Raw genomic sequence first — 57,671 nt, 5'->3', positions numbered from 1 at the left:
GCCGCATGTCGGGTTATTCATATTAATGTTTAAGGCACCATCTTCCAAAATCCCTTTATTGCGGGGATTTTTGTAGTGGTCCATAATAACTTGCCGATAAAGCTGATCTAAATTAGAAGACATGACCGAAATACTCCTTTGCTGTTGTGAGTCCTTTTATGAAAGCATCGACATCATCTTCAGTGTTATACAGGTAGAAACTTGCACGAGCTGTTGCTGTCACATCAAGCCATTTCATGAGCGGCTGTGCACAATGGTGACCGGCACGTACAGCAATCCCTTCTGAATCAAGAACTGTAGCTACATCATGCGGATGCACATCGTCCAGGTTAAAGGTCACAAGTCCAGCGCGATGTTTAGGTCCAAAAATCGTAACTCCATCAAGTTCAGATAATCGTTCCATCGCATAGTCCGCAAGTTCATGCTCTAGTTTTAAAATGTTATCCAATCCGATGTCTTCGAGAAAATCGATTGCAGCACCTAACCCGATCGCGCCTGCGATAATAGGAGTGCCGCCTTCAAACTTCCAAGGAAGCTCTTTCCACGTGGATTCCTGCAAACCAACAAAATCGATCATCTCTCCGCCGAATTCCACAGGCTCCATTTTATTAAGAAGTGCTTTCTTCCCGTATAGTACACCAATGCCTGTTGGTCCGCACATTTTGTGAGCAGAGAAAGCAAAGAAATCACAGTCAAGATCTTGGACATCCACTTTCATATGCGGAGCACTCTGAGCACCGTCAACAACCATCACAGCACCGTTCCTATGCGCGATCGCTGCGATCTCTTTAATCGGATTGATTGTTCCCAATACGTTTGAAACCTGCATAACTGAGACAATTTTAGTATGCTCTGTTACCGTTTTTTCAACATCTTGGAGATCAATCGTCCCGTCAGGCTGTAGAGGAATGTATTTTAGTGTTGCTCCAGTCACTTTCGCAACTTGCTGCCAAGGAATGATGTTGCTGTGATGCTCCATCGGAGTGATCACAATCTCATCACCTTCTGAAAGGTTTGCCATTCCATAGCTTCTTGCTACTGTATTAATTGCTGTCGTTGTTCCGCGTGTAAAAATAATCTCTTGTGTAGATTTTGCACCGATAAAACGGCGAACCTTTTCACGTGCTCCTTCATATCCATCAGTTGCACGCGTTCCAAGCGTATGAACACCGCGGTGAACGTTAGAATTGTATTCTTTATAATACTTATCCAATGTTTCTATAACTTGTATCGGTTTCTGGGAAGTGGCCGCGCTGTCAAGGTAAACAAGAGGTTTGCCGTTAACTTCCTGATCGAGGATAGGAAACAGCTTTCTCCATTCCTTTGCACTCATGTTAGCGCACTTTCCTTTCAATAACCTCTACTAGACGATTTTTAACAGATTCTAAAGGCATTTGGCTAACAACCGGTGCCAAGAATCCATGAATGATAAGACGCTCTGCTTCCGCTTTCGAGATACCGCGGCTCATTAGATAGAACATTTGCAGCGGATCGATACGGCCAACAGATGCAGCATGACCTGCTGTAACGTCATCTTCATCAATTAAAAGAATCGGATTCGCATCTCCGCGTGCTTTTTCACTTAACATAAGAACACGTTCTGTCTGCTCACCATGAGATTTTGTAGCGCCGTGCTCAATTTTTGTAATACCGTTAAAAATAGAGCTTGCACTATCTTTCATTACCCCATGAGTCAGGATGTAACCTTCAGAATGTTTTCCGTGGTTAAAGATTTGAGCAACGAAGTTTTGCTTTTGGTCGCCGCGTCCGATCGTAACAGTTTTCGTATCCGTAAATGAGCCATCTCCAATAAGGTGAGTCGTGTTATCAGAAACGGTATTTCCGTCATTAAACTGACCGAGCGCCCACTCGATTCGAGCATCTTTTTCAGCACGGCCTCTGCGATTTACGTAAGTTGTCATTCCTTTTGCAAGGTTATCAACTGCTCCATAAACCACTTTCGCACCAGCGCCCGCATATACTTCAGAAACGATGTTTGCTACTGACTCTGCAGAATCGTTTGTAGAAAGATAATTTTCTACATACGTTACTGAGCTGTTGTCTTCTGCTGCGACGATTACGTGGTTGAAAATAGCTGCTTCATCATCCTGATAATAAACAGCTTGAATCGGTGCAGACAGTTCTACATTTTTAGGAACGTAAAGGAACGCACCGTTCAAAAATAATGATGCATGTATTGCTGTTAAACGGTTTTCATCCGTGGCAACTGCTTTCATGATATACTTTTTAACCAAGTCTTCATGTTCTTTTGCAGCTGTTAGGAGATCCGTGTAGATAACACCTTGTTCTTTAACTTCTTGCTCTAATGCGAAATAAACAGGTGTACCGTTATGGATAACAAGAACGTTTTTCGCATCTTCTTCTGAACCGATCAAAGCTTTAACGTCTTCAGGAAGTTCGTTGAAAGCTACTGCATTACCCGTTGCTTCATGTTTGAAATCTGTAAAGTTCCATTTATCAATCTTTGTTTTATCCGGTTTAGGCATTGGCAGATTCTGAGCCAATTCCAATGCTTGCAAACGAAGCTCCTGCAGCCAAGCGGGTTCCTGTCTGCTGCTTGAAAAACCGTTTACGTAGTCCTTATCAAATCTTAGGCTCGTATCAACTGACATGTATAGTCCCCCTTATTGCTTACGCTTCTTGACCGACAGTTTCGTCTTTAATACCTAACTCTTCTTTAATCCAGTCATAACCTTCAGCTTCAAGGCGCTGAGCGAGTTCAGGTCCTCCAGATTTCACAATACGGCCTTGCATCATTACGTGTACTTTGTCTGGTGTGATGTAGTTCAATAAACGCTGATAGTGAGTAATGATTAAGCATCCGAAATCAGGGCTGCGCATTTCATTAACACCTTTTGCTACTACTTTAAGAGCATCAATATCTAATCCAGAGTCGATTTCATCAAGGATTGCTAATTTCGGCTCAAGCATCATCATTTGAAGGATTTCGTTACGCTTCTTTTCTCCGCCAGAGAAACCTTCGTTTAAATAACGATGAGCGAACGCGTTGTCCATTTCAAGGTGATCCATTTTCTTATCTAGTTCACGAATAAACTTCATCAGTGAAATTTCGTCGCCTTCTTCACGCTTTGCGTTGATCGCAGAACGCAGGAAGTCAGCGTTCGTAATACCGCTTACTTCTGAAGGATATTGCATAGCTAGGAAAAGACCAGCTTTAGCACGCTCATCTACTTCCATTTCTAAAAGATCTTCACCATTAAAAGTGACTTTCCCTGAAGTTACTTCGTATTTTGGGTGACCCATTAACGCTGCAGAAAGTGTAGACTTACCTGTACCGTTAGGCCCCATGATCGCATGGATTTCTCCACCATTTATTTCGAGATCTAAACCTTTAATAATCTCTTTATCTTCAATCGATACACGAAGATCTTCAATCTTTAAATTAGGTGCTGACATAATACAACCTCCATTAAGAAATCATTCTTAAGATTTTTGAAATAGGGCATTAAATAGCCATTCTCAATTTATTCTCATTCTAATCTTATAACAAATGAAATGTATGTTCAAGGGAACGAGCCATGAACTTTATCATTGTGTTCATATAATTCCATGTTTAATTGCGAAATTCGAAAAAAGGCTAACTCATTAGGCGTTAATTCACCTTTTGAGTCAGCCTTTTGTTTTTAATCACTATCTTTACGGCGTATGATTTCTAGTGGCATCAGCCGCTACTTCTAAACCTTTTTTATATTCCTTTTCACGGTCTTTCTCAACATCTAACCGCTTCTCCAAATCCCTTTCATACTCTGCAAAACCGCAACCATGTGATTGGTGCATTGCTTTTTCCATTTCAGATGTATGCTTTACTTTTATGGGGTGGATAATGAATCAATCCTTTCGAGTTTAGATAATTATAGCTTATCAGCAGCTCTCCAGATCCACAACTTGCATATGATGCAGTGCTAAGTTTTGTGAAAGGGTAATACGTGCTTTCAATGAAAGAAGATGATATCCCTTTAGAATCCTGCTGAATCCGCTACATTACTTCCATTACCTTTTTAGACACGAATAAAACATGTTAATGTATGGAAAAGTTAATGCCGTGGTTTATTTAGCTCTTTAATACATTCTTGAACAAGGGTTACTCCCTGGCTCATAGCTGCTCCGCCGCCAAATGCAGCAGACACGCCTACAGCTTCAAGAATTTCATTTTCAGAACATCCTTGGTCCAGACATCCCTTTGTATGATAAATGATGCAATATTCATCTTGTGAATAGATACTGATCCCCAGCGCGATCAGCTGTTTATATTTTTCTGAAATTTCGCCTTCCTTGAAGCAATGGCGCGTAAATTCGTTGTATGCATGCGTTAATTCAGGCATATTTTCGTTATATTTTCCTAAACCTTCTTTATACCGGATTAGATGGTACTGTGCAGAATTTGATCCTGGCATTTGTTGATCTTCTTGTTTCATATCGTCGTTACACTCCTGTCACGTTTTAGTAAACAGGATTAGTATGGGTTATTTTTGGGGCTGATATGTAAAGAACAGAGGTTACTTTATAATATGTTTGTTACAGCTGTTCGTTTTCGGCGGTACTTTCGGTAAGCCGCCATGATTTTTCGTAAAAAAGTACACCATCACATAAAAAGAATGAATAATCACATAAAAAATGCCTGTCATCATATAAAAATCACGTACAATCACATAAAAAAAGCTCTTCATCACATATTTTACCAATTACACCCATTTATTGTCCTCCTGAAACAAACAAAAAAGGTGCCTCCTCATCATGAGGAAACACCCTTTTTCATCATTATTCTGTTACAGGCACTACTGCACCTTTATATTTCTCTTTAATGAAGTCTTGAATTTCTTTTGAACGCAATACTTCAACTAGAGCTTTTACAGATTTCTTATCTTTATCTCCTTCACGTACAGCAATAATGTTTACGAATGGAGACTCTGAGCCTTCAATTGCAATTGCATCTTTTTGAGGATTTAAACCAGCATCGATCGCGTAGTTCGTGTTGATTAGAACTGCATCGCCTTCACCGTTTTTATATGCTTTTGGCAGCATTCCAGCGTCAACGTCAGCTTTGAACTTTAATTTTTTTGGATTTTCTACAATATCTTTAACTTGCGCCTCCGTACCTGCGCCTTCTTTAACTTTGATCAAACCTTCTTTTTCTAAAAGACCAAGCATACGCCCATGGTCAGCTACCGAGTTGGACATGATGATCGTAGCACCTTGTGGCAATTCATCTAAAGACTTGTATTTTTTTGAATAAACACCGATCGGCTCAATGTGGATGCCGCCTGCGTTTTCAAATTTATAACCGTGGTCTTTCATTTGTGACTCTAAATAAGGAACGTGCTGGAAGTAGTTCGCTCCGATTTCTTTTTCATCTAAAGATTTATTCGGAAGTACATAGTCTTGGAACGTTTTGATTTCGAGCTCTACACCTTTTTCTTTTAGAAGTGGTTTCGCTTCTTCAAGAATTTCAGCATGAGGTACGTTTGATGCTCCTACGATCAGCTTTTCGTCGCTGATTCCGCCTTCTGTTTTATTGCCGCAAGCTGCTAGTGCTGCAACAACTACAGCAAGTAAGATGATTGAAAATACTTTTTTCATGTGATTTCCTCCTTGTTGTTTGTGCTTATCTTTTATCTAAAGCTGTTGTGAATCGATCTCCTATCCATTGAATAACAAATACGATGACCAAGATCAGAACAGTTGAAACTAATGTTACATCTGCATTATCCCGCTGGTAGCCTTCCATATAAGCAAGGTTTCCAAGTCCTCCAGCTCCAACTACACCAGCCATTGCTGTGTAACTCACAAGTGCAATCGCCGTAACGGTAATACCCGAAACAAGTGCTGGGGTACTCTCTGGAATAAGTACTTTGAAAATGATTTGAGTGTTTGTTGCACCCATTGATTTCGCTGCTTCAATTACTCCTTTATTAATTTCTCTCAAAGCAATCTCAACCATACGTGCATAAAATGGAGCTGCTCCGACAATTAAAGCCGGCAACGCTGCTTCTGCTCCAAGCATTGTTCCTACAATAAAGCGTGTAAATGGAATCAGCAAAATAATTAATATAATAAACGGAATAGACCGGAATACGTTAACAATAATGGCAATGACGCTATTAAAGAATTTGTTTTCCCACAGGTTGCCGGGAGCAGTTAAATATAATGCAAGCCCAAGAGCGAGACCTAATACGAATGTTACAAGCACTGAAATAGCTGACATATATAACGTTTCTTTCGTTGCTTCTAGAACAACATCCCATTGAACGTTTGGGAACCACGAATTAAGCATTATGAATCACCTCAACTTCTACCTGAACACTATCTAAAAATTCCATAGCGTAAGAAAGTGCCGCTTCAGAACCTTTGATCTGGATAAATAACGTACCGTATGGACCATTTTGAGTTTGAGTAATTTTACCTTGCAGGATATTAACATCCACTTCAAAATTACGAATCAGTTCGGTAATTAAAGGCTGGCCGGCACGTCCTCCTACAAATGTAAGCTGAACGATCCTGCCTTCAGGAAACTCCTCAATAAATTGCTTAATGGTATCCACTGTTTCTTCTGGTTCGGTTACTTGCTTCACAAAATCTTTTGTGATGGATTCCTTAGGATTTTTAAAGACGTTCAGCACATCGCCTTCTTCTACCACTTTCCCTTTTTCCATTACCGCAACTCGGTGACAGATTTTTCGGATCACGTGCATTTCGTGAGTGATCAACACGATGGTTAACCCTAACTTCTGGTTAATTTCTACTAGAAGATCTAAAATGCTGTCAGTCGTTTTTGGATCGAGTGCTGAAGTGGCTTCATCACACAATAAAACTTTCGGATCGTTAGCAAGTGCTCTCGCAATACCCACACGCTGTTTTTGACCTCCGCTCAGCTGAGAAGGATATGAACCGCCTCTGCCTTCTAATCCGACTAGATCAATCAGTTCGTCCACACGCTTCTTAATTTTATCTTTTGGATATCCTGCGATTTCTAGCGGAAAAGCAATGTTTTCTCTAACAGTTCTTGACCATAAAAGGTTGAAGTGCTGAAATATCATACTTATTTCCTGTCTAGCTTCTCTTAGTTTTTTAGCAGAGAGCTCGGACATATTTTTTCCACCGATCGTAACCGTACCGCTTGTCGGTCTTTCCAGCATGTTAAGAATTCGGATAAGAGTACTTTTCCCTGCTCCGCTGTACCCTATAATGCCGTAAATTTCACCTTGTTTTATGTTTAAATCTACCGTATCAACAGCCTTCACTTCACCATCTTTGGTTTGAAAGACTTTACGGACTGAATGTAAATTAATCAAAGAACTAACCTCATTTCCTATTACGTAATTCTTATGGCTCTTTTCTAAAAAAGTTGTCGCTTACTTACCTCTTCATTGACCAGTTGATTGGAGTGCAAGGTGCGTGCCTACCACCAGAAGAAGCTTCTTGCTAGGCATGAGACGAGGAAGCTCACATCGGTAGCATTTAGTTGTAGACGCAGGAGCAAGAATACTTCCATAAAGCGGGACAGGTGAGACTCCTAATTTCGCAAAGCGTAAAGGAGGCTCACCGCACGCCCCGTGGAAAGCGAGCATCCTGGAACGGAAACCAACTACTTTCAAAAGCAACAAAGGTTTATGAAAAAAGCTAAATAAAAAAATGCCCTCTGCTTCAATATGAGCAGAAAGGCATATAATATTCTATGCGCGTTCTCCTCATCTCCCAAGACACTTAATGCCTTGCAGGAATTGGCACCTTTCTAGTCAGTATGTATGACATACAACTAGCGGTTGCCGGGTTTCATAGGGCCAGTCCCTCCACCTCTCGTGATAAGTTAAAGCGTTGCGTTATTAAGTTAAAGCGATGCAATTTTGAATCACTGTGAAAAATAATATCACCACTGTCGATTTGTGTCAAACATTTTTAGCACTTTTAAGCAAAGCGCCTGAATAAATTTGTTCCCAATGCGAACTTAAATAGAATATGGCTTCCCATTTCAGGCGCTGCCTTAGCGTTCCGTGAAACTCGATCATCTCTTGGCGAAGCAGTGTTGTTAGCTTCATCTTCCCTTCCAGCATCATGGAAAGATACTTTGGGTTCCCTTTGAAAACGACGATGCGATTACGTTCCCCTTCACTATAATCAATCCTTAAGGTACTTTCATCATTGAGACTGAATCTAGGTTTAACCGGAATGTTATACAATGGCAAATATGGGCTTTTACCAATCTGTCTTTCAAAGAAGGTGACATCCAGCATATAAAATCCCCCCGAATAGGTTGTTTACTTCACCTTTTTCGAGAGGAATGGAGTGTTTACCTTTATAAAGCGTTCGACAGTCTTGAAAAATCGTTTTTGCATTTCCGACAGTATCAACCATAATTAGTGCTATTGTTTGTTTCTATGTTTGTCGCGATCCTGTTTATTATGACCCTGTTTATTGCGTTCCTGCTGATTATTCTTGTGATGGTTGTTCCCGTTTCGGTTTTGGTGTCCATTGTTCTTTTGTTTATTGCTGTTAAAAGCCTGATTTTGATGCTTGTTACCTTCTTTATTCATCTTTTTTTCTTTAGGCTTTACTAATTTTTCTTGTGTCTTTTTATAGTGGTTCTTGTGATTATGATGATTTTCTCTGTGCTTTTTACCTTCTGTTTGTTTGCTGACTGACTTTTTTGGCACAGCTATCTTTAATTCCTTCTTACTTTCATTAGCGTCCGTTTTAATTTTTCTTGGATGCGGTAAGCTTTTTATGTCATTCGACGATAACGTATTGACTTTAAGCTCTTGAAAATTAACTTCTTTTATCTTTTCTTCTTTTATAGCCTTACCGTTTATACTTGCAGTTTGGAATGCCTTATATTTACCTGGTGACACTCCTAGTTGTTTTGCTTTTTCACGAGTGTCTGAATCAGACTCTGAAACTGTAATTGCGACAGGATATTTTACAACCGTCTTCTTCACGATTGTATTTACTGCCTCATCTAATGCTGCTTCAGTCTTATCATTGCCCTCTTCACTTGAAATAGTGGTTATGAGCATCGAATGTTCGGTTTTCATATAACCTTCTTTTTCATAAGCTGTTATGAGCTGATCAGCAAAATCTTCAAATGAAAAATTTCTATCAACATTCAAATTATATTTTTTTATGATTTTTTTTGCTTCGTCATTAAATGCATCAATTTGGATAACCTGCATTTCGTCATTAACGCCTACTTCTAAGCTTGGATTAATATCAAAGCTTACGTAAGCCGCTGCTGCTGATTGGGTTCCGGTCGGGATCAATCCTGATAAAAGAACAACAGCAAGCACGGCCGCTATGGACGGCAGCACAAAAAGACTTCTTTTTCTGTTTTCAGAAAAATAAGAAGCCTGATACTCTCTGCCTACTGATGGATTTTTGCCTGCTGGTACTCTTACCGTTACAAATGTTCCATCTTTCATAAGCAAAGTCGCTTTTCTGTTATTAACCTCTATTACAATGCCGCTGCCGCTTTTCAATTGTATCCCTCCCGCAAGTTGCAGGATCAGTAGTAATTACAGGCAAGAGGAGTAATTCCCCTGCCGTGTAATCATATATACCTCACCTTAAGGCTGAATGTAAGATTTCAGCGCTTGGAAATCGCCTAAATATATTAGTGATACCGCTATTATATACTTTCGATTTCTCTCTATGGTTTTACGACTACAGGATACCATATTTAATAAATCTTTTATCGGCAATTGCTTTTTTTCCTTTAAAAATGCGGCAAGTTCTTCATTTTCTGCTAAAAGACGTGCAATTTCTTTTGCATTTTCACGCGCGTCCACATGTTTTGGACAATGTTTGCTTAGAACTTTAAAGTTTAGTCCGAAAGTTTTTAAAAGCTTCTGATACTCTTCAATTTCATAAACACGGTTTTCAACTTGAATCTGATCTTCAAAATGATCCATTGCTGCTTTTTGTTCCGCATAGCTTTCTTCTAAACGGCCTTCTTCGTCTTCTTCATCCGGCTGAAGAAATATTAATCGATTTTGACGTACTTCTTTACGAATATAATCAATGACACGACGTCTGATTACCATATCTGCAAAGGATAAGAAACGGCTGCCTTGTCCTTCTTGATACTGATCGATCGCTTCATTAAAGGCAAAAAGACCTACACTAAACTCGTCCATTGTTCGATCTATATATTGACTGCACACTTTTGATGTAACTTTTTTAATGAATGGCTGGTAATCACCAATTAGTTCATTTCTTAATTTCTCATCGTTTCTTTCCTGGATCGTTAACACTTTATCTTCTATGCTTGTCATTTTGTTCTTTGCTATAGGAAATACTGCATTTAAATTTAAAGATGCCATGATTATCAATCACCCCTGCTAAAAAAATTACTTATGCTTTATTCATCTTCATCTTCGTTTGTTTTTGTTTTCATAAAATCATTCTTATTTACCACTAATCGTTCGGGAGCAAACATGTACCAAGCTCTCCTATTCATTTATACCACGACTTTTGACATTTGTAGGATACAGTTCTATAACAATATTACATAGCTCGTAACATTTGTGACTTTCTTGTTAAAAAACTGAATTAACGGAAATGACTGATAACTAACTCTCTAACTTACAAACCCCTTATTCCGACAAGGTCTGACTAATTTTTTGGATATAAAAAAACACACTATCTTATGTTACAGACAAGTGTGCAGAAGACATTAATTTACCATATTTTTCTTAAGGAAAAACCCCCTGAAAAATCATTTTTTAAATGAATTAGGAGAACCGCAATGAATTATGGGGCCTTTCCCACATTTTATTACAAATTATTTTTCCTTATTTAAGAAATCTATCATTGTTTGATAAATATTTCCTGCAGATTGTAGGGCGTAGATCTTTTTTATAGCCATCCCTCTCGATAATACCATTAAACAAGGTACACTCGTTACTCCGTATTGATCAGCAAGCTCCGGAATCTCATTAATATTGCATACTCCAGTCTGCAAATCGTTTCCTCTTTGAGCTCGAACTGTTTCTATCGCTACTTCCATCATTCTTTTCCCCACTTTACATGTACCGCATAATGGTGTTTCCAAGTAAAGAAAAAAAGGCTTATGTACGGACTGTTCGATAACATGTTCCCAATTCGTTCTATTGATTTCTTTCATATTCAATCTCCATTATTGATCTGATAGTAAAAGCAGCCATTCCTATTCGGATATCGGCCATTCTCTTCCTTCAGAAATTATTTCGATTTCTCTGAATAAGGATATCACGATTTTATATAAAATGGTTAATGGCTTGCTTGCTGTTCGGTTTAAAGGTTTCCTAAACACACACAAGTTGGAGGTTGCGATTATCACAATAATAAAAAAGAAATCCTCTTTTTCCCTGCATCAGAATGAATCTTACTGATGAAAACGCAGTGAAGTAAGAGGATTTCTACAACCTATAGAAACAAGCCCCCCATTTTTGCCAGCTGCTTTTTGGGAGCTTTTATATTTAAAAGAAGAAAGCATCATTTCAACCTAAACAGTTTTTGTGAATATTAAAATGAGCACCAACTAAAACTTTTGCCAAGTACATAAGAGGTGTCGTTGCAACTTCTCTATACATCTTATTAATATATAAATGCTCTGCATTCGGGAGCTCTCGCTGAAGTTGCTTGCGTAATTTATGACCTGCTTCATCAGCATCCACAAGGATATAAACATCTCGATCTTCAATTGCTAATGCTAGCTCTTCTAATTTATCCAAACCTAATGTGCCATTCGTACAAATAATTTCAACCGGTTCATCTAAGATTGCGGAAAGCTTTTCTTTATCGGATTTCCCTTCGACAATGATTACTTTATTCATGCTTCCATTCATTACTCATCTCTCCTATACATTGAAGAACTATTAAATGAATGCATCGCTTAAATATATATTTGCTTTATATTATTAAAATCCTGCAAGAGATGTTCTTTATTACTATTCCCCTTTTTACTATATTACTACCCCAAATTTACCGCAGTATGCTAATCGGCCTAAATACGTTCAATTGCGTTTTAATCTGTTCCATAAAGGCTAATCAAGGAATACATCCAGAAATTTTATTCTTACAAAAGGAGGAGATTACCAATGGCTATGACGGAAAAAATGACAAGAGCCGAAGCAGGACGTCTTGGGGGAAAAAAGACTTCAAAATCACATGGCAAGGAATTTTACCAGCAGATCGGAAAGAAAGGGGGTAAATCTACCGCACAATCTCATCAGGAAGCTTTTTATCAAGAGATCGGCAGAAAAGGCGGGAAATCAACTTCCCTATCACATAACAAAGATTTTTATAAAAAAATCGGACAAAAAGGCGGACAAGCCACCTCGAAAACCCATGATAAGAGCTTTTATCAAAATATCGGTGCTAAAGGCGGAAGCGCAGGCCGTTAAATGTCTAGTATGAGATCAATCTTTGGCTTTTTTGCGTTCATTTGATGATGGATACTGATAATTTGAAGAATGATTCAATTAATTTTACCTAATCACTCATTAATTTCACCTAATTGCACATTAATTTCACCTAATCGCTATTTAATTTCACCAATGCAGTTTTTACACAAAAAAAGAGGATGATTTGATAATCATCCTCTTCGTCTTCTAGCACCAGCCTTTATCGCACTCGTCTACATATTTTGTTGGATTAGGAATTTCAGCTGGCTTTTCACGTTTATAGATTTTGTCTGCATCGAATTCAAAGCCCTCAGCCATTTCATACATATTCCCCTGATTTGTAAATCGAATCTGACCGATTTCATCTTGATCAAGGTAAAGGGACATTGAGCCGCCCTTCATTTTGCCAAATACTCGTGAAGTTACATCTCTTCTATCTTCGTTCATAAAAAAATCCCTCCAAAAAAGAAATGAGCAATAAGCCTATTCTTTCCTGAAGAGATTATTTTCATTAATCTTCTTTAATTAATTCCTCATATTGTTCAGCTGTCATTAATTTTTCAAGCTCAGAGGAATCTGAAAGTTCTACTACTACCATCCATGCTTTCTCATATGGAGATTCGTTAACTAACTCTGGGCTGTCATCAAGGTCAGCATTAACTTCTACAACTTTTCCAGATACAGGAGCGTATAGCTCAGAAACTGTTTTTACAGATTCTACACTGCCGAAAGGCTCGTCCGCTGTAAGCTCATCTCCAACTTCAGGAAGCTCAACAAACACGATATCTCCAAGCTCGTCTTGTGCAAATGCTGTAATACCGATACGAACTTTATTGCCGTCTTCTGTTTTAGTCCACTCATGTTCTTCTGAATAGCGTAACTCTTTTGGAAATTCCATGTGTAATCCCTCCAGCTTTTCTTTGTTTTTATAGTAACTACAATAAAATTTTTTATCATAGTCAGCAACAATTTTACTTTTTCCAAGTGTTTTCGTACTGTTCTTCTTTAAAGCCTACTGTTACATTTTTTCCGTCTGTTGCGATCGGCCGTTTGATTAGCATGCCATCAGATGCTAATAGTTCAAGGAGTTCATCCTCTGAAGCCGTTTTCATTTTCTCTTTCATACCTAATTCACGATACTTCATGCCGCTTGTATTGAAGAATTTTTTAATCTCCAACCCGCTCTTTTGAACTAAATCTTTAAGCTCTTCTTTCGAAGGAGGGTTGTCCACGATATGTACAGGCTGAAAGGCTACTTCATTTTCTTTTAGCCATTTTTTTGCTTTTTGGCATGTTGAGCATTTTGGATATTCATATACTGTCAGTAGCATTATATCACCCCTTTTCATAGTACCACAAACTAGTGTCACCAATAAAACAAGAAATTTTGCACAGTTTAAAATCATTCTATAATTGGCCTTTCGCCTACCATGGATCAGAGAGGCTTTCTTACGTATATGGCGCGAGGGTATATAGCGCGCAGGATTTGTCGAGGATTGTAAACTCGTGGATAAACAGCTTAAATTTTTGGATTGCGGCCTAAATCTCGTGGATAAACTGGACGAATTTCTGGATTGATGCTGCTTTTTTTTGGAATCGACCTCTTGAATTTGCTTGAATACCCTAGTAGGTACCATCTGAAATCAGTTTCGGCAACCGATACTGTATCTGAATTGAGCTCTTTATGCTGTGTTCAACCTGACTTGCTTTGTTTTTTATAGGATCACCACATTTCAAATAAAAATCGGAACGAAATCAACCACTTCTATACCGAAAAAAGCCCTTAAATAAAAAAAGCCCCTCCTGCAGAGCAAGAGGGAAAGGTTTTTTTGAAGGTTGGCGTAAATAAAAATTAATTAAACAACGTAGCGTTCTTCTTCAAGAAGCAATACAGCGATTTCGCGCTTCTTCTTGATCACATTCACAGGCGTATGGCGTGTCAGCTTCTTTAATGCAGAGAGCATCATGCGCAGCATATCCCCTTCTTCAACAGCAATGATGGATTCCTTCGCATGTGCTTCAATGCGGTTAAAGGCTTCCTGGCAATACACTTCTGTGTAAAGAAGCTTTTGCTTTGCCTTTTCTGCTCCGGATTTACCGATGGCTTTTTCCGTACGCAATAGTACAGATTCCATGCTGTAGATCTCGCTGATAATATCCGCAAGGTTCGCTAAAACTTCTTGCTCTTGCTCAAGCTTTGGTCCGAATTTTTGTACCGCAAGACCAGCTGTCATCAAGAAAATTTTCTTAGCCATAGAAACTAAGTACTTTTCTTGATCCAGCGGTTCAGTGCCGACTTCAACAGGCATAAGCATCATCAGTTCTTGCTGAAGAGCGGTTGCTTTTTGAATCAATGGCAACTCATTCTTCATCGCTTTTTTAACGAGTGTACCCGGAACGAGCAAGCGGTTGATCTCGTTTGTTCCTTCAAAAATACGGTTAATACGGGAATCACGGTAGGCTCCCTCGATCTCGTATTCTGACATAAAGCCGTATCCGCCATGGATTTGAACGCCTTCATCAACTACATAATCCAGTGTTTCAGAAGCAAATACTTTGTTCAGTGAACATTCGATTGCGTATTCAGCAATCGCTTTTGCAAGTTCACGGCCGTCCTTCTGCTTCTCATCTGAAAGTGCGCCTAACCGGTTTTCGAAAAGCCCTACTGTTCTGTAAACAGAGCTTTCAGAAGCGAAAGTTGAAATCGCCATGTTTGCAAGCTTTTCTTGAATCAAGCTGAAAGAACTGATCTTGCGTTTGAACTGCTGGCGTTCGTTTGCATATTTTACAGAAACTTCGAATGCACGCTTTGCAGCTCCGACACACCCTAGAGCTAGCTTGTATCGGCCGATATTGAGAATGTTAAATGCGATCAAATGGCCTTTTCCAGCTTCCCATAAAAGATTTTCCTTTGGAACAGCTACATCTTCCAAAATCAATGTACGTGTAGATGAACTCTTGATTCCCATCTTCTTTTCTTCAGGTCCAGTAGATACGCCTTCGAACCCTCTTTCAACGATAAAAGCAGAGAATTTTTCGCCGTCGATCTTAGCGTAAACAACGAAAACATCAGCAAATGCAGAGTTCGTGATCCATTGCTTTTCACCATTTAAAATATAATGAGTACCTTCAGCATTAAGTTTTGCTGTTGTTCTAGCTCCTAGCGCATCTGATCCTGACCCAGGCTCGGTTAAGGCATAAGCTGCAATCTTTTCGCCAGTAGCTAACTCTGGCAGATACTTTTTCTTTTGCTCTTCGTTTCCAAAAAGAACAATAGGAAGAGACCCGATCCCTACATGAGCTCCATAACTGATTGAGAAACCGCGTCCACGCGCAAATTTTTCAGTGATCAATGATGAAGAAATCTTATCTAGACCCAAGCCACCGTATTCTTCTGGGACATCTGCTCCTAAAAGACCAAGTTCACCTGCTTTTGTAAGCAATTTGCGGGATACTTCAAAATCATGATCTTCCATTTTTTCTAGCTGCGGCACCACTTCTTTTGCCACAAAATCTTCTGTAGTCTTTGCGATCATCAAGTGTTCTTCTGAAAAATCTTCCGGTGTGTAAATATCTGCTGCAGCGAGGTCTTCGATTAAGAAACTTCCGCCGATAATCTCTTTTTCCGTTGTGTTTGACATCATTTATTCTCCTCCTTTTTTATCCAACAAGTTCAAATACGCCTGCTGCACCCATTCCGCCACCGATACACATTGTCACAATACCGAACTGCTCGTTTCGGCGTTTCATCTCGTGAAGCAATGTAAGCGTAAGTTTCGTTCCGGAGCATCCAAGCGGATGTCCGAGCGCAATTGCTCCGCCATTCACGTTAACTTTGCTTTCGTCTAGATTAAGTTCACGGATAACCTGAACAGCCTGCGAGGCAAAAGCTTCATTTAATTCAAATAATCCGATATCAGATAGCTCCAGACCTGCCATTTTCAATGCTTTTGGAATCGCAGCAACTGGACCGACTCCCATAATGTCCGGTGCTACACCAGCCACCGCAAAGGAACGGAATTTTAACAGAGGTGTCAATCCTTCTGCGACTGCTTTTTCTCTGTTCATTACTAACACAGAGGCTGCCCCATCACTTGTCTGCGAAGAGTTTCCTGCTGTTACAGAACCAGTCGGGGTGAATGCCGGGCGCAGTTTGCCTAATACTTCTAGAGAAGTATCAGGACGAACACCTTCATCGACAGAAACGGCGATTTCTTTTTCAACAAGCTTTGATTGTTCATCCAGCCAGCGTTTCATAACAGAAACCGGAACGATCTCGTCATTAAATTTTCCTTCTTTAATAGCTGCTGCAGCTTTCTGATGGCTTCTTACTGCAAATTCATCCTGATCCTGACGCGAAACGCCGAATCTTCTAGCCACTTCTTCAGCGGTATGACCCATTCCCATATAATATTGAGGAACCGTTTCTACCAAATAGGGATTTGGTTTTACGACGTGCCCAACAACAGGTACAAGACTCATAGATTCTGCTCCGCCTGCAATGATAGCGTCAGCAGCGCCAAGCATAATTTTTTCCGCACCATAAGCAATACTTTGCAGACCAGAAGAACAGAACCGGTTGATCGTAATAGCTGGTACCGTTTCAGGCAGACCAGCACGTGCTCCAATCAAACGAGCCATGTTCATTCCTTGTTCTGCTTCAGGAACCGCACATCCAATGATCAGATCATCGATCGGACCATCGTAATTTCCAGCACGCTGCAGTGTTTCTTTTATCGTCACTGCCGCTAATTCATCTGGTCTCATATGTGCAAAAGATCCCTTTTTCGCTTTACCGACAGCTGTTCGTGCTCCTGCTACTATGACTGCATCTTTTAACATCCGTTTCTTCCCCCCTTAGTTTCTTAACGGCTTTCCTTTTACAAGCATGTGCTGCATTCTTGCCTGGCTCTTCGGTTCTCCTGCAAGACTTAAGAAAGCTTCTCTTTCAAGGTCAAGCAAATATTGTTCATCTACATATGTTCCTTCAGGCACTCTGCCGCCTGCTAAAACAAATGCTAGTTTTTTAGCAATCTTTAAATCATGTTCAGAAATGTACTGGCTGAAATGCATCGTTTGTGCACCGAGTGCGAGCGTTGCGTAGCCAGCTTCACCAACCACTGGAATCTTCTTTTTAACAGGTGCTTTGTAGCCAAGGTCTGAAAGTGCAAGAACCTGACTTTTCGCATCATGTAAAAGGTGGTCGCCATTTACTGATATGTTGTCTTCGTTACGTAAGAATCCTAGTTTTCGAGCTTCTTGTGCTGATGTTGAAACTTTTGCCATCGCGATCGTTTCAAACGCCTGATTCGCTACCTTTTGCAGATCGCCTTTCGCACCTTCCGGAAGCTGTTCTAATAGACGGATATAGAGCTCTTTGTTTCCGCCTCCCCCAGGAATGAGTCCGACCCCAGTTTCTACGAGACCCATGTAAGTTTCAGAAGACATCTGTAATCTTGCGGCTGGCAATGATACTTCCACTCCACCGCCGAGCGTCATTCCGAAGTTGGCAGCCACAACAGGCTTTGAACTGTACCTTACTCTTGCCATCGCTTGCTGGAACTGACGGACCATCATATCGAGTTCAAAGAAGTTATCATCTTGCGCTTCCATGAGAATGAGCATCAGGTTTGCGCCAACACAGAAGTTCTTGCCTTGGTTTCCGATGACAAGCCCTTTGTAGTTTTTCTCTACTTCGTCGATCGCCTGATGAAGCATCATAATGATTTCAGGTCCGATCGCATTATTTGGTGATGTGAACTCAAGACCGGCTACATCATCACCTAAATCGATCAAGGTAGCTCCGCCATTTTTCGTGATCACATTGCCTTTTTCTTTAAGATGGCTTAAGTGAATCACTTTCTTATTTTCTTCTACAGGTAAATAAGTTCCATTGTGGTAGTACGACACTTCACCTTCAGCCTTTGAATAGAATGATGTTTTCTCAGATTGAAGCAGTTCTTCCACCCATTGCGGAATCGTTTCTCCTTCAGATTTCATTCTATCTACCGACTCTTGCAGCCCGATTGCATCCCAAATCTCAAACGGTCCGTGTTCCCAGCCGAATCCCCACTTCATCGCCTGGTCGATCGCTACTAGATCGTCTGCGATTTCATAGCATTTCTCTGCCGAGTAAAGAAGGACAGGTTTGATGATGTCCCAAAGGAGTTTGCCAGCACGGTCTTCACTATATAAAAGCGCTTTCACTTTCTGGTTTGTTGTTTTCATTTGTTTAGCAGCTTCAAGTGTTGCTGTTTTCATCTTTGAACGCGGCTTGTATTCGAGTGTTTTAGGATCAAGTTCTAATATTTCACTGCCTGTTTTGCTTCTTTGCTTTAAATAGAAGCCCTGGCCATTCTTGCTTCCTGTCCATCCTTTGTCAACCATTTCATTTAGGAAATCAGGAATCTCAAAAACTTCTTTTTCTTTCCCGTCTACTTGTTCATACACGTTTCTGGCCACATGAAGGAATGTATCAAGACCCACGACATCGAGCGTTCTGAACGTTGCAGATTTTGGACGGCCGATAAGAGGTCCTGTAACAGAATCCACTTCACCGACAGTATATCCTTGTTTCATCATTTCCTGCATCGTTACCATGAGTCCAAATGTGCCGATGCGGTTCGCGATGAAGTTCGGTGTATCTTTTGCTTCAACTACACCTTTTCCAAGAACGTTCTCACCAAAATTTCTGATGAACTGTACGATCTCAGGTTTCGTTTCTTCTGTAGGAATGATCTCCAAAAGTTTTAAGTATCTCGGAGGATTGAAAAAATGAGTTCCTAAAAAATGAGATTTAAAATCTTCTGATCTGCCTTCAGCCATCGCACGGATGGAAATACCAGATGTATTAGATGTAACGATGCTTCCAGGCTTACGGTATTGGTCAACCTTTTCGAAAAGCTTTTGCTTTACATCGAGACGTTCTACAACAACTTCAATGATCCAATCTGCATCTTTCAGCTTCTCTAGATCGTCCGTTAAGTTTCCAATCGTAATTAAATCGAGGTTTTCTTTCACCGCCAGCGGGGCTGGTTTTTGTTTAAGTAATTTTTGTGTTGCTGTTAAGGTAAATTTGTTTCGGAATGCCGGGTGATCTTCTGTGATCCCCTTTGCTTTTTCTTCTTCACTTAAAGAAGGCGGGACAATATCCAATAACAAGGTTGGGATTCCGACGTTCGCTAGATGAGCAGCAATGCCCGATCCCATTACACCAGAACCCAGAACTGCGGCTTTTCGGATTTGACGAGACAAAATAGACTTCCCCCTTTATTGAATGAATGCTCATTCATTTTTTATCCATAAAAAAATTAATTAGCCTATACTCAATATAAAATATATTCAGAATTTTAGCAATAGTTCTGAACTATTTCTTTAAATTGTTTCTAAATTGATTGGGGTCTGTCCCGGGACAGACCCCAGTCAATTCAGCTTATGTTCTTATTAAGAGAAGATCTTTTATAAAGAATTATTGCTTTTGGCATTTGCGCTTCTCATCATTTGCAAGTTGATTGGAGCGGAAGATGCGAGACTCCTACGGGACGAGCGGTCAGGTGGAGACTCCTAATGGCGCAAAGCGGCAGGAGGCTCACCGCACGCCCCGTGGAAAGCGAGCAGCCTGGAGCGGAAATCAACTACTTTCAATGGCAACAATGTACGAGAAAAAAGCTTTTACTAAAAAAAGAACTCCCCTTGTCGAGAGTTCTTTTTCAATCTATTCATACTAAAATTACTTTCCGAAAACACCTTTTAGCACAAACATAACGTTTGCTGGTCTTTCTGCAAGTCTTCTCATGAAGTAGCCATACCAGTCGTTTCCGTAAGGTACGTAAATACGCATCTTGTAGCCTTCTTGCATAAGCTGGTCCTGACGTTCTACACGAATGCCGTAAAGCATCTGGAATTCGAACTGATCATAAGGAATGTTGTGCTTATCAACAAGTTCTTTTGTATACTGAATGATCTCATCATCATGAGTGGCAACTGCTGTATAATTTCCGTTTAATAGATGAGTTTCAATCAATTTTTTAAAATTGTTATCCACGTCACTTTTTTCAGGATAAGCCACTTTAGGAGATTCTTTATAAGCACCCTTAACAAGACGCAGGTTAGGCTGATATTCATTAAGGTTTTGTACATCCTCTAAAGAACGGTACAGATATGCCTGAATTACAGTCGAGATATTATCGTATTCTTTTTTCAGCTGTTTAAAGATCTTCAACGTTTTTTCACAGCGAGAATAATCTTCCATATCAATCGTGATAAAGACATTATGCTTTACAGCTGCATCCATGATTTTTTTCATATTGCTGAGAACCAATTCATCGCTGATGTCTAATCCCATGGATGTCATCTTTAATGAAAGCTGTGAATCAAGCTTTTCTTTAGCGATTGCTTTGATCGCTTGAATACAGTGCTCTGTCATTTCAGCGGCTTCACGTTCGCTATCTACGAATTCACCTAAATGATCGATTGTCACAGGCATACCTCTTTCATTTAATTTCTTAATTGCTGAAATTGAACTTTCAAGTGTTGCTCCTGCCACAAAACGTGCTGCGCCAAAACGCAGACCATACTTTTTAGCTAAGCTCGTCATAGACTTGTTTTTTGCTAAAAATAAGAAAAAATTACGCATTGCTTGTTCCAATCTAATTGCCCCCTATTACACTTTCTAATTTATATAAATTTGGTTAATTTCTTAATCAATGTAACCGCTTTAAATATATCATTCTTTTTGCAAAGTTTGTCGATTTTGCAAAATTTAAATTTTTTAATAGGCAAAAAGAAAAGCAGCCTCAATGACTGCTGTTTTCCTCTTATTTATTTTTCGTTCCACGATGTTCTTCATTTAATTTTTTAATTTCGCTGACCAGGTCCTTCATCGCTTCCTTTGCATCAGGATAACTCTCGTTCCAGTGCTTGGCTAGCGGCGGCATACTCTTAGCAATACTAGAATACAAAACATAAGCTTTTACCATTTCAACATGCTCAGGTTCTGATTTTCCGATCAAGAGTTCAGTATATTTTTCAATCAGTCCGTCCAGCTGAGATTGCAATTTTTTATCCAAGACTAACTCCTCACTTTCTCTTTATAGGGATAGTGATGACATCACTGCTAAATAGAGTGAACATGCAGCTAAAATAGAACAACCGAACACGGGCAGAAATCCTATTTTTCTCTTAATACCGATGAAAACAACTGTTAAAAGAATTAAACAAGCAAGCAGCCAGCCAAAGCTCATCAGTGTTATTTCGACTCTCAACATTGGATTGTCCCCGGGATTCAACCCTGTTATGAACGAAAATAGTGGGGAAGGTTTCTCCATTTTCAGTGTTTCTGCTACATCATGCGGTGGAGTCTGCTGACTCATCACAGCTGTAGCTGCAAATACGAAGAACAGCAGGATGCCTTCCGCTCTGATCCATTTCTTTAGGGACAAAGAGCTGTCCCCTTCTTTAAGCTTCTTTTTAAGCCACACACCGTTAATCAGACTATAAAAGATGACAACAAAAAGGAAAACATGCTTTATCAATAACGCTTGTCCGTAATTAAGCAAATAGCCGTTGAAATATTCAGGTACGATGTAAGACATCAGCCATATTCCAGCCCCAATTACGATAAAAAGACAAACAAGAGCAAAAGGTGTAAACCATTTGTAAAATGATAATCCTGGTCCCTTATCTTTGCTAAAAAAGCCAACAGCAAGTAAGGTACCCGACCAAGCAGTAACAGCTAAGAAGTGGAGAGAATGCGCAAAAATTCCTAATGAATCTAAGCTCGCAGCATGGCTGGCATAACCGACCGATAGTGCCATTCCTGTTAACAATACTAAAGAAAGTCCTGCAAAGAACCGCTCTTCCCCCACATCGTTAAACATGACCATAAAGAATAATAACACCGATATGCCGGTTAAAAAAAGCCAGCCTTTTCCTATTTCAAAACTAAAAACGATATTTTGAAATGTAAGCCAATAGCCGATCCCCTCTCCTAAGTGAAGAGTTAGCCTCATCAGTTCTCCGATGCCGAAAACAGGTACTAAGGCAATAAGAAGAAGCAGCCATGATTTTTGTACAAAAATGTCAGGCCTTTTTGTTTTTGGAACAGAATAAAGAATAAATGTACCGATCAGAATAGAAAAACACAAATAAAGCATGGCCTTAGCAACTATAAACATACAAATAAACTCCTCCACTACAAATCTATATCTATTGTAGCAGGGATTGGAAAAAGACGAAAAAATAAGATTGACAATATAACGAATTCAAATAAAAAAGCTGATTCACTCAAGCAAAACAGCATTTAAGTGAACCAGCTTTTCCTTATCGATTTCCTCTTTGAACGACTTTCGATAGAAACTTTACACCGTCTTCATAACTAAACTTCTTTGCAGCACGTCTAAATTCTTTTAATCCTTTACGTGTTACATTAAAGTATGGATCGATCAACCCCTCTTCCTTAAGGTGGTTCGCTGTTTCTAACGTAATCGAATGCTGTATCTCTCTCATTTTGTGATTGAATTGTTCCAGGCTTGCATTCAAAACAAACTCTTTTCCTAAAAGCTGTACTACATCTTTAGCAGTAGCCGTTTGAACCGACTGTTCGTCTTGAAGATCTTCAAGATGCTGCTCATCAATATCGAATTCTTCTTCAATCATTTCTTCTGGTTCCAGCAACGAAGTAATTCGCACGATCTCTTGTTTAGCCAGCATGATTTCTTTTTCTTTCTGCAGGAGATATTCAATATAATCACGCTTATCATCTTCATGAAGATCTTCATCGACTAATCTGTTCGTAATTTCTTTTTGGACTTGCTTCATTCGTTTCACTTGTTCTTCTAATGTTAAAAGTTGGTGCTCCATCTCTTCTTTGTCTGATTCATTTAATGTAACTTCTGGTTCAACCATCTCTTCCGCTTCTTCTGTCACGTTCTGTTTATTTTTACGAGTAACAGGCAGTAATGATTTTCCGGCTTCTGAAAAAGCCTGGAGCGCTTCATTTATTTTCACATAAAACATACTGCAGATCCCGATGGCAAAGATGGCTAGTATAAAAGCCAGCATATCAGAAAAATGAAACGTAAATTTAGTTACAGCAATTTTGAACATTAAGACCATTGAAAAAAGACTGATTAAAATAATTTTAAACCAATGATTGCGAAGTTTAATTTTCTCATCTGTAGTTCTCAAAGTAATTGCCCCCTTTAAACTCTCGCTATTCTATATCTCTATATAGGAATAACTTTATAACTATTCGTAAGAGATCTGTTTTTTTGTCCGCGTTTTAATAAGGTTGTTTTTCCAAAAGAATGTTGCTGTTTTCTCTTTCATCATTTGCAAGTTGATTGAAGTGGAAGGTTGCCGACTCCTCGAAAATGAAAAATCACATTTTCTTCGTGCGATGTGTCGCTGCCGCAGCCTTCCTTGTCCTACGGGACGAGCGGTCAGATGGAGACTCCTAATGACCCAAAGCGTCAGGAGGCTCACCGCACGCCCCGTGGAAAGCGAGCAGCCTGGAGCGAAAATCAACTACTTTCAAGAGCTACCATTTATGCGAAAACAGCTGTCACAATCAACAGCTGTCTAGTTATCATTATTCAATTACGCCTGATTCAACGATTTCGACTTCTGTTGATACCGTAATCTTCATGTCAGGGTATTGTTCCTGAAATCTTTTGAAATTCCAATTCCTTTCGCGTCTTCTCACCTGATCTCCAAATCCAAGCGGGTCAACATTTAACTTCTGAAACTTAGTGATTATTCTTTTTGCGTCTTTATTGATTTGTTTTTTAAATGTGTTTTCAATAAGATCGATGTTCGTTTTCTCTTCTAAGTTTAACCAAGGAGGATATTCGTGTATCTCACCTAAGATTTTTAGCTTAACATCAAATTCAGGAACACCATTTACTTTTCTTACCTTATAGGAGGTCGTTCCCTTAATATTCCGAACAACGGCATGACCCTTTTGTTTTCCTTTCTTTAGCTCAACTTCATAATTTCCAGTCTTTGATCCATCGACCAAGACTTTAAATACAAATGACTCAATATGGCTAATTTTCCCTGCATATTTGTCATCCTTAAAGAGGGCTATGCCTTCAAGTTTCATCGCATTTTTTTCTGTTTTAACAATAGGTAAAAACGGATCAATTCCTTCTCCATAATAACTGTAAAGAAAAACATGCAGATTTGTTTTGGGAAGATTTTCACTTTCAATATTTTGTTCGATCAAATCCATAAGATAGGTGGAAGGCAGAGGTGCAGCGGTATATTTCGTTGTTAATAGTTCGTGTGTGCTGCCATCTACAACAGACAAATATAAACGATTCCCCACGTTAGGATCTCGGTAAAGGGAATTAACGATGTCCAAAATTCCTTTTTGAGCAAAATTATAGTTAAAAAGAACAATTCTCAATTGTCCGGTAGTCAGCGTTTTCGGCGATTTTGTGTTCAGTTTTGAACGAAGAAACCGGCTCGTATGCGATACAGCTGAAAGTGTTTCAACTCGAACATTGCCATCAGCCTCAAAGATCGGATAAGTTATTGTTCCCTTAATATTACGATTTGGAAGCTCGTCAAATCCAATCGCATGAATCAGCTGGACTTCATCAATGATCTGCTTTGGTACACAGCCTGCTAATAAAATAAGAATAGAAGCTAGGAAAATACTCTTCTTTTTCATCATTCATCGATGTCCTTCTTTTTTCTCATTTCTTTTACCTTGTCTTTGTTCGGAAGCCTCGTACTTAAACTTATCGGACGTTTTAACAGTCTATTATAAGGAAGCCTGATCACAGTGTCTGTCATGTCCAATAATCGCGGAGGATAGATCGGTGCCATATACGGTCTGCCCAGCGATTCCAGCCTTAACAAGTGAACCAGGATAAAGCACATGGTAATAACAATTCCAACTCCACCCCACATGGCTGCAAGAAAGATAAATGGAAACCGCAGTATACGGATGGTATTTGCCATTTTATAGATCGGTGTAGTGAACGAAGCAAGAGCTGATAACGAAACGACGATCAATAAGATATTGCTTGTCAATCCAGCCTCAACGGATGCCTGACCGATTACGATACCTCCGACAATACCAAGAGTCTGTCCAACCTTTGTCGGTAAACGTGCACCCGCTTCTCTCAGTAGTTCGATGGTTAACTCTAGAAATAAAACTTCTAAAATGGGAGGAAACGGAATATTAACACGTGATGATATTAAAGGAGCAAGCAGATCTTTAGGAATCATCTGATAATGATACGTTAATACAGCAACGTAAATTGGCGTCGCGAAGGTAGAAAAGATAACAGAAATAAACCGGATGAACCGGAAAAGGGAACCTAGCACCCACGATAAATAATAATCTTCTGGTGACACAAAATACTCTGTTATTCCAGTCGGCCCCAGCAATGCTTGAGGTGAACCTTCTGAAAGGACGGCTACCTGTCCATAATTGAGCATCGCAACCACTCGGTCAGGTCGTTCTGTCGTAACGAGCTGGGGAAAAACTGATTTTGTGTTATCTGAGATCATCTGCTCCAAATACGAGCTGTCTGGAATTACTTCAGATTCAATATCTTTTATCCTTTGAGTGACGGTATTGATATTTTCTTTATCTGCTACCCCTTCTAAATAAGCAATGATGACCCGGGTTTTCGAAAACTTACCTAATACGATTTCTTTAAAGCGAAGCTCTGGCACTGGTAGTCTTCTTCTAATTAAATAAAGATTGCTATCCAGATTTTCTATAAAAGCTTCTTTAGGTCCGATAACGGAGAACTCAATCTCTGAAACAGACACTGGACGGTTAGTAGCAAAATTTTCGGCGCGTATAACAGCACATTCTTCATCATATTCACCGAACTGTACGACGATAAACCCCCGCAGTAGCTTGTTCTGAATTTCTTTTATATCATCTGTGATCGTTACACTTTCAATCGGTAGAATATCTTTTAAGTCTTTTAGAGCCTTGAAATCCTTGCTATGAATAAGGTAAGGAAGAAAATCACGATGCAGCAGTTCACCGTCAATCATAGCTTTATAATAAGAGATGTATACATTGTGATGAACGGTTTTCTGAGGATAATGAATGAAATCTGCCGAGTCTTTCGCATTATCAATAAGTTCTACTATGTTTGCATATGTATTGTTCGACAAATCAATCGTATGACTCTGCTCTTTCGGCTTCTTTTTCAGCCATTTCATCATGATGTCTGTCACCTCTTTTCTCTTTCTTAATATGAGAAAAGGAGAGAGTTAATATACAAGAAGGCATTCCAGCAACGTGTGTTGGAATGCCTTTTTATCACTTTTTTAAACAAGTGCTGTTTCAATATTATTGCTGATAAATGTTCCTATATCTTCACCGCTGCAAATTTTTAAGAACGATCCTTCTTGATTAAAGTCGAAAAGGTGGATCGGCAAACCGTGGTCTCTTGCTAAAATGAGCGCTGATTGATCCATAACTTTTAAATTATTCCTGATCGCTTCATCATAGTGAAGCGTTGCATACTTCCTCGCTTCTTTAAACCGGTTTGGGTCGCTGTCATATACTCCATCAACCCCTTGTTTTGCGCAAAGAATGGCATCGCAGTTCATTTCTAGAGCTCTTTGAACAGCAGGATAATCGGTGGTGACATAGGGCTGGCCATTGCCGCCTGCAAAGATGAGGACATAACCTTTATCTAAATGATGAACAGCTCTCAATCTGATATAAGGCTCTGCAACTGCACTAATTGGAACAGAGCTCATCACTCTTACTTCCCGGTTCACTTTGCTTTTTAGGACACCTCTTAACATTAAACTGTTAATCACTGTTCCCAAAGTACCAATCTGATCTGCCTCTACTCTTTCAATCCCCCAATATTCGGCTAAATTCCCTCTAAAAATATTGCCTCCTCCAACGACGATAGCCACTTCTATCCCTTTTTCAATGACCGATAAAACCTCTTTTGCTATGTGATTTAAAGAAAGATGATCAAACCCTGTTCCCTGATTCCCAGCAAGGGCTCCGCCGCTTAGTTTAATTAAAACCCGTCTATAACGCATCTTCTTCTCCTCCTCTATATAAAAAAAGAACAAATGACAATAAATAAGTCATCTGTTCTTTCACGGTAAAAGTCGGCGGTTCATTGAATTTTGCTGTACTATTTTTTGTACAAGTATCATCATATTCCGCCTCCTCTTTATTCTTCTTCCATTATATACTTACCAGCTTGTGTAAGTGAAATTTAATTACCATTCCAATTACCTAATAATTTATGGCTGTTTTCGTATACAATGTCGCTCTTGAAAGAAGTTAATTTCCGCTTCAGGCCGCTCGCTTTCTTGTGTGGCGTGCGGTGAGCCTCCTGCCGCATTGCGCCATCAAGAGCCTCCACCTGACCGCTCGTCCCATAGGACAAGCAAGGCGACAGCAGCGTCACATCGCACGAAGAAAATTGGAAGTTCAATTTTCGAGGAAGCACCCACCTTCATTCAACTTGCATAGGAAAAGAAAGGAAAACATTCAAAATCAAATAAACGTTTGACCATTTTTTCGAAATATAGACAGGTTACCTATGCCTTTTCAATAGGATGATACATATAATGCATGGACAAGAGTAGTCAAAATCATTATCAGGAGGAAATATTTTTGAGTAAGAATAAACCTGTACTCTCTTCAAGAGAGCTATGCAAATTATTGGGCCAAACGATCAAAGTTAACACTGGCGGTCCAGAATCAAGAGTTGGAAGATTAGTCTGTGTAGGTCACGACTTTCTAGCTATCGAATCATTCGATAAAGATGGAAAAGGGAAAGGTAAGGGTAAGGGTAAGGGCAAAGGCAAAGGCAAAGACGGTAAACACGGTAAAGAGTTAATCTTCTATCAGCTTTTCCATGTAAAAGCAATCGTTCTAGAAGCGGATGAGATCTGCTGCAAATGGACTAACAAGAAAAAATGCACAAACGATACGTTCCATAATGTGTTAAAACATTACATCAACCATAAAGTGAAAATTAATCGTGGAGGTCCAGAAAGCGTAGAGGGAGTACTTTGTGCAGTAGGCCACAACACAATAGAAGTCATTAGAGGCGACGAAGTTATCATCATCGCAATCTTCCATATTAAGAGCTTTAGCCAAATCGGCGGATGTCGTGAAGAAAGCAGCCATAAGAAAGAGTCCTCTAGCAAAAAAGAATCTTCAAACAAAAAAGAGTCTTCTAACAAAAAGGAATCTTCTTCTTCGTCTTCATGGTGTGAATCATCTTCTCATAAGAAGGAGTCTTCTCACAAGAAAGAATCCTCTCATAAGAAAGAGTCTTCCCATAAGAAAGAGTCTTCCCATAAGAAAGAGTCTTCCCATAAGAAAGAATCTTCTCACAAAAAGGAGTCTTCTCACAAGAAAGAGTCTTCTCATAAAAAGTGTGAATCTTCTTCTTCATCCAGTCACCATTGGAAGAAAAAAAAGAAATCAAAAAAACGCTCTAAACAGCAAAGATTAGCAGGTCTTGATCAGCAAGGCTGGTTCAGACTGTAATAAATAATAGTCCTGTTTTTGTATAAAAACAGGACATTTATTTGCTTACTTTAAAGGTTGTCTATTGAGCTGCATTTTTACTAGAAATTCTTGAATGACAGGAGGATCGATTTGAGTATTTACAACAGATTTATTGGTGAGACGGTTGAGCTTTTGATCAGCGGCAAGAAGAGTATAACAGGAATCGTTATCGATATTGGTTCAGATATCATAGTGGTTTATGATGGAGAACAATTTATATATATACCTAAAATGCACATTCATCTGATCAGTAACCATACAGATAATGAAACAGAGATCGAAACACCAAAAAGTATGCCTATTAACTTTGAAGAGGAAACCATTTCTTTCAGAAAGATTTTGATGAACGCAAAAGGGCTGTTTTCCGAAGTGTTTATTACGAGTAATCAATCCATTCATGGATATATCACAAACATTATGAATGATTACTTCATCTTTTATTCACCGGTCTATAAGATGATGCTTATACCCATGCAGCATCTAAAGTGGCTGATTCCTTATAAAGAAAGTGAGAGGCCATATACTCTGTCAAACGAAGAGCTGCCTTTAGTTCCTTTCAACATGACATTGGCCAGAACATTTACCGAACAATGTAAAAAATACGAAGGAAAGCTTGTTATTTTTGATTTAGGAAAAGATCCAAACAAAATTGGCAAATTAGTTAAGATGGATAATGGCCAACTGCAGCTAACTATCGAACGAAATAAGAACGTTTTTCTTAACATCCAGCACATTAAAACGCTTCACCTTCCATAATGTAAAAAAAACTTCGTATCGACGAAGTTTTTTTCATGAAAAATGAGTCAAGACTAATGAGCTTAACAGGCCTAATGAGGTGATCAATCCAACAGCTGCTCCTGCATCTTCATGTGCTTCCGGCAGCATTGTTGAGGCTACCATCGCCATGATTGCCCCTCCTGCAAATGCACCTATTAATGAAAGAGTCGCTACAGACGCTCCTTCTAGTAACACGAAGCCCAGTAGAGCTGCAACAGCAGAAATAATGAAAACCGATATCCACATTCCTATAATTTTCTTTTTAGAAAAACCCTCTTTTAACAAACCTATTGAGCTGGACAATCCTTCAGGAAAATTACTTAAAAAAATGGCTATGACGAGCAGCCAGCTTACTTTGCTTTGTTCGATCAGACTGGCACCGATCAAAACAGATTCAGGAATAGCGTCTAACAGAGTGCCAAAGAAAATGGCCATACCTACTCCTTTTACCTTTTTGGTACCTGACATTTTTCTTTCGTGTCCACCTTTTTTTGCAAGAATACTATTTATAATAGTAAAAATGGAAGCACCAAGAATAAAACCTATCGCAGTTACCTTTAAGTTGCTTTGTTCAACAGCTTCAACCAGCAGTTCGAATGAAACAGCACCGATTAAAATACCTGTTCCAAACGCCATAATCCAAGCTGTCCATTTTTTAGGAATAGGAAAGGCAAGTCCTGTAAAGCTTCCCAGCAATACAGCAGACCCTGCTATTCCTCCCCATAAGGCGGCTTGCAGCATGCTTCATCCCCTCTCTTTTTTATCACCTTTTCCTAATCGCATTTTTTCTATACAAAGTTACAAAAGAATAGCGGATGCGCTTAGGCACATCCGCTATTCTGAGTTAATCACTTAAAAGTCGTTTCGTTTAGGATCGTTGTTTTTATTAATACCAAATTCATCACTTGGTGTATTTAAATGATTAAATTGACGATCACGGGCAATCGTATGAGGTTTTTCTAAATCAACGTTTCCAGACTCGTTGTCAGTCTTAGAGCTGTCCGTGCGGAAATCTTTTAAGCTCGTTTTATCTTTCCACTCGGCCGGGTCCGGACTCTGAATCGTAGTCTGTTCCATTCTTCTGCTTAATTTATTAAGCGTGCGTCCTGCTGCTTCACGTCCGCCTAATCCGAAAGCAAGTCCAAACGCAATGGTGAATCCGCCCAAGATCAGGATAAATGCTGCGTTTACGATAGTCTTTGCAACGCCAAGCTGGTCGAGAGCCATGAAGAACGCAAGTGTAATAATCGTATATTTTGCAATATTACCAAGCAGCTTGCCCTCTGTTTGCTGTTTTACCATGCTCATAACAACACGTTTCACAAGGTCCCCTGCATAGAATCCGATACCAAGGACTAGAACGGCAGTTAACACCATTGGGATATAAGCAAGAACAACTGATAGGATACTTACTAAGCTTTCAAGGTTTACAAGTTGAAGTGCTTCAATAGTAAATAACAATACAACTACAATCTGTGCAGCATAACCAATAATCTGTGAAATGGTAAGCGTTTGATCACTCTTATGAAGAGAACCGAGGCCCATCTTATGGAAGATGCCATTAAAACCTACTCGTTCCAATAATGAAGTTACGGCATTCTTTACCCATTTACCAATCCATAGTCCTGCTGCGACAAGAATGATCGCTACAATGATATTTGGAATCATATCCATGATCTGGCCAAGCATTCCGATAGCAGGTCCAGAAATTCCGTTAATATCAAGCGTCTCAAGTGCCGAAATCACGACAGGAATCAGAATAAATACATAAACAATCGTACCGATGATCTGTGATAATGATGTTTTATCTAAAGCACGTTCAGCACCTAATTTTGATGCTAAGCGATCTGTACCGATGCTTTGTAAAAAGTTTACTAAGATCTCTTTTACAACCTTTGCTACAATCCAGCCGACGAACAGGATAATCGCCGCTCCAAGAAGTTTTGGCAAGAATGCAAAGAATCCAGAGAGCATTCCTTCTAGAGGTTCAGAAATGGCATCAATACCTAGTGCAGCTAATACTGCAGGCAGGAATAATAGAAGCGTCAGATAGAAGACTGCTTTTGATGCTGAGATTACTGCTTTATCAGATTGCTTTGGATCACGAGTCAGTTTCCAGCGGTGGAGAAGTCTTTCAAATCCTGTATTCTGACCTAGTTTTTTTACTAAGATTGATAATCCGGAAGCAATCAGCCAAGCAACCGCTGCAATTAATGCTGCTTTTAATAGATTTGGAATTGCAGCTGCAATAACACCAAGAGCATTTGAGATTGGTTCAGCTACATATGGAAGACTAAGCATGTTTAAGAACATTACAATTGCCACAGCCATAAGAATCCAGAAAACCACTTTACTTATGATTTCTTCAGAGGAGTATTTGCCGGACCTTGTTTTTTCAGTATGCTTACCATCTGTGTCAGGTTTCATCCATCTTGCTACTTTATTATCAAAATCTGTTCGGCGCAGTGCTTTTTTCACTGCCTTTGAGACTAATGAGGCAATCAGCCAGCCAATTAATAAAACAAGTATAGCTAGAAGCAAATCTGGCAATCTACCCAAATAGGCCATCCAAGAATCAGTTACTCCGTTGTAATCGTACATTTTCTTCCTCCTTTTATGCGTGATATAAATATCTCTTCATAAGCTGTACTTTCCCAAAGCGATTATCCGTTAAACTACATACTTAAAAAACGGCTCCAAGGATATATTTTACAATTTTACTAGGTTCATATATAATACGGTTATTGCTAGTGCAAACGTTTCCAAAAGGAGAGGGATTAAATGTGGACTTCATACATAGACTCAAAGTAATTTCATATCCCTTTATGACCTGACGCCTCATCGTGAGCAAAAATTTGATATGCACACATGCCCGCAGGAATTAGTCTGTGGTTTTTTTGTGCCCATTTTTAAGGAGTGACATATATGATCGAAGTTCATAATCTTGCAAAACATTATAAAATAGCTAAACGTGACCCAGGCCTCCGCGGTGCTGTTAAATCATTGTTTTATAGAAAATATGAAACGAAAGAAGCGGTTAAAGGAATCAATCTGCATATTGAAGCAAGTGAAATGGTCGGCTATATCGGCGCAAACGGAGCAGGGAAATCGACAACAATCAAAATGCTGACCGGCATCCTCACCCCTACCTCAGGTGAAGTAAAAGTAAACGGTATCGTACCCTATGAAAATCGTAAACAAAATGCTTCTCATATCGGTGCTGTGTTCGGCCAGCGTACTCAATTGTTCTGGGATATACCTGTTAGGGAAAGCTATGAGCTGTTAAAACATATTTACGAGATTCCTCAAAAGCAATATGAAGAAACACTTGCTGAATTCGTTGAAGTGCTTCATCTTGAACCATTGCTTGGCATCCCGGTGAGGCAGCTCTCTTTAGGACAAAAGATGAGATGTGAGCTTGCAGCTGCCTTTTTGCATCGTCCAAAAGTGGTTTATCTCGATGAACCCACAATCGGACTGGATGTTGCGGTAAAAGTAAGAATCCGCAGCTTTATTAAACAGATGAACGCCAGATATGGTACGACAGTACTTCTAACGACCCATGACATGCAGGACATAGAAGAGATCTGTCAGCGAATTATCATCATTGATGATGGAAGCGTTATTTATGACGGATCTATACAAAATATTAAATCGCAATTTGGCGATAAGCGTGTTATTCACTTTGAACTAGAGAACTCGGATAATTTTATTTTGCCTCAAGAACTGGCTCATGCGGCACAAGTTCTGCCTCGTGAAGAAGAAGATCTGCACAAAATTTCAATTACTTTCAGCAGCAGGGACATTTCTGGAGCGGAATTGATCAGTATCATGATGAATCATTATACGGTTGCCGATCTTACGATTGCCGATCCAAAAATTGAAACAATTGTTGAAGAAATATATGGCAGAGGGATGAAAAAGGAGGTACAGCATGAGGAAGTACATTGAGTTTGCCCGTGTTCAGATGCAAGTTCATGCGGCCTATTCTGCATGGTTTTGGGCAAATACGTTTTCCGTTCTGTTAAGAATGCTTGTTATCTATTTCTTCTGGAAGGCGGTGTACAGCAACCGTTCTGAAATTGAAGGCATGTCTTTTGATGGAATGACCACCTACATCATTATTGCGATGTTTCTGCAAATGTTCGTTTCTGGTGTCGGCCGGGAACTGGCTCATACGATTAAGGATGGAAATGTAGCCATTGAACTTATGCGCCCTTACCACTTGATCACCCGTCTGATCGCTATGGATATAGGGGATAAAGTAATCTACTTTATCCGTGGTGCCTTGCCTTTAGGAATACTCGCTTTTGTATTCATGGATGTAACGTTGCCATCAACTTGGCAATCTGGGGTCTTATTTTTACTAAGTGCCTTAATGGGAATCTGGATCGGAACATTCTTTGACCTATTAATCGCTATTCTAGCTTTTTGGACGATAAATCTATGGGGACTGGAAGTAATGAAAGAAGCCGTTGTTTCTTTTTTCTCTGGTGCACTCGTTCCTCTTATTTTGTTTCCTGAATGGTTTCAGACAATAAGCCTATTCTTGCCGTTTCAAGCCATGGTGTATGTACCCGTAGCGATCTACACGGGAATTTTGACTGGCACAGAAGCTTGGCTTGCAGTGGGATCCCAGTTAATATGGGCTGTTTTGTTATTTGGTTTACTAAGAGTTCTATGGTCGGTGGCGATGAAGAAAGTAACGATCTTTGGAGGATAGGAGGAGACAATCTTGATACGTTACATAAAATTATATTACTTGTTTTGCAAACAGAATCTGAAGGTAATGATGGAATACCGCATGGATTTTCTGCTCGGCGTATTGTCTGTAATGCTTCAGCAATTTGCCGGTATATTCTTTGTAAAAATCGTTTTTGACCATATTCACGAACTGAACGGCTGGACGTTTTATGAAATATTATTCATTTACGGCATTGCAGCTACAGGCAGATCGATTCACCATATTTTCTTTGATAACCTGTGGACACTCGGCTGGCAATACATTCGGCCAGGTAAATTTGACCGACTTTTGATTCGGCCGATCAATCCGCTTTTTCATTTTATCGCTGATCGCCTTCAGCAAGACGGATTCGGCCAGTTGTTTATCGGAATTATCGTTCTCGGAACGGCAATGCCGCACTTAGATATTTCATGGGGCTTCATGGAATATGTCATTCTTATCATCATGATCATTGCATCTGGTTTTATTTTCGTAGCGGTGAATCTCTTTTTTGCAACGCTATCTTTCTGGATGGTTGACAGCCTTCCGATCGTTTGGACCATCTTTAACTTAAGCGATTTTGCACGCTATCCATTGACGATCTACCATAAAGGCATCCGTCACTTATTAACTTGGATCATTCCTTATGGATTTACAGCTTTTTATCCCGCGGCATATTTTATAAAAGGCTCTGGTTTTGAAAATCTTGCATTGCTGACACCAGTTGCTGCAATCGTATCGTGCGCTTTAGCATACTTGTTTTGGAATCGAGGGCTTAAAGCCTTTACGAGTACAGGAAGTTAAATAAAAAGCCGGCATTTTCGTTTGTTACAACGAGAAGCCGGCTTGTTTTTATTTTTTAATTACTCCGCACAACACGCGGTCGCCTGAGTTACCGGCTGGATCTGTTTTGTAATCATCTGCATCCGCATGTATAACGAGTGCTGTTCCCCCGTTTGAAAACAGGGAGTTTGATTTTCCTTCAGCAAGTGACACCATCGTTGATAACACTTCCTCATGAACAACGCCGCTTTCGTCAGCAGTAACATTGAGGATATCTCCAACATGTGGTCCTTTAGGATTTAAAAAACCATGTTTTTTATCCGTCGGGTTAAAATGGCCGCCTGCCGACTTGAAATCCGGCGGTGTGCATATGGCTTTTTCATGAAAGTGAATACCGTGTTCACCTGGCTTTAGACCAGTTGCATTCGCTTCTATTTTTACGCCTTCTGCTGTCTGGGTCAGCGTTGCTTCACCAGCTTTTTTACCTTTCGTGTCTACTAGATTCACAATGTACAATCCGCCGCTTACTTTACTAGATGCCGCTTGTGACTCTTCCATCTCATGATCTTTATGCTCATCTTCCTTTTTGTTTCCGCATGAAGCAAGTATGGTTACTAGTACCATGAGCATCATGATCTTTAATATTTTTTTCAAAAGATTTTCCCTCCTGATGATTAGCGATATTCTATTTTCCGCCCAATCATCAGAACTTTAAACATCATTTTAAAGAAAATGAGTTTCAAGTACTGTTTCTATAACTTCTCCGTTTACTAGTTGAACATAATAGGCTTTAGCATTTTCTCGGGAACTCACAACCCTTTTCAGTTTTCCGTTAATAAAATGCAACGCCGCCCCATCATCCGCTGCATATCCATCTTTTAATCCTTCTTTTATAAGGCTATGATAGGCGGGTCTTCTTTCTTTTTCTCCATCATAATGTGGACAATGACTTCCTTGGAGAAACCCTAAACACGAAAGCCCTCGAAGCGGTCCAAATGAATCTGTTACCCCTTCTTCAAACCAGCAAAGAGATCCTGCACTTAAACCGGCTAAAATCTTACCTTCTTCATATGCCTTTTTGAGCAGCAGATCCAGCTCCCACTCCCTCCATAGTGCAAGTAAATTTTTCGTGTTCCCTCCACCGACGTAAAAAATATCCTGCTTCTTAACAAACTCTTCTATGTTTTTAGGAGGAGAAAATAAAGAGAGATGCTCTGGCACACAGTTCTCTGCTTCAAATGCATTATAAAAGCGTTCGATATAACCATCTGAATCTCCGCTTGCTGTCGGGATGAAACAAATATGAGGTTTTTCAGCTTTTGATTGCGCAAGTATGTAATGATCGAGTCTTTTGTTCTCTGGTTCCATCGAAAATCCGCCGCCACCCATTGAGATGATCTGTTTCATGTTGATCTTCACTCCTTTTTAGTCAATTTCGCTTATAATGGTCATTCTCCTGTTCAATTCTGGAAAATTTTCTTTCTGAGAAAAACAAATTTAGAGTGCATATTTATTTATCCAGAAATATGACACAAGAATCCAGATAAATGATCGCCCAATCCAGAAATATTGAGGTTCAATCCACAAAAAAAGCCTCTGAATCCACAAATACATTTTTTCACCCCATATTTGTACACCCCAAAAAGACATTCTCACAGAAGAAACACCAGCCGCTACTGGCTGGTGTCTACTTTTAAACATCTCTTCTTAAAGCTTTTAAAACATCTACCGTTGTTGCTTTTGCAGCAGGTCTCCATCCTGATAGTAAGGTAACGCCCATGCAGATTGTTACCGCTATTGCCGTCAGACTCCAAGGAATATAGGAAAGCATGAACCCTTCCGGTGGTGTTTCATTAACGAACTGCTCAATTATAATGGGAAGAGCAAAGTTCACGCCATAACTGGTGATGTAAGCTAAAAGTGTCCCTAATCCTACACCCCATAAACCGATATAGGCGCTTTCTAACAGGAAGATTCGTTTAACGGTCTTTGGAGTAGCTCCGATCGCTTTCATGATTCCGATGTCCTGCGATCTTTCGGTTACCGCCATCGTCATCGTGTTAAATATACCAATAGAAGCGATTAAAACCGCAATGGCCCCAATGAAAATCAATCCTGCTTTAAATAAGGTGAAATAAACATTCATCTGTTTTAACTCTTTAATGATCGAATACGTCATGTAATCCAGTTTTTCAATTCGATCTGTTACTTCTTTCACATCATCCGCGGATGCGGTAAAAGCTTTCACTTCGCCATAGTTCTTTAATTCATCAGCGGATGCGATTTTTGGATCTTGTTTTCCTAAGATCGAAATTACCTCATTGTATAAATCTTCTGTGATAAATACAGAATTATCGTGTGCCCATTCTCGTGCAGGCTTTTTTCCAATTCCAACGATTTTCACATCAACCGTTTGAACAGGTCCTTCAATTTTTATGTCAGGATTATCCGTCTTCAAATGATACGTTAATGTCTTGTTTAAAAGCTCGCCTTTATAAGAAAGCTCCTTCATCTTTTCTTGAGCTTGTTCCTCACTCAAGCCTTCCAAATAGTTATCTGGCTGATCTTTTCGTAAATCTTCTGCAAAATGATAGCCAACAACGATTTCATTTTTATTCTTTGGCATACGGCCTTTATCAAGTTCAAATCCCGCTTTTTCTTCAGAAGGCATATGAGCACTCATTACATTGGCAAAAGTATTAAATTCATCAATCGAAAGCTGGTTTGCCGGTGTATATTTTTTTCTCGTTACCGCTTTAACTCCTTTAATCTGTTCTAGCTTCATTACATCGTTTTCTGTCATCATACCGCTTTCTTTTTGCACTTGAATTTCGTTCACCATACGAAAGCTCATCACATCGTCTACAGCTGTTTTATGGATGGCAAATCCAATGGAAGCCAGCATGATCAAGAAAGCACATCCGATCGTTGATGCAAGGATCGTCATCCAGAGGCGCGTTCTGTTTTTCTTCATATTGCTTCTTACAAACTTGTGCTTATCTTTGAACTTCATGAAGTATTCTCTCCTCTCTTAAGTACCCATCAATGATTTCAACTTTACGATGGGCGATGGAAGCTACCTCATGGTCATGTGTAATCATTAAGAATGTGATCCCGTAGTTTTCGTTAAGTTCTTTTATAAAACATAAAAGCTGTTTTTCATTTTCCGAATCTAAGCTGCCAGTAGGTTCATCAGCCAAGATTAGTGGAGGGTTCAAAATTAATGCTCTAGCGATACTTACACGCTGCTGCTGTCCGCCTGACAACTCCCCTGGGTAATGATTTTGGAATGATTCAAGACCTACCCGTTTTAACATTTCTTCGGTTCTCTTTTTTCTTTCGGGCACATTTACTCCTTTCAAAACCAGAGGAAGTTCTACGTTCTCAAAAGCTGACATGGACGGGATCAGCTGAAAACTTTGAAAGATAAAACCAAGATGGTTCAGACGGAACTCTGCCCATTTTGATTCAGAGAACTTGCTTACATTGGTTCCATTAATCGTGATGCTTCCTACCTCTGGTTGGATAAAACCAGAGATCAAGTTTAATAATGTTGATTTACCAGAACCGCTTCTTCCCACTACAGCAACGATTTCACCTTCTGCAACTTGAAGATTAACATCATGCAGTACAGGAACAATGTTTTCTTTTCCTTTTTTTCCAATCTTAAATGCATAAGATAAATTGCTTACAGAAATCATTTCCCCACCCCTTATGTATTAAGTGTACTATTTAGTATAATACACATATACCATGTAAATCCACTAACTGTCAATACATTCCAAAACATTTTTTAATAAACGGTTCTTCATAAAAGAATTGCTCCATTGACAAGTTGATTGAAATGTAAGGGTGCGAGACTCCTCGAAAATGAAAATCAATTTTCTTCGTGCGATGTATCGCTGTCGTAGCCTTCCTTGTCCTGCGGGACGAGTGGGACAGGGGAGACTCCTAAAGACGCAAAGCGTAAGGAGGCTCACCGCCCGCCCCCCGGAAAGCGAGCAGCCTGAAACGGAAATCAACTACTCTCACATACACCCGGCAACTTTAATTTCACAGTCCCCCTTTTTTAAAAAAAGGATTTATAGGGAAAGAGTAGTATAGTAAACAAAGGCATACATCAAGGAGGGACATACATGTTAAAGTGGCAGTCTAAAGAGGGTTATATGAAACTATTAAAAGACCTGGTATCTATTCCGAGTATTACAAACCAAGACGGAGAAATGTTCATGGCCGAGCATCTCTACCATACTCTTTCTTCTCTTGAATATTTTACAAAGAACCCAGATCATCTTCGTCATCATCCAACTCCGGATGGCCGGAAGCTGATAACTGCATTCGTTCAGAATGACCCTTCTGTAAAAGAAACGATCATTCTCTTAAGTCATTTTGACGTTGTTGCGGTTGAGGACTTTGGCGAATGGAAGCACCTGGCTTTTCGTCCTGATGAGTTGACTGAAAAGATAATAGAAAACAAGAAGCTTCTCCATCCTTTTGTACAAGATGATCTAAACTCTGGTGAGTGGCTGTTCGGCAGGGGAACAATGGACATGAAAGCAGGAGTTGCCCTTCATATATCGATGATCGAAAAAGCAGCAACGGGCCATTTTAAAGGAAATGTTCTAATGATCTCTGTTCCGGATGAAGAAGTTCATTCAGCAGGAATGCTGGCAGGCGTCAGTGTTTTACGCGGGCTTCAAGAAGAATATGATATGAAATATATCGCATGTTTAAACGGTGAACCAAGTTTCACGAAATTCCCTGGGGATACCTCTCCTTATATGTATACAGGGTCTACTGGCAAGATTTTGCCCGGCTTTCTTTGCTATGGAAAAGAAACACATGTCGGAGAACCTCTCGCCGGTATGAACGGAAATGCGATGGCAGCTGAGATTACGAGAGAACTAGAATGGAACGTTGATTATGTTGAAACCTTTCGTGATGAAGCAACTCCAGTACCCGCTAATCTTATTCAAAAAGATTTAAAGGATCACTATTCTGTGCAAATACCACACGCAGCAGTCACACTTTTTAATTTAATGCTGTTTAACAGACCGCTTTCTGAGATTACGAAAATGCTCATTACAAGTGCCCAGAAAGCTGCAGAATCGCTTGAGAACAGATTGTATGAAAAGAGCCAGCAAGTCTCAAAGATTATTCCTTTCACGCCTAAAAAAGAGAGGATCAAAGTGCTTACTTTTAATGAACTTTATGAACATGCGGTGGAAAAATACGGTCAGGAAGAGCTGGATCGAAGAGAAAACATGCTTCAGACCAACAATCCGAACGCAGATGAAAGAGAATTAACCATACAATATGTGTTCGAACTTGCCAGTCTTTGCAGGGACTTAGCCCCAATGACGGTTCTTTTCTATACACCGCCTTTTTATCCGGCTGTATGTTCAAGCGACCATCCATTGATTAAACACACTACTGAAAAAGTGGTAAAACATGCTCAAGAAAAGTTCAGCAGCAATCTCGTGAACGTGCATTACTTCAGTGGTTTATCCGATTTAAGTTACATCGGATTTAAAGGGGATGCCCGTGACCTTTCTTCGTTCACGAGTAATTTCCCTCTATTAGGATCCAGGTACAACATTCCGTTTGATGACATGAGAGAGATCGACATACCGGTAATTAACATAGGTCCTCTCGGAAAGGACGCTCATCAGTGGACAGAACGGATTGAGATTAATAAAGTGATGGATGAAACTCATCCTTTGATCGTTTATGCTATGGAAACATTGTTTGAAAAAAGCCGTGAAAACTAACAACATCATAAAATCGAAAAACCAGATCTGTACTAAACAGATCTGGTTCTTTTATGCGGAAAAATAGATTTCCTTGATTTTATTAGCGATCTTTTCTATGTTGTTTGCCACCTGCTGAACGCCATACCCCATGTAAAGAGGTGAAGTAACAAAGCGTGGCATGATCTTGCAGTACGTTGTTTGGTTATTTTTGTAGAAAAATAAATTGTAACTCGTACAGTTTCTATGAAAATGATTCAGCAAGAAATGCGTTCCTGCTTGTATGCAATCTGCGAATACCGAAAGCTCAGCATCTTTTTCCCAGATCACATTCAGCTCATAAAAACCGACACGCGGCTTATCTGAAATGGTAAACCTAACGCCTTCCTTTTCAAACACTGGTATTCCTTCAAACTGACTCTCTGAAAAGTCATGTTGACAATCAACTTCGTTCAAGCCGATTATCTGCATATGTGGATGCCTGATTGTACCTCCAGATAATGGTCCATGGTTTTTAAAGAACATGACGGAACGGTATTTTCCGCTTTGAATCATCCGCTCCCAATGTGCGATTCCAAAATTCAGGACTTTATAGAGGTGTTCCTTTGTGTACTCAGATAAATCCCCTTCGCATTCGTCCGTTTCAATCAGGACGGTTTGAAAGGCTTGATCGAGCACAGTATACTTATTTTTCACTAAAATAATCGAACCGCTCTTATCGAGGACTTCTTCCAGTTCATCGATACGGCAAAAAGGACAAGGAGTTTCTCTGTTCTTAATGCTGTTAGGTTTTTGTGCTCCTATATCAGTAAAGAAAGTAATATGTGTATTTTTCATGCTTTTCACCGCTTTTATTTGTTTCCTTTGTATCTTCTATTCTTAATGAATATTTCCTGTTCCCGTGTACGGGTGTTTATCAGAAAGTTGTTCCCACTTCAGTATACCTTCTTTTTTATCGATTGAACCAAGCCAGTCATAACTGAAATCAACCTGAAGTCTTTCTGCAAGCAAGTCATCTCCTGTTTCTCCTGCTGTATACACCTTTACATTAACATAATTCCAAAGCTCTCCCAAGTATTCTTGTGCTTCGTATGGTTCATTCAATGTTAGATGGGACACTTCTTTTAAGTAGGATTTTGTTAAATTTATTTGTTCTTCTCGCGTCAAATTGTCAGGAAATATAATGTGTACTGATAATGTATCCCCTCTTTGGTAAGCGTCTACACCTGTTACATCATGGTGGTTTCTCATATCGTGCCTTGCTTTTGTCAAAATTGCCTGATTAGCATAAGGAATCTTCACCATTTGTTCTGCTTCCTTTTGTTTTACGTTTGACGGTGTGCTCTGTGCGAACTGGATAAATATAAAGATGAAGGCTACTCCAAGCGCCAAACTCATACTTTGGTGAAACCAATGATATAACCAGCTCTTTGGAGCAGGAGGTCTGTTTAGATCACGGGTCTTCTGCAAAACTTTCTGTCTATGTTCTTCTTTAAACGTAATATTTTTCATTCGGCCATTGTTGAATATTTCAGGCAGCTGCTTTAGAGGATCTTCCATGATTTCATCTCCCCTTCTCCAATTTGCGCCGCAGCATTTCTCGTCCTCGTTGAAGCAATGTTCGGATCGTCGGCTCTTTTTTATGTAAAATCTGACTTATTTCAGAAACGGTTAGTTCTTTATAATAGAAGAGAAGAATGACTTCTCTATACTTAAGTGGAAGTTTTAAAACCTCATCTGCTAAAGCTTCGTGTTCACTTTTTTGTACAATCGTAAGCTCCGGTGTTAAAGCAGAGGACTGTTTAGATTTTCCTAAACGGTCAATGACATGGATATACTTTTTCCAACCGCTTCTTAAATAGTCCTTACAGATGTTAACCGTAATCGCATATACCCATGTTTTAACAGAGGATTCACTCCGGAAATTATCTTTATGGACAAAGCATTTGACGAACACTTCTTGAGCCAAATCTTCTGCAAGTTTTCGATCCTTAACATACGTATAAGCTAGCCTGATGACTTTGTCTTCATACAGTTCCATGATCTGTATCAGCCATTCTTCTTGACTGAGCCCTTGTGAAAAAAGCTCTTGTTCTTTGCTGCTGCGTATCATTTTCAAGTCCTCTCCCCCTTTCCACCCTTACATAGTACTTAGACGATTGTACGTTTCTTTTTTATTCATTTTTAAGTTTGATTGTTCAAAAAAGTAAGAGGAGTATTGATTTCCACTTCAGGATGCTCGCTTTCCGTGGGGTGCTCGGTGAGCCTCCTCTGCGCTTCGCCCGTTAGAAGTCTCACTACCGATGTGAGCTTCCTCGTCGCATGCCTAACGAGATGTTTTTCAGGTAGCAGGCACGCACCTTACGCTCCAATCAATTGTCAAAGAAGCGTACTCATCAAAAAAGATTAAAGAGCAATATTCTTTTAGTAAGTAGTCTTTCAAAAAGATGCTGTAACAGGAAATGCGATTGGCTGATTGCAAATTGGCAGCTTGCCTCTCACCATCAGAGTCCCTTCCTTCTTTTTAGCTTGAAGGTCCTTTGTATGTATCAATTGGTCAGGCGTAAAGTGAATTTCTACACTCTTGAATACTTCAGGAATGGCGCTGCAAATGTCAGCTAGACCTATCGAACTTTTTGAGACCACATCATAGAGTACTAATACATGATCCTTTACCTCGTAAACTAGCAGTGATTCTAAAGATTCACTGTAAAACAGCTTCTCAGAAAAAAACGGGTTGTATAGATTCAGGTACAATGAATGTTCATAGTTTAATGGTGCGAAAATAAGGGAGTTGGAATGCTCGCTGACAAAACAAGACTGTATGATCTCAACATCGCTTCTTTTAGAAAAATCCAGTTTCTTAACTGAACTGCTTCTCATGCTTAGATTTCGAAATGCTTCAGTAACAAATATATGTTCCTCCACTTTCCCAAATCCGTACTTTTCATAAAGAGCTGGTGTTTCGGTCTGCAAAAATATAAAAGAGTAATGGTTAGTAAGGTCTTCTAATACTAGATTCATCAATTTCTTCATATACCCTTTACCTCTTTCAGAAGGCAAGGTCATTACGGATTGGATTCCAGCTGCCGCAACTGCCTTCCCATCTATTATCCAGCTCATGGGAATGACTGAAACATTAGCGACCGCACGATTCTCTTTAAAAATGGTATAGGGACAGTAATTCGGATCCCAAAAACCCCTATCATAATAGTCTTGCAGCATATGAGCAGGTATTCCAAATACTTGTTCAAACAGCGGATAGAGAGATTCACGGTGACATTTATTTAGGGGCTGACTTTTTTGTAATGTTAATTCCATAGTTATACCTACTTTACATCTTAATCTATCAATCTAAATATACCATTTATATCCCATTAAAATACAAATCCATACACAGTTAAGTCGAATTATGTTTCATCGTGTAACATTTTGAAATATAAATGTAATATTATTTCGCGATAACAGACCCCCGAACAATGTTATAATCACTTTTGTAAAGAAATTGGCAACATTTGCACTTACAAGGAGGAGTACCCATTTTGAAACGCAAGCTTGTGATGGCTACATTGTCTCTCAGTCTAGCTTTTAGTACATATACCGTATCGGCAGAAACCCTGTCTTCTATAAAAGAAAAGAAAGAACAAAACCATTCTGAACAGAATCAAACAAAGAGCGAGTTAAAAGAAAATCAAAACCAGCAAGATAACATGGTTAAACAAATAGAAGATTTAGAGTCTTCCATTGATAAAACACTAAGTCAGATCGGCAACAAAAAAGAATCTATTAAAGAAACAAAAGGTTCCATCGAAAAGCTGAAGAAAGAAATCGAAGTGCTTGAAAAAAGAATCAAGGAGCGTGACGAGCTTTTAAAAGAACGCGTAAGTTCGATGTATGAAAGCGGCGGAGCAGTAAATTACCTTGATGTTTTATTAGGCGCAAAAGATTTCGGCGATTTCCTGGATCGAGTATTTGCTCTTAACGTGATCGCTGAGCAAGATAAAGCGATATTAGAAGAGCACAAACAAGATAAAGCTGACGTTGAAAAGAAAAAAGGGCAAGTTGAAAGTGAACTTACATCCCTTAATAACGATTTAAAAGAGCTTGAAGGACTTAATCAGAAACTGACTGCTCAGAAAAAGCAGAAAAATGCCCTTCTTGCACAATTGGAAAAAGAAGAAGAACATTTACATGATCATATTATGAAATTAGATGAAAAGAACGACTTACTCTCTGCTCAAGAAGCTGCGATTAAAGCAGAAATTGCACGTGCAAAGAAAGAAGAAGAAGAGCGCAAAAAAAGAGAAGCAGCTGCAAGAGCGGCGGCAGAAGCAGCAGCAGCTAAAGCAAAAGCGGAAGCAGCAGCTAGAGCGAAGAGCTCTTCAAATTCTGGTTCTTCAAGCCCTGCGCCTGCGCCTGCGCCTGCTCCAACACCAGCTCCTGCTCCTGTATACCGTGACTTCATCTTCCCTTCACAAGGGATAATCACGTCTAACTTCGGTAACAGAAGCAGCGGTATGCACTATGGAATGGATATCGCTAAACGCGGAAGTGCTGTACCGATTGTTGCAGCAGCTTCAGGAACCGTTTCAAAAGCATATTACTCTAGCAGTTATGGAAATGTTGTTTATATTACTCACTATATTAACGGTCAGTTGTATACAACGATCTACGCGCATATGAGAACAACTCCAGCTGTAAGATCAGGACAAGCTGTTTCTCAAGGTACGTTCCTTGGCTATCAAGGAAACACAGGAGCTTCTCGCGGTCAGCATCTGCACTTCGAGCTGCACAAAGGACCATGGAACGCTTCAAAATCAAATGCTGTTGACCCAAGACCATATCTTCAATAATTAAACGTAAAAAGACGCAGAGATCTTTGACTCTCTGCGTCTTTTTCATATGACTCCCCCGAGAAGACGACGGACCGGATGTCTTGTGTATTCTGACATCAACCGGTAGTTCGGCCGGATTATTTCAGCTGTGAGGAATGCGGGCACTGTTGCACCTGGAATCCTTTTTCTGTTTAAGACATCAATAATCTCACCGATCGTACCCGTTCCGATTCCATGTCCGAACACTTGGCCGTTCCCAAGGTCAATCACGTTCTCCCCTTGCCATTGCGGCGTATTTGGGTGATGTTCAGGGTTCTTAATGTACTTTACATCACCAGGCAATGAATCTCCGGATGGCACGGCAATGATCTGCAGATCCGCATCATGTTCTGTACTATATAGAAGCAATCCATTAAACAATTGATTAAACATTTTCGCTCCAATTGTCTCAAGCACTGCCTTATACAGCATAATCATGATAGCCGTTGTACACTCGAAGCCATACCTTTTTCCATTAATGAAAATATCCGTTATGGCATCAGACGGATTGGCATCCGGCCGAAGTAAGAATCCGCCATATGCTGTACGTCTCCAATATTGAGGATTACAGCGTGCATTTACAAAAGTGGAAAAACTAGCACCGCTGTCCCGCATGGCATAAGCGGCAGCAACGATATTCGAACGCATAATCACTTCAAACAAGAATTGGTGAGGACTTCTGTAATAAAAAGATTCTCTAGAATTTTTCAGCTTTAGGCCGATCTGTTTCTGGGTGGCTGTAAGCTGATTAAAACCAGAGATTTGGTCAGTATTTACTGAATAGCCATTAACAAATATCAATTCTCTCCCCCCTGTCTGCACAGGATATTACATACTATGGCAAGGGGAGAAAGTTGGTGTTTTTTAAGCGCCTCTATTTTGCAGAAATTGAAATTTGCCACTAGCCTTAACTGCAACTTCTTGTTTCTCAGACGTTTTCTCTTCTTTGAATCCTTTAACATTCCTAGTTTCCAGATGTTTTTGAAAACCTTCTGCCATTAACTGAAACGCATAGATCTCGATTCCGAACATGATGATCGGACCTAACGCAATCGCAGGATTACCTTGTATATAAGTATAATAGTTCCCCACAAGACCGGACCATTCGTTGGATAAAGATTTTGGCGGGTCACCCCAAAACGGATTGAAATCAATATCGGTCCCTCCAAAGAACAGTTTAAAATAACCGAGGTGTGTAAAGATGATCAGCACCTGTACACATTGCTGGCACCATACGATAATAAGCTTTGGCAATAAGTGAGGCATTACGTGCTTTTTAAAAACTCTCCACCTACTTGCTCCTAAAACGTTCGCTCCCTCAATAAAATCTTCTTTTAAAGTAGACGCCATCATGTTTCCGATCATCGAACCTAGCAAAGGCACAACTAATAACGTTAATATAATAATTTCAAGACCAATACGCTCTGCAAAAGAGTATATAAAATACTCTTCCATCTCCGGTATTTTGATCTGTTCTTTTAGGATCGGGCTTAAAATAAAAATGGCTAGGATTGTGAGTGGGATAAAATAAAAGGAACTCAGCAGCTGATCTAAGCTTTTTCTAATTTTTTCAGGCATATAAAAAGCGAGAGGTATGGCTACAACAAAACTAAAAATGACCCTAAGGACCCCGATAACAATTACACTTATTAAAGTGAATTTAGCTCCTTGCAAGACCTTACCTGCCGTATCATAGCCGAGAGGGTCTGTTCCTAACGGGAACATGAAAGAAGGTTCGAACGGAGCTGCTTCTATAGGGGTCATGTTTTCATCATAAAGAACTTGAACCTGCCTTACCTGGCTATCGAAAAATACCGAAAATATAATACTTGAAACAATCAATCCAAAAATGATGAAAAATCCAGTCCAAAATTTAAAGTTTTTTATCAATATAATCACCTCTTTTATAGAGGAATTCAAAATTTATACGGGGTGAATCGGCATAACCATTTTGATGAATCTTTCTTTTTTTCATTCCCATAACATTTCTTGTATCAAGATGACGCTGAAAACCCTCTGCCATCAATTGAAAAGCATAGATGCATATCCCAAACATGATGATCGGTCCAAGTGCGATCGCTGGGTTCGCGTGCAGCAGATTATAATAATCACCAATCAAGCCAGACCATTCGTTTGTTGTTGATAACGGAGGATCAGCTACATAAGGGTTGTAATCCACATCGGTTCCTCCAAAAAACAATTTGAAGTAACCTAGGTGAATAAAAATAACTAACACTTGAACACATTGCTGGCAGAATACGATTACTAGATTCGGCAGGACATGCGGCATGATATGTTTGGAAAACACTCTCCATTTACTTGCTCCGAGCACTTTTGCCCCTTCGATAAAATCTTCCTTTAATGCAGAAACAATCAGATTTGCAATTAAAGATCCGAGCAGCGGAACAACCAGCAAAGTTAGTACAAGGATCTCGATTCCTACCCTTGCTTTATAAGAATAAAGAAAATACTCTTCCCACCCAGGCATCCTTAACTGCTCCCAAAGAACAGGAGTAAGTATGAAAACAGCTACGATTGTCAACGGTACAAAGTAAAAGGAACTCAGCAGCTGTTCTAAACTTTTTCTTAAACGATCGGGTGTATACATTGCCAGCGGGATAGCGAATAAGAAAGCCGTACATACGCGCAGCAACCCGATTGCAATTACACTGATCAGCGTAAACTTTGCTCCCTGCAGCACTTTCATCGAGGTATCATAACCTAGAGCATCTGTACCCATCGGAAACATGAGTGAAGGATTGAATGGTGCCGCACCAATCATATTCATATCATCGTCATAAAGGATCTGTACTTGCCGTATATTACTGTCGAAGAAGATTGCGAAAATAAGACTTGCCCCTATTAAACCTGCGATCATAGAAAAACCGAGCCAAAATTTATAACTTTTAATTATAACGCTTCACTCCTTTTCGAATATCTCATAATGGTCCATTCGAACAGTGCGAAGATAAGAAAAAAAGGGATGACTAAAAGAATCAAGCATGCAGCAAGCATCTCTGGTCTGAAATCATGATACATATAATGAGTGATGCCGTGGATATTGAAGATGATTTCTACGAGCAGAAGATTTGAGATCATAAACCAAAGTACCGATTTCGAAAAATGAAAAATTCCCTCACTCGTGTTCCTCGTTACGTGGAACACGAGGACATACAGTCTCTTCATCCCTTTAGCTAAACTCGTTTCAACATACTGCTTTCCCATTTCCTCTTCGGTCATGAGAATCATCATTTTATAAAAATATACAAACGGCAATAACATGAGACACGTTATAGGAACGATATAAATTCTGTCTTCTGCACCTAATGAAGCTACATTTGAGACTAATACGCCTGTCTTTTTATAGATCAGAACGATGCCCATTTGCACGAGTGCAAATACTAGCAGATCTGGCAAGGATTCTAAAAAGGTAAGAATGTTTTTTATTATTCGCCTTAAGAAGTTCGGCAGCATCAGAGTCCCCCATGTCAGGACTTGAGCGAAACAAAATGCAATGAATAATGCACCAAAAAGAATAGTAAGGGAATAGAAGTAAGGTTCCCATATATCTTCTAGAAATGGACGTTTTATGCCTTGATTTAAATAGGTCATCTCGTTAAAGCGCAGCATTTCTATAAATACAGTCTTAACTTTCTCAAAATAGGCTGATACGTTTTTATTCATGATGAGTTCAGGCAAACCGCTAATTAATATTATGGATAAGAACGTTAATAAAAGTTGCATTAGCAGTTTTTTTGCTATTTTCATTACACTCCTCCTCCCTGTTTCTTTTATAGACGATTAGCATGCAGAAAATCATTCATCTCTTTTCCAATAGAAGGATAAAAACGAAAAAATAACCCATATTAAGGAAGAGAAAAAATGGAATCGAGGATTCAATATGTGGAAGAAAACTGTTATAGGAATCTTACTGACCAGCAGTCTATTTTTGTACCCTGAAACCTACCTCGCAAAAGAACCATTAACTTATTTTCCGATCGTAAAAAAAGGAGAGGTTTTACCGTGGAAAAAAGTCAGCGAACTTATTCCAAAAGGTTCAACATTCAAAGTGATTGATCTGGAAACGGGTTTTTATTTTCGAGTACAGCGAAGAGCCGGAAATCAGCATGCAGATGTTCAGCCTTTAACACATGATGATACTGCCGTTTTAAAACATCTATATAACGGAAAATGGAGCTGGAACCGCCGGGCTGTCCTGATTCCTGTGAAAGGGAGAATGATCGCGGGAAGCATGCATGGTATGCCTCATGGAGCTGGTGCGTTAGAGAATGGCTTTCCTGGCCATTTTTGCATTCATTTTTCAGGAAGCTCTACTCATCGCTCAAGGAATATTGATCCATCTCATCAACTCATGATCTTAAAAGCTGGCGACCAGCTAAACCGATATGCCTCAGGAGCAAGTGCAAAGCAAGCAGTTTCCATGTTCCTTGTAGGCATGAAACAGCAAGATATTAAAATCGCGAAGCCAATATTAAGTACAGCTTTATTAAACAACTCTCAGATTAAGGATCTATTCAAAGGCATAACAAGTATGCAATACGAAATTAAGAAAAAGAGTACAAGATACCCGCCTATCGTGCGTACCGAGGTCGCTGCAAAAGTTAAACAGTATGATGAGGACGGCAAGCATAATAAGGTTTATAAATTCTCTTTAGAGCGCAAGTCCATGACAGATGGATGGAAAATTATAAAGATTAAGTACTAATATGGGACTGTTCCAAAAGTAAGGTAAACTTGCTTTTGGCAGTCCCATTTTCTATAAATACGAATAATTTATATTTTTTTATAATAAATCGTTCGGTTTTTAGTTGAAATGTGTCCGAATAATTGTTATATTTACCAAGGGTTAAAACAATTGAAAGAATTCATCTACTTTTCCAAGGGGGATATTATGAATACCCATTATGATGTTATCGTTGTTGGAGCAGGTCCGGCTGGAATATTTACAAGTTACGAACTAACGAGACAACTGCCAGAAGCAAAAATTCTATTGATCGATAAAGGTCACGATATATATGCAAGATCTTGTCCAATTTTAGAAAAGAAAATAAAAAAATGTCCGCCAGCAGCTGGAAGAAAAGAATTTGCTGGCTGTCTGCCTGCTTGTTCCATTACGAATGGTTTCGGCGGTGCCGGTGCTTATTCAGATGGCAAGTTCAACATTACCTCCGAATTCGGCGGTTGGATGACAGATTATCTTTCAGAGGATAAAGTTGTAGAACTTATTAAATATGTTGATGAAATAAATCTAGATCATGGTGCAACAGATTCCATTACAGATCCTCTTACACCAGAAGTTAAAGATATTGAAAAACGCGGCTATGCTGCAGGATTAAAGCTGCTGCGTGCACAAGTCCGCCATTTAGGAACGGAACAAAACTTAGAAATTCTAAAAAGTATATATGAGTATTTAAAAACGAGAATTGATATGAAGTACAAAGCAGAAGTTGAAGATATTCTTACTGAGCGTACAGAATCCGGATACGTATCAAAAGGAATTCTTTTAAAGGATGGGACTTCGCTATCTGCTGAAAAAACAGTAATTGTTCCAGGCCGTGACGGATCTACATGGCTGACAAAGATTCTAAAGAAACGCCGTATTAAGATGACTGCAAATCAAGTGGATATTGGTGTTCGTGTGGAAACTTCAAACCTTGTGATGGAAGAGATCAATGAGCATCTGTACGAAGGAAAGTTCGTTTTCAATACGTCTGTAGGAACAAAAGTCCGTACTTTCTGCTCCAATCCTTCAGGTCATGTTGTGGTTGAAAACCATTCAGGAATCATGCTGGCGAACGGTCACGCTTATAAAGACCCTAAGCTTGGAAGCGAGAATACAAACTTTGCTTTGCTCGTATCGCACCAGTTTGCTGAGCCGTTTGACCAACCGACTGAATATGCTCATGAAGTATCAAAATTAGCCAATCAACTTTCCATGGGTGGTCTTGTGGTGCAAAAGTATGGAGATATTCTAAAAGGCCGCCGTTCAACGGATAAACGAATCAAAGAAGGATTTCTGCGTCCTACTTTAAAAGAAGCAGTGCCTGGAGATCTTGGTCTTGTCCTTCCTTACAACACAATGAAAAGTCTTATTGAGATGACGGAAGCTCTAGACAAAGTAACGCCGGGAATCGCTTCTGAACATACGCTCTTTTATGGGGTAGAAGCTAAATTCTATTCAGCCCGTCCAAAACTTGATGATAAGTTTGAATCTGAGATCAGCGGGTTATATGTGGGAGGAGACGGTGCAGGCATCACTCGCGGCCTTGCCCAAGCAAGTGCATGCGGTGTATGGATCGCACAAAATGTTGCGGTTAAGTTAAAAGAGAAAATGCCGGCAATGGTCTAAATTAAAAAAGCAGGTTTTGTACTCTTAGTTGCTATGGGAAGTGTTGATTTCCAATCCACTAGTCAATGAAGAAATAAATTAAACTTTTCAAAAACAGCTATTTATAAATGAGCAAAACAAAAACGATGCAAGAAGGATTCGCTCCTTCTGCATCGTTTTTTTGTTTAAGTTGAGAATATGACGATTCTTCCTCTGATCAAAGCAATGATAAAACCGACGATTGCTCCTATAATAGCAGGAATTAGCCATCCGATTCCGTCGGCATACAAAGGAATGTGAGAGTAAATTTGATCAATCGTTCCCAAGTTCATGCCAAACGCTTTTAATCCATCTGCAATCGACACTAATGCTGTTGCGATGATTGAACCGAGATAGACTTCCTGTCGCCCTGAGAATGCGTCATGGAAGAATGATAAGATGATCAGCACTATAGCTACTGGATAGATCGCTGTCAAAACTGGAACAGATATTGTGATCAACTGGCTAAGACCAACATTGGCCACTCCAGCACTAAAGATGCTCAATACAAGAATGACAAGTTTATATGGCAGCTTCGGAAACATTTTATGAGCGAATTCGCCCGTTGCCGTTACAAGTCCAACAGATGTCGTCAAACAAGCGAGTGCTACTGCTAAACCGAGTAACAGGTTCCCCGGCTCTCCAAACAGCTGATAAACAACATTCGTTAAAATCTGTCCGCCATTCTCAGATTTGCCAAGAGTCTGGCTTGTTGCACCAAGATATGCAAGGATGCCATAGACTCCTGCTAGACAAACAGCGGCAATGACACCAGCTTTTATAACCATCTTTGTTACATTTTCCTTCTTCATACCTGGTTTTTTAACGGCAGAGATTACTACGATTCCAAAAGCCAGGGCACCCAGTGTATCCATCGTTAAATATCCATCCATGAATCCTTTAACTAGTGGACTGCTCTCGTATTCTGGTGAGGCCTGTCCAAGTTTTCCAACAGGTGTGATTAGCGCTTTTACAAGTACGGAACCAATAATAAATAGCAATAAAGGCGTTAAAATATTCCCGATCCGATCTACGAGCTTAGATGGATTTAACGCAAGCCAATACGTAATCGCAAAAAACACAACTGTAAATAGGAATAAAGGCAATCCTGTATCCATTCCTTCAGGAAGAAACGGCAAAGCAGCCATTTCGAATGCTACTGTCCCTGTTCTTGGGATTCCAAAGAATGGTCCAATCGCTAAATATAAGATAATTGCAAAAACGGATCCAAATAAGGGATTAACGCGCTCCGTAAGAGTTTGCAGTCCCCCGCCTGCTCGTGCCAGAGCGATAACACCTAAAAGCGGCAGCCCCACCCCCGTTATGAAGAAGCCAGCCATTGACTGCCAGACCATTCCCCCTGCAGCCTGCCCTAATGCCGGCGGGAAAATTAAATTTCCTGCTCCAAAAAATAATGCAAATAACATTAACCCCACTGAGAGTGTTCGTTTCTCCATGTAGTGTTCCTCCTCTGTGGCCCATTAAATTTATCTATTTTTATCGAAAAATGTCGAAATTATTTAAATACCATATGTATTTGTAACACGATTACCGATTGGAGTCAATATTCAGATATAATGAATTTTCTAACAAATTATAACAAGAGTGAAGGACTGAGATGTTCTCAGCCCTCTTTTTTTCGTTATTAACGGTTTGTAGGGAACATACGGCGGATCGTATCATTGAATTCTTTAACGAAACCTGAAACCGGATTTCCTTTGTTTATGTCATCTGCCCACCCATTCATGCGGTCGATGAAGTCAGGGTTAGTCGAGACAAATACATCATTAATATCAGGATCTGTATTTCGTACAGTATCTCCGATCATTTTTTCTGTTTCTTTTGTAAGCTTCATGCTTTCGCCGCCTTTAAGCTTTGCAGCCACATAAGCGTTATTATCCGTTACGATAACAGTTGCATCTTCTACTTCCTTTAAATCCGTAACTTTATTGGCAGCTTCGTCTGCAACATCCATACGTGCATTTTCGTCGTACTGGTTGTCCATGCCCATATTCATGTTGTTATCCATGTTACGGTCCGCACGGTTATCGTAGTTTACTTCTGTCATGTTGTTGCGTGCTTCTTCACCCATGTCTTTATCGTTATTATTCATCCCGCAAGCTCCAAGGAAAGAAGACAGCATGACGGCCATAGAAGTAACTAAAATTGTCTTTTTCATTTTGTGATGACACTCCTTTTGATAAATTTTTGACTGTCATCTTATAAAATTTGTAGAGATGAGAGAAAATATACATGACAAAAATGTTTAAGTGTGATAAAAACCATAATAAAAAACGCCTCATAAAAAGAAGCGTTTTATTTATACCATTCATTTGAATAGGTGCTTTTATTTTTCGGTTTAAAGATCAGCCACACGATTAAGCATAATGCTAATAGAGAGAATGCGTAGATACCGATTTTATGAATGACGTCCATCACAATGTACCAGCGCCCTGCAAGCTGATAACCGATCAAAATAAAGAATGAACACCAAAATACAGCACCGCAATATGCGTAGATAGCGAACTGTCTAAATTTCAAAGAGTACATACCTGCGAAATAAGCAGTGAGATGCCTGACGCCAGGAACAAAATAGCCAAAGAACAAAGCCGTTTTTCCGTATCTTGAAAAGAAATTTTGTGTTTTATTTATTTTTTCATCAGAGATTCCGATTTTAGGACCAAGTTTGTACAATAATGGTCTTCCGCAAATACTCCCAAAATAATAGCTCCCAGTAATTCCTGTTAGCGCTCCCAAAAATGCACTTAATACAGCCGGAACCATAGGCAGGTCACCAGCAAATATAAAATAGCCGACCGTAGCTAAAAGAATTTCATCCGGAATCGGCAATCCGATTATGCCTAGAGCTAATAATAGAAAAATACCGAAATAGCTATATTGATAAATAATATTTATTAAGTCATATTCCATGACGTCACCAACTTCTTTTTTTACACCTTCTACCATTGTAACGATAAGATGGGGTATTTGGAAAGAGGAAAACAAAATTTGTTAAGAAAATGTGTCTTTTTAATATATGCTAATGTGGACGAGATGGACACTAATCTAAAATCAACTGCAAATCTTGCCACGCATAACATTCTTCCATGAGGCTCTGACTACCGATCGCGATCAACTCTTCATCTATCTTTATCCCGCCAAGTGAAATATATGCTTTTTTTGCAGGATTATCTTTTAAAACCCATACAATCATACTTTTTTGACCTTGTTTTACGAGCTGCTGACTGAATCTTTTAATCATTTTAGTTCCATAACCTTTTTGCTGGATTTCTTTTAGCAGATAGAAGGCATAAATCTCACTCTCATAGGGATGATCAGATCGAATACGGCCGCCTGATATAAAGCCCCAAATGTCATTATGATCATCTTCCAAAACGAAAACGATATGAGACGGACCTTGTAAAAGCCACTCCTCCCATCTAAGAGTCCTTTCATCGATAGACATTTTGGACAGATAATTAGAATCCACTATTCCCTTATATGAGGCCTGCCAGCTTTGCACCTGAACTTTTGCTATTTGAGCTGCATCTTTTACTTCAGCATGACGAATTTTCATTTTCTAAACCCACCACTTTTTTTGAGGGATCAAGGTAACTGGCAAATGAAATTGTTCTTCAAACCAAGGTTTGAGCTGTGTGGCATGGACTAAATATTCTGAAGCAGCATGTGAAACACCTATTAAACTCATCGTTGTAGTTTGGCAGTATTCTTTCATTTCATCAAATTTTTTCTTGCCGTATTCATTATCGATATGGCAATGCACTTCACCCGTTATGTATGCTTGTGCTCCTAGCTTTTCTGCTTCTTTCATCGCATATACTTTATCTCCACATCCGGCAGCAATGGCAACTTTCGTGATAGATGTGTGCGAGGGTCCTTCTAAATCTGCATATGGGATTTGAAAAATTTCTTTTGATTTTTCAATGAGGTCCTCTGTTGTTGCAGGTGGGATCTCACAAATTACTCCGCATGCTCCTTTTTCATCTCTAAAAAACTCAACCACAACCTTCGCGCCATATGCTTCTGCCATCGCGTCACTTGTGCTGATCGTTCTAGAATAATCGAGCGGAACATGAAGGGTAAATACCGATAATCGCTTTTCTTTCATTTTTGCGATTAATTCAGGGTGGATAGGTAAGAACCCCCTCCCCCATTCCCCTTGAGGGTCACCGCATTCCATCACAAGCGGATGATGCATAAAGAGAAGATCTCCCGGATGACTTTCTTCAATAAACCGTTGGAGTACCTCGTCTGTCGGGAATACAGCTAAGAAAATGCGCTCGACTTCCTCATCTCCTCTTAACATAAGACCATTAAACAATTCATTAAACTCCGGTTCAAATTCTTTGCGCCAGTTGTAATTAATAGGTTCATAAACCATCGGAATAAAACGACTGAACGCTGGATCTGTGCCTATTGCTCTATACTGGAAAAGCGCATCGATCACTTCATCTATTTTTTGTAGTTTTGCCATTTAATTTGTGAACCTCTTTTCTATAAAATAAATAATCTCAGGGTCCCCTTCATCAAGATTGTCTATAAAACCGCTTTTAGTAAAACCGCTAGCTTCAAAAACCTTATGCATCGCATCATTTGATTGATTAGTAGAAGAGAAAAGCTTCTCAGTCGGTGAGATTTCAGTCATATGTGACAGCAATGCACTTGCGTGTCCCCTTCTTTGGAAAGATGGCCTAATCATGATCAATGAAACAAAACAGCAATCGAAAAAGGAAGTATGGTAGATTAGAAACCCTGCCAATTCTGAATCATCAAAGACTAGCAAACATCTATCTTGTTCGACAGCTTCTCCTATTTCTTCCTTTCTCCGGTCTGTTCCTATCATTTCTTTATCTATTGTAACGATGTTTTCCAAATTTGTATTTTTCGCCTTTACTATTTTCATTGTTTTCCCACTTTCATTTTTGTTCTTTCTCTCACATTTGCTACAATATGAAAAAAGAACAGGAGTTGAAAAAATGCCTATCGCAGATATTACTATTATCCCAATCGGTACGGAAACACCGAGTGTAAGTTCCTATGTAGCAAAAATACAAAAGGTACTTCAGCAAAATGAAGAAAAGGTAAAATACCAGCTTACACCAATGAGCACATTGATCGAAGGTGAGCTACCTGACCTTTTTGATGTGATCCAGCAGCTTCACGAAGTTCCATTTGAAAATGGGATTCAGCGTGTAGCTACAAATATTCGCATCGATGACCGACGCGATAAAAAATCGACGATGGCCGGCAAGCTGCAAGCGGTTGAGGAGCAGATGAACCGCTCGTAAATCTCGAGAACCGCTTGTAAATCCTGGGAACCGCTCGTAAATCTTGGGAACCGCTCGTAAATCTTGGGAACCGCTCGTAAATCTTGGGAACCGCTCGTAAATCTTGGGAACCGCTCGTAA

The 57,671-nt window shown here is 39.6% G+C and carries 57 protein-coding genes, 1 pseudogene and 1 riboswitch (1 of these 59 cut by a window edge); of the genes and pseudogenes, 11 read left to right on the top strand and 47 right to left on the bottom strand.

Features of this window, described 5'->3' with window-relative positions; genetic code table 11:
• The 14 genes from sufU to EV282_RS04315 all read right to left on the bottom strand — a co-directional run.
• A protein-coding gene (gene sufU / locus EV282_RS04375; RefSeq protein WP_130294094.1) for a Fe-S cluster assembly sulfur transfer protein SufU crosses the window boundary here: on the bottom strand, positions 1-123 show its start. It extends 318 nt beyond the left edge of the window; only the first 123 of its 441 coding nucleotides appear in the window; its start codon is at positions 121-123; the stop codon falls past the left edge of the window.
• A complete protein-coding gene (locus tag EV282_RS04370; protein WP_130294093.1) occupies positions 113-1,333 on the bottom strand; it encodes a cysteine desulfurase in 1,221 nt (406 codons plus the stop codon). Before EV282_RS04370 ends, sufU begins: the two co-directional genes overlap by 11 nt.
• A 1-nt stretch (position 1,334) precedes the next feature.
• A complete protein-coding gene (gene sufD / locus EV282_RS04365) occupies positions 1,335-2,633 on the bottom strand; it encodes a Fe-S cluster assembly protein SufD (protein WP_130294091.1) in 1,299 nt (432 codons plus the stop codon).
• 19 nt (positions 2,634-2,652) lie between these two features.
• Positions 2,653-3,438, bottom strand: a complete 786-nt coding sequence (sufC, locus tag EV282_RS04360) for a Fe-S cluster assembly ATPase SufC (protein ID WP_130294089.1) — start codon at positions 3,436-3,438, stop codon at positions 2,653-2,655.
• Between the two features lie 240 nt (positions 3,439-3,678).
• Complete coding sequence (locus EV282_RS20115) at positions 3,679-3,831, bottom strand: hypothetical protein (protein WP_165389351.1); 153 nt, start codon at positions 3,829-3,831, stop codon at positions 3,679-3,681.
• Between the two features lie 245 nt (positions 3,832-4,076).
• Positions 4,077-4,457: a carboxymuconolactone decarboxylase family protein gene (locus EV282_RS04355; RefSeq protein WP_077359601.1), complete on the bottom strand. Its 381-nt coding sequence runs from the start codon at positions 4,455-4,457 to the stop codon at positions 4,077-4,079.
• A 343-nt stretch (positions 4,458-4,800) separates the two neighbouring features.
• Positions 4,801-5,619: a MetQ/NlpA family ABC transporter substrate-binding protein gene (locus EV282_RS04350; protein WP_130294088.1), complete on the bottom strand. Its 819-nt coding sequence runs from the start codon at positions 5,617-5,619 to the stop codon at positions 4,801-4,803.
• A gap of 25 nt (positions 5,620-5,644) precedes the next feature.
• On the bottom strand, positions 5,645-6,313 hold the full coding sequence (locus EV282_RS04345; protein ID WP_130294086.1) for a methionine ABC transporter permease: 669 nt from the start codon (positions 6,311-6,313) through the stop codon (positions 5,645-5,647).
• Positions 6,306-7,331 carry a methionine ABC transporter ATP-binding protein gene (locus EV282_RS04340; RefSeq protein ID WP_130294085.1) on the bottom strand — a complete coding sequence of 342 codons (1,026 nt, stop codon included), beginning with the start codon at positions 7,329-7,331 and terminating at the stop codon, positions 6,306-6,308. The genes EV282_RS04345 and EV282_RS04340 overlap by 8 nt, the downstream gene beginning before the upstream one ends.
• Before the next feature lie 393 nt (positions 7,332-7,724).
• A riboswitch (SAM riboswitch) is annotated at positions 7,725-7,848 on the bottom strand.
• Between the two features lie 77 nt (positions 7,849-7,925).
• Positions 7,926-8,270 (bottom strand): hypothetical protein, encoded by a 345-nt coding sequence (locus EV282_RS04335; RefSeq protein ID WP_130294083.1) that lies wholly within the window; start codon positions 8,268-8,270, stop codon positions 7,926-7,928.
• Between the two features lie 129 nt (positions 8,271-8,399).
• The gene (locus tag EV282_RS04330) at positions 8,400-9,509 is read right to left on the bottom strand and encodes an anti-sigma-I factor RsgI family protein (RefSeq protein ID WP_130294082.1); all 1,110 of its coding nucleotides are present in this window, start codon (positions 9,507-9,509) and stop codon (positions 8,400-8,402) included.
• 87 nt (positions 9,510-9,596) lie between these two features.
• Entirely contained in the window at positions 9,597-10,352 is a 756-nt protein-coding gene (sigI, locus tag EV282_RS04325) for an RNA polymerase sigma-I factor (RefSeq protein ID WP_226535661.1), read from the bottom strand.
• Positions 10,353-10,813: 461 nt separating this feature from the next.
• The gene (locus tag EV282_RS04320; protein WP_130294080.1) at positions 10,814-11,155 is read right to left on the bottom strand and encodes a thioredoxin family protein; all 342 of its coding nucleotides are present in this window, start codon (positions 11,153-11,155) and stop codon (positions 10,814-10,816) included.
• Between the two features lie 355 nt (positions 11,156-11,510).
• Complete coding sequence (locus EV282_RS04315) at positions 11,511-11,858, bottom strand: toprim domain-containing protein (protein ID WP_242611831.1); 348 nt, start codon at positions 11,856-11,858, stop codon at positions 11,511-11,513.
• Between the two features lie 252 nt (positions 11,859-12,110).
• Between EV282_RS04315 and EV282_RS04310 the strand changes: the two are divergent.
• Positions 12,111-12,407: pseudogene (locus tag EV282_RS04310) on the top strand (KGG domain-containing protein); the annotation flags it as partial.
• Positions 12,408-12,623: 216 nt separating this feature from the next.
• Here the strand turns inward: EV282_RS04310 and EV282_RS04305 are convergent.
• The 13 genes from EV282_RS04305 to pyrH all read right to left on the bottom strand — a co-directional run bounded on the left by EV282_RS04305 (position 12,624) and on the right by pyrH (position 27,455).
• The gene (locus tag EV282_RS04305; protein WP_066292337.1) at positions 12,624-12,863 is read right to left on the bottom strand and encodes a YusG family protein; all 240 of its coding nucleotides are present in this window, start codon (positions 12,861-12,863) and stop codon (positions 12,624-12,626) included.
• Positions 12,864-12,927: 64 nt separating this feature from the next.
• Complete coding sequence (gene gcvH, locus EV282_RS04300) at positions 12,928-13,314, bottom strand: glycine cleavage system protein GcvH (RefSeq protein ID WP_077359609.1); 387 nt, start codon at positions 13,312-13,314, stop codon at positions 12,928-12,930.
• A gap of 73 nt (positions 13,315-13,387) precedes the next feature.
• Entirely contained in the window at positions 13,388-13,747 is a 360-nt protein-coding gene (locus EV282_RS04295) for an arsenate reductase family protein (protein ID WP_130294077.1), read from the bottom strand.
• A gap of 525 nt (positions 13,748-14,272) precedes the next feature.
• Positions 14,273-16,057: an acyl-CoA dehydrogenase family protein gene (locus EV282_RS04290; RefSeq protein ID WP_130294076.1), complete on the bottom strand. Its 1,785-nt coding sequence runs from the start codon at positions 16,055-16,057 to the stop codon at positions 14,273-14,275.
• Positions 16,058-16,076: 19 nt separating this feature from the next.
• Positions 16,077-17,258 carry an acetyl-CoA C-acetyltransferase gene (locus EV282_RS04285; protein WP_130294074.1) on the bottom strand — a complete coding sequence of 394 codons (1,182 nt, stop codon included), beginning with the start codon at positions 17,256-17,258 and terminating at the stop codon, positions 16,077-16,079.
• A gap of 15 nt (positions 17,259-17,273) precedes the next feature.
• Positions 17,274-19,670: a 3-hydroxyacyl-CoA dehydrogenase NAD-binding domain-containing protein gene (locus tag EV282_RS04280; protein ID WP_130294073.1), complete on the bottom strand. Its 2,397-nt coding sequence runs from the start codon at positions 19,668-19,670 to the stop codon at positions 17,274-17,276.
• A 475-nt stretch (positions 19,671-20,145) separates the two neighbouring features.
• Positions 20,146-21,063, bottom strand: a complete 918-nt coding sequence (locus EV282_RS04270) for a proline dehydrogenase family protein (protein ID WP_130294070.1) — start codon at positions 21,061-21,063, stop codon at positions 20,146-20,148.
• 169 nt (positions 21,064-21,232) lie between these two features.
• On the bottom strand, positions 21,233-21,484 hold the full coding sequence (locus EV282_RS04265) for a YusU family protein (RefSeq protein ID WP_130294068.1): 252 nt from the start codon (positions 21,482-21,484) through the stop codon (positions 21,233-21,235).
• Between the two features lie 21 nt (positions 21,485-21,505).
• Positions 21,506-22,591, bottom strand: a complete 1,086-nt coding sequence (locus EV282_RS04260; protein ID WP_130294067.1) for a copper resistance D family protein — start codon at positions 22,589-22,591, stop codon at positions 21,506-21,508.
• A gap of 145 nt (positions 22,592-22,736) precedes the next feature.
• Positions 22,737-23,603, bottom strand: coding sequence for a hypothetical protein (locus tag EV282_RS04255; protein WP_130294065.1), 867 nt, complete (start codon positions 23,601-23,603; stop codon positions 22,737-22,739).
• Positions 23,604-24,006: 403 nt separating this feature from the next.
• On the bottom strand, positions 24,007-25,095 hold the full coding sequence (locus tag EV282_RS04245) for a Ger(x)C family spore germination protein (RefSeq protein WP_130294061.1): 1,089 nt from the start codon (positions 25,093-25,095) through the stop codon (positions 24,007-24,009).
• Positions 25,092-26,615 carry a spore germination protein gene (locus tag EV282_RS04240; RefSeq protein ID WP_130294059.1) on the bottom strand — a complete coding sequence of 508 codons (1,524 nt, stop codon included), beginning with the start codon at positions 26,613-26,615 and terminating at the stop codon, positions 25,092-25,094. The genes EV282_RS04245 and EV282_RS04240 overlap by 4 nt, the downstream gene beginning before the upstream one ends.
• Before the next feature lie 105 nt (positions 26,616-26,720).
• Complete coding sequence (pyrH, locus tag EV282_RS04235; RefSeq protein WP_130294057.1) at positions 26,721-27,455, bottom strand: UMP kinase; 735 nt, start codon at positions 27,453-27,455, stop codon at positions 26,721-26,723.
• 586 nt (positions 27,456-28,041) lie between these two features.
• On the opposite strand from pyrH, the gene EV282_RS04230 reads away from it, so the two are divergent.
• Together EV282_RS04230 and EV282_RS04225 are read left to right on the top strand one after the other, a co-directional pair.
• Positions 28,042-28,926: a hypothetical protein gene (locus EV282_RS04230; RefSeq protein ID WP_130294055.1), complete on the top strand. Its 885-nt coding sequence runs from the start codon at positions 28,042-28,044 to the stop codon at positions 28,924-28,926.
• 111 nt (positions 28,927-29,037) lie between these two features.
• Entirely contained in the window at positions 29,038-29,703 is a 666-nt protein-coding gene (locus EV282_RS04225; RefSeq protein ID WP_130294053.1) for a DUF2642 domain-containing protein, read from the top strand.
• A 33-nt stretch (positions 29,704-29,736) separates the two neighbouring features.
• Here EV282_RS04225 and EV282_RS04220 read toward each other — a convergent pair whose 3' ends face one another.
• A complete protein-coding gene (locus tag EV282_RS04220; RefSeq protein WP_130294051.1) occupies positions 29,737-30,465 on the bottom strand; it encodes a ZIP family metal transporter in 729 nt (242 codons plus the stop codon).
• 111 nt (positions 30,466-30,576) lie between these two features.
• Entirely contained in the window at positions 30,577-32,325 is a 1,749-nt protein-coding gene (locus EV282_RS04215) for a mechanosensitive ion channel (protein ID WP_130294050.1), read from the bottom strand.
• A gap of 324 nt (positions 32,326-32,649) precedes the next feature.
• Between EV282_RS04215 and EV282_RS04210 the strand changes: the two genes are divergently transcribed.
• From EV282_RS04210 to EV282_RS04200, 3 genes are read left to right on the top strand one after another with little or no spacing between them, the layout of a single operon-like run.
• Positions 32,650-33,675 (top strand): ABC transporter ATP-binding protein, encoded by a 1,026-nt coding sequence (locus EV282_RS04210; RefSeq protein ID WP_130294048.1) that lies wholly within the window; start codon positions 32,650-32,652, stop codon positions 33,673-33,675.
• Entirely contained in the window at positions 33,659-34,447 is a 789-nt protein-coding gene (locus EV282_RS04205; RefSeq protein ID WP_130294046.1) for an ABC transporter permease, read from the top strand. Before EV282_RS04210 ends, EV282_RS04205 begins: the two co-directional genes overlap by 17 nt.
• 12 nt (positions 34,448-34,459) lie before the next feature.
• Positions 34,460-35,251 carry an ABC transporter permease gene (locus EV282_RS04200; protein ID WP_242611830.1) on the top strand — a complete coding sequence of 264 codons (792 nt, stop codon included), beginning with the start codon at positions 34,460-34,462 and terminating at the stop codon, positions 35,249-35,251.
• Between the two features lie 48 nt (positions 35,252-35,299).
• Here the strand turns inward: EV282_RS04200 and EV282_RS04195 are convergent, their stop codons facing one another.
• From EV282_RS04195 to EV282_RS04180, 4 genes are all read right to left on the bottom strand, one after another.
• On the bottom strand, positions 35,300-35,884 hold the full coding sequence (locus tag EV282_RS04195; protein ID WP_242611829.1) for a superoxide dismutase family protein: 585 nt from the start codon (positions 35,882-35,884) through the stop codon (positions 35,300-35,302).
• Positions 35,885-35,953: 69 nt separating this feature from the next.
• Positions 35,954-36,637, bottom strand: coding sequence for a peptidase E (locus tag EV282_RS04190; RefSeq protein ID WP_130294044.1), 684 nt, complete (start codon positions 36,635-36,637; stop codon positions 35,954-35,956).
• A gap of 286 nt (positions 36,638-36,923) precedes the next feature.
• Positions 36,924-38,243, bottom strand: a complete 1,320-nt coding sequence (locus tag EV282_RS04185; RefSeq protein ID WP_130294042.1) for an ABC transporter permease — start codon at positions 38,241-38,243, stop codon at positions 36,924-36,926.
• Entirely contained in the window at positions 38,227-38,931 is a 705-nt protein-coding gene (locus tag EV282_RS04180; RefSeq protein ID WP_130294040.1) for an ABC transporter ATP-binding protein, read from the bottom strand. The genes EV282_RS04185 and EV282_RS04180 overlap by 17 nt, the downstream gene beginning before the upstream one ends.
• Before the next feature lie 435 nt (positions 38,932-39,366).
• On the opposite strand from EV282_RS04180, the gene EV282_RS04175 reads away from it, so the two are divergent.
• Entirely contained in the window at positions 39,367-41,001 is a 1,635-nt protein-coding gene (locus EV282_RS04175; protein ID WP_130294038.1) for a M20/M25/M40 family metallo-hydrolase, read from the top strand.
• 51 nt (positions 41,002-41,052) lie between these two features.
• Here the strand turns inward: EV282_RS04175 and EV282_RS04170 are convergent, their stop codons facing one another.
• From EV282_RS04170 to EV282_RS04155, 4 genes are all read right to left on the bottom strand, one after another.
• Positions 41,053-41,817, bottom strand: coding sequence for a DUF4931 domain-containing protein (locus EV282_RS04170; protein ID WP_130294036.1), 765 nt, complete (start codon positions 41,815-41,817; stop codon positions 41,053-41,055).
• A gap of 42 nt (positions 41,818-41,859) precedes the next feature.
• Positions 41,860-42,540 carry a hypothetical protein gene (locus tag EV282_RS04165; protein ID WP_130294034.1) on the bottom strand — a complete coding sequence of 227 codons (681 nt, stop codon included), beginning with the start codon at positions 42,538-42,540 and terminating at the stop codon, positions 41,860-41,862.
• 4 nt (positions 42,541-42,544) lie between these two features.
• Positions 42,545-43,093: a sigma-70 family RNA polymerase sigma factor gene (locus EV282_RS04160; protein ID WP_242611901.1), complete on the bottom strand. Its 549-nt coding sequence runs from the start codon at positions 43,091-43,093 to the stop codon at positions 42,545-42,547.
• A gap of 326 nt (positions 43,094-43,419) precedes the next feature.
• Complete coding sequence (locus tag EV282_RS04155; RefSeq protein WP_130294030.1) at positions 43,420-44,301, bottom strand: GNAT family N-acetyltransferase; 882 nt, start codon at positions 44,299-44,301, stop codon at positions 43,420-43,422.
• Between the two features lie 221 nt (positions 44,302-44,522).
• Here EV282_RS04155 and EV282_RS04150 point away from each other — a divergent pair, with 221 nt between their 5' ends.
• The gene (locus EV282_RS04150) at positions 44,523-45,833 is read left to right on the top strand and encodes a murein hydrolase activator EnvC family protein (protein ID WP_242611828.1); all 1,311 of its coding nucleotides are present in this window, start codon (positions 44,523-44,525) and stop codon (positions 45,831-45,833) included.
• A gap of 45 nt (positions 45,834-45,878) precedes the next feature.
• Here EV282_RS04150 and EV282_RS04145 read toward each other — a convergent pair whose 3' ends face one another.
• The 4 genes from EV282_RS04145 to EV282_RS04130 form a co-directional block, all read right to left on the bottom strand.
• The gene (locus EV282_RS04145) at positions 45,879-46,655 is read right to left on the bottom strand and encodes a protein-glutamine gamma-glutamyltransferase (RefSeq protein ID WP_130294028.1); all 777 of its coding nucleotides are present in this window, start codon (positions 46,653-46,655) and stop codon (positions 45,879-45,881) included.
• A 63-nt stretch (positions 46,656-46,718) separates the two neighbouring features.
• A complete protein-coding gene (locus EV282_RS04140; RefSeq protein WP_130294026.1) occupies positions 46,719-47,744 on the bottom strand; it encodes an ABC transporter permease in 1,026 nt (341 codons plus the stop codon).
• Positions 47,728-48,732, bottom strand: coding sequence for an ABC transporter permease subunit (locus tag EV282_RS04135; RefSeq protein WP_130294024.1), 1,005 nt, complete (start codon positions 48,730-48,732; stop codon positions 47,728-47,730). Before EV282_RS04135 ends, EV282_RS04140 begins: the two co-directional genes overlap by 17 nt.
• A 32-nt stretch (positions 48,733-48,764) precedes the next feature.
• On the bottom strand, positions 48,765-49,622 hold the full coding sequence (locus tag EV282_RS04130; protein ID WP_130294022.1) for an ABC transporter permease subunit: 858 nt from the start codon (positions 49,620-49,622) through the stop codon (positions 48,765-48,767).
• 133 nt (positions 49,623-49,755) lie between these two features.
• Here EV282_RS04130 and EV282_RS04125 point away from each other — a divergent pair, with 133 nt between their 5' ends.
• Entirely contained in the window at positions 49,756-50,580 is an 825-nt protein-coding gene (locus EV282_RS04125) for a hypothetical protein (protein WP_130294020.1), read from the top strand.
• A 186-nt stretch (positions 50,581-50,766) separates the two neighbouring features.
• Positions 50,767-52,224, top strand: coding sequence for an NAD(P)/FAD-dependent oxidoreductase (locus tag EV282_RS04120; protein WP_130294018.1), 1,458 nt, complete (start codon positions 50,767-50,769; stop codon positions 52,222-52,224).
• Positions 52,225-52,388: 164 nt separating this feature from the next.
• Here the strand turns inward: EV282_RS04120 and brnQ are convergent, their stop codons facing one another.
• The 6 genes from brnQ to EV282_RS04090 form a co-directional block, all read right to left on the bottom strand.
• On the bottom strand, positions 52,389-53,699 hold the full coding sequence (gene brnQ / locus EV282_RS04115; RefSeq protein ID WP_130294016.1) for a branched-chain amino acid transport system II carrier protein: 1,311 nt from the start codon (positions 53,697-53,699) through the stop codon (positions 52,389-52,391).
• Between the two features lie 188 nt (positions 53,700-53,887).
• Positions 53,888-54,421, bottom strand: coding sequence for a YhcN/YlaJ family sporulation lipoprotein (locus EV282_RS04110; RefSeq protein ID WP_226535724.1), 534 nt, complete (start codon positions 54,419-54,421; stop codon positions 53,888-53,890).
• A gap of 137 nt (positions 54,422-54,558) precedes the next feature.
• Positions 54,559-55,173: a DedA family protein gene (locus tag EV282_RS04105; protein WP_130294014.1), complete on the bottom strand. Its 615-nt coding sequence runs from the start codon at positions 55,171-55,173 to the stop codon at positions 54,559-54,561.
• Between the two features lie 130 nt (positions 55,174-55,303).
• Entirely contained in the window at positions 55,304-55,819 is a 516-nt protein-coding gene (locus tag EV282_RS04100) for a GNAT family N-acetyltransferase (protein ID WP_130294012.1), read from the bottom strand.
• 3 nt (positions 55,820-55,822) lie between these two features.
• A complete protein-coding gene (locus EV282_RS04095; RefSeq protein ID WP_130294010.1) occupies positions 55,823-56,737 on the bottom strand; it encodes a Nif3-like dinuclear metal center hexameric protein in 915 nt (304 codons plus the stop codon).
• Positions 56,738-57,166, bottom strand: coding sequence for a GNAT family N-acetyltransferase (locus EV282_RS04090; RefSeq protein ID WP_130294008.1), 429 nt, complete (start codon positions 57,164-57,166; stop codon positions 56,738-56,740).
• A gap of 73 nt (positions 57,167-57,239) precedes the next feature.
• Between EV282_RS04090 and EV282_RS04085 the strand changes: the two genes are divergently transcribed.
• Complete coding sequence (locus EV282_RS04085) at positions 57,240-57,551, top strand: MTH1187 family thiamine-binding protein (protein WP_130294007.1); 312 nt, start codon at positions 57,240-57,242, stop codon at positions 57,549-57,551.
• The last annotated feature ends 120 nt before the right edge of the window (positions 57,552-57,671 follow it).

Source organism: Fictibacillus sp. BK138, from assembly GCF_004216955.1.
Lineage (GTDB): Bacteria > Bacillota > Bacilli > Bacillales > Fictibacillaceae > Fictibacillus.
Note: the sequence above shows the minus strand (reverse complement) of the source record. Positions and strands in the feature narration are given on the sequence as shown.

Excerpts from the sequence above, each read along its gene's own strand:
- EV282_RS04240 (WP_130294059.1), bottom strand. The coding sequence starts at position 26,615 with ATGATGAAATGGCTGAAAAAGAAGCCGAAAGAGCAGAGTCATACGATT.
- sufC (WP_130294089.1), bottom strand. The coding sequence starts at position 3,438 with ATGTCAGCACCTAATTTAAAGATTGAAGATCTTCGTGTATCGATTGAA.
- EV282_RS04090 (WP_130294008.1), bottom strand. The coding sequence starts at position 57,166 with ATGAAAATAGTAAAGGCGAAAAATACAAATTTGGAAAACATCGTTACA.
- EV282_RS04100 (WP_130294012.1), bottom strand. The coding sequence starts at position 55,819 with ATGAAAATTCGTCATGCTGAAGTAAAAGATGCAGCTCAAATAGCAAAA.
- EV282_RS04120 (WP_130294018.1), top strand. The coding sequence starts at position 50,767 with ATGAATACCCATTATGATGTTATCGTTGTTGGAGCAGGTCCGGCTGGA.
- EV282_RS04170 (WP_130294036.1), bottom strand. The coding sequence starts at position 41,817 with ATGAAAAATACACATATTACTTTCTTTACTGATATAGGAGCACAAAAA.
- EV282_RS04110 (WP_226535724.1), bottom strand. The coding sequence starts at position 54,421 with ATGAAAAAGACAATTTTAGTTACTTCTATGGCCGTCATGCTGTCTTCT.
- EV282_RS04210 (WP_130294048.1), top strand. The coding sequence starts at position 32,650 with ATGATCGAAGTTCATAATCTTGCAAAACATTATAAAATAGCTAAACGT.
- EV282_RS04320 (WP_130294080.1), bottom strand. The coding sequence starts at position 11,155 with ATGAAAGAAATCAATAGAACGAATTGGGAACATGTTATCGAACAGTCC.
- EV282_RS04315 (WP_242611831.1), bottom strand. The coding sequence starts at position 11,858 with ATGAATGGAAGCATGAATAAAGTAATCATTGTCGAAGGGAAATCCGAT.
- EV282_RS04105 (WP_130294014.1), bottom strand. The coding sequence starts at position 55,173 with ATGGAATATGACTTAATAAATATTATTTATCAATATAGCTATTTCGGT.
- sufD (WP_130294091.1), bottom strand. The coding sequence starts at position 2,633 with ATGTCAGTTGATACGAGCCTAAGATTTGATAAGGACTACGTAAACGGT.
- EV282_RS04205 (WP_130294046.1), top strand. The coding sequence starts at position 33,659 with ATGAGGAAGTACATTGAGTTTGCCCGTGTTCAGATGCAAGTTCATGCG.
- EV282_RS04085 (WP_130294007.1), top strand. The coding sequence starts at position 57,240 with ATGCCTATCGCAGATATTACTATTATCCCAATCGGTACGGAAACACCG.
- gcvH (WP_077359609.1), bottom strand. The coding sequence starts at position 13,314 with ATGGAATTTCCAAAAGAGTTACGCTATTCAGAAGAACATGAGTGGACT.
- EV282_RS04095 (WP_130294010.1), bottom strand. The coding sequence starts at position 56,737 with ATGGCAAAACTACAAAAAATAGATGAAGTGATCGATGCGCTTTTCCAG.
- EV282_RS04370 (WP_130294093.1), bottom strand. The coding sequence starts at position 1,333 with ATGAGTGCAAAGGAATGGAGAAAGCTGTTTCCTATCCTCGATCAGGAA.
- EV282_RS04160 (WP_242611901.1), bottom strand. The coding sequence starts at position 43,093 with ATGATACGCAGCAGCAAAGAACAAGAGCTTTTTTCACAAGGGCTCAGT.
- EV282_RS04165 (WP_130294034.1), bottom strand. The coding sequence starts at position 42,540 with ATGGAAGATCCTCTAAAGCAGCTGCCTGAAATATTCAACAATGGCCGA.
- EV282_RS04260 (WP_130294067.1), bottom strand. The coding sequence starts at position 22,591 with ATGTTTATAGTTGCTAAGGCCATGCTTTATTTGTGTTTTTCTATTCTG.
- EV282_RS04180 (WP_130294040.1), bottom strand. The coding sequence starts at position 38,931 with ATGATTTCTGTAAGCAATTTATCTTATGCATTTAAGATTGGAAAAAAA.
- EV282_RS04175 (WP_130294038.1), top strand. The coding sequence starts at position 39,367 with ATGTTAAAGTGGCAGTCTAAAGAGGGTTATATGAAACTATTAAAAGAC.
- EV282_RS04215 (WP_130294050.1), bottom strand. The coding sequence starts at position 32,325 with ATGTACGATTACAACGGAGTAACTGATTCTTGGATGGCCTATTTGGGT.
- EV282_RS04245 (WP_130294061.1), bottom strand. The coding sequence starts at position 25,095 with ATGATGAAAAAGAAGAGTATTTTCCTAGCTTCTATTCTTATTTTATTA.
- brnQ (WP_130294016.1), bottom strand. The coding sequence starts at position 53,699 with ATGGAGAAACGAACACTCTCAGTGGGGTTAATGTTATTTGCATTATTT.
- EV282_RS04125 (WP_130294020.1), top strand. The coding sequence starts at position 49,756 with ATGTGGAAGAAAACTGTTATAGGAATCTTACTGACCAGCAGTCTATTT.
- EV282_RS04335 (WP_130294083.1), bottom strand. The coding sequence starts at position 8,270 with ATGCTGGATGTCACCTTCTTTGAAAGACAGATTGGTAAAAGCCCATAT.
- EV282_RS04190 (WP_130294044.1), bottom strand. The coding sequence starts at position 36,637 with ATGAAACAGATCATCTCAATGGGTGGCGGCGGATTTTCGATGGAACCA.
- EV282_RS04345 (WP_130294086.1), bottom strand. The coding sequence starts at position 6,313 with ATGCTTAATTCGTGGTTCCCAAACGTTCAATGGGATGTTGTTCTAGAA.
- EV282_RS04185 (WP_130294042.1), bottom strand. The coding sequence starts at position 38,243 with ATGAAGTTCAAAGATAAGCACAAGTTTGTAAGAAGCAATATGAAGAAA.
- EV282_RS04285 (WP_130294074.1), bottom strand. The coding sequence starts at position 17,258 with ATGTTAAAAGATGCAGTCATAGTAGCAGGAGCACGAACAGCTGTCGGT.
- EV282_RS04350 (WP_130294088.1), bottom strand. The coding sequence starts at position 5,619 with ATGAAAAAAGTATTTTCAATCATCTTACTTGCTGTAGTTGTTGCAGCA.
- pyrH (WP_130294057.1), bottom strand. The coding sequence starts at position 27,455 with ATGCGTTATAGACGGGTTTTAATTAAACTAAGCGGCGGAGCCCTTGCT.
- EV282_RS20115 (WP_165389351.1), bottom strand. The coding sequence starts at position 3,831 with ATGGAAAAAGCAATGCACCAATCACATGGTTGCGGTTTTGCAGAGTAT.
- EV282_RS04135 (WP_130294024.1), bottom strand. The coding sequence starts at position 48,732 with ATGATCGCAGGTTTAATAGGGGCAAGTCTTATTTTCGCAATCTTCTTC.
- EV282_RS04305 (WP_066292337.1), bottom strand. The coding sequence starts at position 12,863 with ATGAACGAAGATAGAAGAGATGTAACTTCACGAGTATTTGGCAAAATG.
- EV282_RS04295 (WP_130294077.1), bottom strand. The coding sequence starts at position 13,747 with ATGCTACTGACAGTATATGAATATCCAAAATGCTCAACATGCCAAAAA.
- EV282_RS04155 (WP_130294030.1), bottom strand. The coding sequence starts at position 44,301 with ATGGAATTAACATTACAAAAAAGTCAGCCCCTAAATAAATGTCACCGT.
- sigI (WP_226535661.1), bottom strand. The coding sequence starts at position 10,352 with ATGGCATCTTTAAATTTAAATGCAGTATTTCCTATAGCAAAGAACAAA.
- EV282_RS04290 (WP_130294076.1), bottom strand. The coding sequence starts at position 16,057 with ATGTCAAACACAACGGAAAAAGAGATTATCGGCGGAAGTTTCTTAATC.
- EV282_RS04355 (WP_077359601.1), bottom strand. The coding sequence starts at position 4,457 with ATGAAACAAGAAGATCAACAAATGCCAGGATCAAATTCTGCACAGTAC.
- EV282_RS04130 (WP_130294022.1), bottom strand. The coding sequence starts at position 49,622 with ATGAAAATAGCAAAAAAACTGCTAATGCAACTTTTATTAACGTTCTTA.
- EV282_RS04220 (WP_130294051.1), bottom strand. The coding sequence starts at position 30,465 with ATGCTGCAAGCCGCCTTATGGGGAGGAATAGCAGGGTCTGCTGTATTG.